This is a genomic window from Klebsiella sp. M041, assembly GCF_059759695.1.
Genome location: NZ_JCAXWU010000012.1, coordinates 111,597 through 167,504 on the forward strand (window position 1 = coordinate 111,597; position 55,908 = coordinate 167,504).

Annotated in this window: 57 protein-coding genes, 2 pseudogenes and 1 riboswitch (2 of these 60 running past the window's edge); of the genes and pseudogenes, 30 read left to right on the forward strand and 29 right to left on the reverse strand. The window is 59.0% G+C overall.

Annotation, left to right across the window (positions count from 1 at the left end):
* Both AC6CWS_RS17110 and yghU read left to right on the forward strand, forming a co-directional pair.
* Positions 1-318 carry the 3' portion of a DsbA family protein gene (locus tag AC6CWS_RS17110; protein WP_004150918.1) on the forward strand. It extends 243 nt beyond the left edge of the window, so 318 of the gene's 561 nt are visible here — the last part of the coding sequence; its start codon lies off the left edge, out of view; the stop codon is at positions 316-318.
* Between the two features lie 47 nt (positions 319-365).
* Positions 366-1,232: a glutathione-dependent disulfide-bond oxidoreductase gene (gene yghU / locus AC6CWS_RS17115; protein WP_008806496.1), complete on the forward strand. Its 867-nt coding sequence runs from the start codon at positions 366-368 to the stop codon at positions 1,230-1,232.
* 72 nt (positions 1,233-1,304) lie between these two features.
* Here yghU and AC6CWS_RS17120 read toward each other — a convergent pair whose 3' ends face one another.
* From AC6CWS_RS17120 to exbB, 7 genes are all read right to left on the reverse strand, one after another.
* Positions 1,305-1,592, reverse strand: a complete 288-nt coding sequence (locus tag AC6CWS_RS17120) for a DUF2623 family protein (protein ID WP_065882663.1) — start codon at positions 1,590-1,592, stop codon at positions 1,305-1,307.
* A 78-nt stretch (positions 1,593-1,670) separates the two neighbouring features.
* Positions 1,671-2,558 (reverse strand): YghX family hydrolase, encoded by an 888-nt coding sequence (gene yghX, locus AC6CWS_RS17125; protein ID WP_004144560.1) that lies wholly within the window; start codon positions 2,556-2,558, stop codon positions 1,671-1,673.
* 121 nt (positions 2,559-2,679) lie between these two features.
* On the reverse strand, positions 2,680-3,174 hold the full coding sequence (locus AC6CWS_RS17130) for a TIGR00645 family protein (protein ID WP_004105804.1): 495 nt from the start codon (positions 3,172-3,174) through the stop codon (positions 2,680-2,682).
* Positions 3,175-3,280: 106 nt separating this feature from the next.
* On the reverse strand, positions 3,281-4,804 hold the full coding sequence (locus AC6CWS_RS17135) for a glycoside hydrolase family 43 protein (RefSeq protein WP_080901389.1): 1,524 nt from the start codon (positions 4,802-4,804) through the stop codon (positions 3,281-3,283).
* 13 nt (positions 4,805-4,817) lie between these two features.
* On the reverse strand, positions 4,818-6,236 hold the full coding sequence (locus AC6CWS_RS17140; protein WP_065882661.1) for a glycoside-pentoside-hexuronide (GPH):cation symporter: 1,419 nt from the start codon (positions 6,234-6,236) through the stop codon (positions 4,818-4,820).
* Positions 6,237-6,440: 204 nt separating this feature from the next.
* Positions 6,441-6,866 (reverse strand): TonB system transport protein ExbD, encoded by a 426-nt coding sequence (gene exbD, locus AC6CWS_RS17145; RefSeq protein ID WP_002916785.1) that lies wholly within the window; start codon positions 6,864-6,866, stop codon positions 6,441-6,443.
* A 6-nt stretch (positions 6,867-6,872) separates the two neighbouring features.
* A complete protein-coding gene (gene exbB, locus AC6CWS_RS17150) occupies positions 6,873-7,604 on the reverse strand; it encodes a tol-pal system-associated acyl-CoA thioesterase (RefSeq protein ID WP_004174395.1) in 732 nt (243 codons plus the stop codon).
* Between the two features lie 250 nt (positions 7,605-7,854).
* On the opposite strand from exbB, the gene metC reads away from it, so the two are divergent.
* Both metC and yghB read left to right on the forward strand, forming a co-directional pair.
* Positions 7,855-9,042 carry a cystathionine beta-lyase gene (gene metC / locus AC6CWS_RS17155; protein WP_065882659.1) on the forward strand — a complete coding sequence of 396 codons (1,188 nt, stop codon included), beginning with the start codon at positions 7,855-7,857 and terminating at the stop codon, positions 9,040-9,042.
* Between the two features lie 131 nt (positions 9,043-9,173).
* Positions 9,174-9,833, forward strand: a complete 660-nt coding sequence (yghB, locus tag AC6CWS_RS17160; RefSeq protein WP_004205217.1) for a DedA family general envelope maintenance protein YghB — start codon at positions 9,174-9,176, stop codon at positions 9,831-9,833.
* A 49-nt stretch (positions 9,834-9,882) separates the two neighbouring features.
* On the opposite strand, the gene AC6CWS_RS17165 is transcribed toward yghB, so the two are convergent.
* Positions 9,883-10,782, reverse strand: coding sequence for an AraC family transcriptional regulator (locus AC6CWS_RS17165; protein WP_032454066.1), 900 nt, complete (start codon positions 10,780-10,782; stop codon positions 9,883-9,885).
* Positions 10,783-10,978: 196 nt separating this feature from the next.
* On the opposite strand from AC6CWS_RS17165, the gene yqhD reads away from it, so the two are divergent.
* Entirely contained in the window at positions 10,979-12,142 is a 1,164-nt protein-coding gene (gene yqhD / locus AC6CWS_RS17170) for an alcohol dehydrogenase (protein ID WP_044524721.1), read from the forward strand.
* 144 nt (positions 12,143-12,286) lie between these two features.
* The gene (gene dkgA / locus AC6CWS_RS17175; RefSeq protein ID WP_032454068.1) at positions 12,287-13,114 is read left to right on the forward strand and encodes a 2,5-didehydrogluconate reductase DkgA; all 828 of its coding nucleotides are present in this window, start codon (positions 12,287-12,289) and stop codon (positions 13,112-13,114) included.
* A gap of 87 nt (positions 13,115-13,201) precedes the next feature.
* Here the strand turns inward: dkgA and AC6CWS_RS17180 are convergent, their stop codons facing one another.
* The 6 genes from AC6CWS_RS17180 to AC6CWS_RS17205 form a co-directional block, all read right to left on the reverse strand.
* Positions 13,202-15,385: a YgiQ family radical SAM protein gene (locus tag AC6CWS_RS17180; protein ID WP_023291022.1), complete on the reverse strand. Its 2,184-nt coding sequence runs from the start codon at positions 15,383-15,385 to the stop codon at positions 13,202-13,204.
* 122 nt (positions 15,386-15,507) lie between these two features.
* Positions 15,508-16,920, reverse strand: a complete 1,413-nt coding sequence (gene ftsP, locus AC6CWS_RS17185) for a cell division protein FtsP (RefSeq protein WP_065882657.1) — start codon at positions 16,918-16,920, stop codon at positions 15,508-15,510.
* Between the two features lie 83 nt (positions 16,921-17,003).
* Positions 17,004-17,741, reverse strand: a complete 738-nt coding sequence (gene plsC, locus AC6CWS_RS17190; RefSeq protein WP_004205223.1) for a 1-acylglycerol-3-phosphate O-acyltransferase — start codon at positions 17,739-17,741, stop codon at positions 17,004-17,006.
* A 191-nt stretch (positions 17,742-17,932) separates the two neighbouring features.
* Positions 17,933-20,191 carry a DNA topoisomerase IV subunit A gene (parC, locus tag AC6CWS_RS17195; protein ID WP_004205224.1) on the reverse strand — a complete coding sequence of 753 codons (2,259 nt, stop codon included), beginning with the start codon at positions 20,189-20,191 and terminating at the stop codon, positions 17,933-17,935.
* Positions 20,192-20,311: 120 nt separating this feature from the next.
* Positions 20,312-21,181: an AraC family transcriptional regulator gene (locus AC6CWS_RS17200; protein WP_065882656.1), complete on the reverse strand. Its 870-nt coding sequence runs from the start codon at positions 21,179-21,181 to the stop codon at positions 20,312-20,314.
* 77 nt (positions 21,182-21,258) lie between these two features.
* Positions 21,259-21,666 (reverse strand): YgiW/YdeI family stress tolerance OB fold protein, encoded by a 408-nt coding sequence (locus tag AC6CWS_RS17205; RefSeq protein ID WP_023291025.1) that lies wholly within the window; start codon positions 21,664-21,666, stop codon positions 21,259-21,261.
* A gap of 149 nt (positions 21,667-21,815) precedes the next feature.
* Between AC6CWS_RS17205 and qseB the strand changes: the two genes are divergently transcribed.
* The 4 genes from qseB to AC6CWS_RS17225 all read left to right on the forward strand — a co-directional run bounded on the left by qseB (position 21,816) and on the right by AC6CWS_RS17225 (position 24,905).
* Positions 21,816-22,475, forward strand: coding sequence for a quorum sensing response regulator transcription factor QseB (gene qseB, locus AC6CWS_RS17210; protein ID WP_065882655.1), 660 nt, complete (start codon positions 21,816-21,818; stop codon positions 22,473-22,475).
* On the forward strand, positions 22,472-23,821 hold the full coding sequence (qseC, locus tag AC6CWS_RS17215; RefSeq protein ID WP_065882654.1) for a quorum sensing histidine kinase QseC: 1,350 nt from the start codon (positions 22,472-22,474) through the stop codon (positions 23,819-23,821). The genes qseB and qseC overlap by 4 nt, the downstream gene beginning before the upstream one ends.
* A gap of 106 nt (positions 23,822-23,927) precedes the next feature.
* Positions 23,928-24,509, forward strand: coding sequence for an NAD(P)H-dependent oxidoreductase (locus AC6CWS_RS17220; protein WP_023291028.1), 582 nt, complete (start codon positions 23,928-23,930; stop codon positions 24,507-24,509).
* A gap of 81 nt (positions 24,510-24,590) precedes the next feature.
* Positions 24,591-24,905, forward strand: coding sequence for a putative quinol monooxygenase (locus AC6CWS_RS17225; RefSeq protein ID WP_065882653.1), 315 nt, complete (start codon positions 24,591-24,593; stop codon positions 24,903-24,905).
* A gap of 73 nt (positions 24,906-24,978) precedes the next feature.
* Here AC6CWS_RS17225 and parE read toward each other — a convergent pair whose 3' ends face one another.
* From parE to nudF, 5 genes are read right to left on the reverse strand one after another with little or no spacing between them, the layout of a single operon-like run.
* Positions 24,979-26,874, reverse strand: coding sequence for a DNA topoisomerase IV subunit B (gene parE, locus AC6CWS_RS17230; RefSeq protein WP_004205235.1), 1,896 nt, complete (start codon positions 26,872-26,874; stop codon positions 24,979-24,981).
* A 30-nt stretch (positions 26,875-26,904) separates the two neighbouring features.
* Entirely contained in the window at positions 26,905-27,480 is a 576-nt protein-coding gene (gene yqiA / locus AC6CWS_RS17235; RefSeq protein WP_065882652.1) for an esterase YqiA, read from the reverse strand.
* On the reverse strand, positions 27,480-28,307 hold the full coding sequence (gene cpdA / locus AC6CWS_RS17240) for a 3',5'-cyclic-AMP phosphodiesterase (protein ID WP_004205237.1): 828 nt from the start codon (positions 28,305-28,307) through the stop codon (positions 27,480-27,482). The genes yqiA and cpdA overlap by 1 nt, the downstream gene beginning before the upstream one ends.
* A gap of 24 nt (positions 28,308-28,331) precedes the next feature.
* Complete coding sequence (locus AC6CWS_RS17245; RefSeq protein WP_004205239.1) at positions 28,332-28,754, reverse strand: DUF1249 family protein; 423 nt, start codon at positions 28,752-28,754, stop codon at positions 28,332-28,334.
* On the reverse strand, positions 28,751-29,383 hold the full coding sequence (gene nudF, locus AC6CWS_RS17250; RefSeq protein WP_004205241.1) for an ADP-ribose diphosphatase: 633 nt from the start codon (positions 29,381-29,383) through the stop codon (positions 28,751-28,753). Before nudF ends, AC6CWS_RS17245 begins: the two co-directional genes overlap by 4 nt.
* Before the next feature lie 196 nt (positions 29,384-29,579).
* Here nudF and tolC point away from each other — a divergent pair, with 196 nt between their 5' ends.
* The 3 genes from tolC to AC6CWS_RS17265 all read left to right on the forward strand — a co-directional run bounded on the left by tolC (position 29,580) and on the right by AC6CWS_RS17265 (position 33,045).
* Complete coding sequence (gene tolC / locus AC6CWS_RS17255; RefSeq protein ID WP_032454074.1) at positions 29,580-31,040, forward strand: outer membrane channel protein TolC; 1,461 nt, start codon at positions 29,580-29,582, stop codon at positions 31,038-31,040.
* 167 nt (positions 31,041-31,207) lie between these two features.
* The gene (locus AC6CWS_RS17260) at positions 31,208-31,879 is read left to right on the forward strand and encodes a DUF1190 family protein (protein WP_002916849.1); all 672 of its coding nucleotides are present in this window, start codon (positions 31,208-31,210) and stop codon (positions 31,877-31,879) included.
* A 5-nt stretch (positions 31,880-31,884) separates the two neighbouring features.
* Positions 31,885-33,045 carry a glutathionylspermidine synthase family protein gene (locus AC6CWS_RS17265; protein WP_023291031.1) on the forward strand — a complete coding sequence of 387 codons (1,161 nt, stop codon included), beginning with the start codon at positions 31,885-31,887 and terminating at the stop codon, positions 33,043-33,045.
* Positions 33,046-33,100: 55 nt separating this feature from the next.
* Here AC6CWS_RS17265 and ygiD read toward each other — a convergent pair whose 3' ends face one another.
* Positions 33,101-33,892, reverse strand: a complete 792-nt coding sequence (ygiD, locus tag AC6CWS_RS17270) for a 4,5-DOPA-extradiol-dioxygenase (RefSeq protein WP_065882651.1) — start codon at positions 33,890-33,892, stop codon at positions 33,101-33,103.
* Positions 33,893-34,078: 186 nt separating this feature from the next.
* Between ygiD and zupT the strand changes: the two genes are divergently transcribed.
* A complete protein-coding gene (gene zupT / locus AC6CWS_RS17275) occupies positions 34,079-34,849 on the forward strand; it encodes a zinc transporter ZupT (RefSeq protein ID WP_023291032.1) in 771 nt (256 codons plus the stop codon).
* A gap of 63 nt (positions 34,850-34,912) precedes the next feature.
* On the opposite strand, the gene ribB is transcribed toward zupT, so the two are convergent.
* A complete protein-coding gene (gene ribB, locus AC6CWS_RS17280) occupies positions 34,913-35,566 on the reverse strand; it encodes a 3,4-dihydroxy-2-butanone-4-phosphate synthase (protein ID WP_023159075.1) in 654 nt (217 codons plus the stop codon).
* A gap of 105 nt (positions 35,567-35,671) precedes the next feature.
* Positions 35,672-35,823: riboswitch (FMN riboswitch) on the reverse strand.
* Between the two features lie 120 nt (positions 35,824-35,943).
* Between ribB and ubiK the strand changes: the two genes are divergently transcribed.
* On the forward strand, positions 35,944-36,216 hold the full coding sequence (ubiK, locus tag AC6CWS_RS17285; protein ID WP_004174355.1) for a ubiquinone biosynthesis accessory factor UbiK: 273 nt from the start codon (positions 35,944-35,946) through the stop codon (positions 36,214-36,216).
* Between the two features lie 34 nt (positions 36,217-36,250).
* Here the strand turns inward: ubiK and glgS are convergent, their stop codons facing one another.
* Positions 36,251-36,448: a cell surface composition regulator GlgS gene (gene glgS / locus AC6CWS_RS17290; protein WP_004205248.1), complete on the reverse strand. Its 198-nt coding sequence runs from the start codon at positions 36,446-36,448 to the stop codon at positions 36,251-36,253.
* Here glgS and AC6CWS_RS17295 point away from each other — a divergent pair.
* Positions 36,440-36,586 (forward strand): annotated as a pseudogene (locus AC6CWS_RS17295) (hypothetical protein); the annotation flags it as partial. The gene glgS and the pseudogene AC6CWS_RS17295 sit on opposite strands and share 9 nt — an antisense overlap.
* Before the next feature lie 80 nt (positions 36,587-36,666).
* Here the strand turns inward: AC6CWS_RS17295 and hldE are convergent.
* The 3 genes from hldE to AC6CWS_RS17310 are packed head-to-tail and all read right to left on the reverse strand — an operon-like array spanning position 36,667 to position 42,315.
* Positions 36,667-38,100, reverse strand: a complete 1,434-nt coding sequence (gene hldE / locus AC6CWS_RS17300; RefSeq protein WP_065882650.1) for a bifunctional D-glycero-beta-D-manno-heptose-7-phosphate kinase/D-glycero-beta-D-manno-heptose 1-phosphate adenylyltransferase HldE — start codon at positions 38,098-38,100, stop codon at positions 36,667-36,669.
* A 58-nt stretch (positions 38,101-38,158) separates the two neighbouring features.
* Positions 38,159-40,996 carry a bifunctional [glutamate--ammonia ligase]-adenylyl-L-tyrosine phosphorylase/[glutamate--ammonia-ligase] adenylyltransferase gene (gene glnE, locus AC6CWS_RS17305; RefSeq protein WP_074442620.1) on the reverse strand — a complete coding sequence of 946 codons (2,838 nt, stop codon included), beginning with the start codon at positions 40,994-40,996 and terminating at the stop codon, positions 38,159-38,161.
* Between the two features lie 20 nt (positions 40,997-41,016).
* Positions 41,017-42,315 (reverse strand): CYTH domain-containing protein, encoded by a 1,299-nt coding sequence (locus AC6CWS_RS17310; RefSeq protein WP_065882649.1) that lies wholly within the window; start codon positions 42,313-42,315, stop codon positions 41,017-41,019.
* Between the two features lie 214 nt (positions 42,316-42,529).
* Between AC6CWS_RS17310 and AC6CWS_RS17315 the strand changes: the two genes are divergently transcribed.
* Together AC6CWS_RS17315 and AC6CWS_RS17320 are read left to right on the forward strand one after the other, a co-directional pair.
* On the forward strand, positions 42,530-43,150 hold the full coding sequence (locus AC6CWS_RS17315) for a TIGR04211 family SH3 domain-containing protein (protein WP_023291036.1): 621 nt from the start codon (positions 42,530-42,532) through the stop codon (positions 43,148-43,150).
* 61 nt (positions 43,151-43,211) lie between these two features.
* Positions 43,212-44,453 carry a multifunctional CCA addition/repair protein gene (locus tag AC6CWS_RS17320; protein ID WP_023291037.1) on the forward strand — a complete coding sequence of 414 codons (1,242 nt, stop codon included), beginning with the start codon at positions 43,212-43,214 and terminating at the stop codon, positions 44,451-44,453.
* Between the two features lie 11 nt (positions 44,454-44,464).
* Here the strand turns inward: AC6CWS_RS17320 and bacA are convergent, their stop codons facing one another.
* Both bacA and folB read right to left on the reverse strand, forming a co-directional pair.
* Positions 44,465-45,286 carry an undecaprenyl-diphosphate phosphatase gene (bacA, locus tag AC6CWS_RS17325; protein ID WP_023291038.1) on the reverse strand — a complete coding sequence of 274 codons (822 nt, stop codon included), beginning with the start codon at positions 45,284-45,286 and terminating at the stop codon, positions 44,465-44,467.
* A 198-nt stretch (positions 45,287-45,484) separates the two neighbouring features.
* Positions 45,485-45,868, reverse strand: a complete 384-nt coding sequence (gene folB / locus AC6CWS_RS17330; protein WP_004150923.1) for a bifunctional dihydroneopterin aldolase/7,8-dihydroneopterin epimerase — start codon at positions 45,866-45,868, stop codon at positions 45,485-45,487.
* A 107-nt stretch (positions 45,869-45,975) separates the two neighbouring features.
* Here folB and plsY point away from each other — a divergent pair, with 107 nt between their 5' ends.
* Both plsY and AC6CWS_RS17340 read left to right on the forward strand, forming a co-directional pair.
* The gene (gene plsY, locus AC6CWS_RS17335) at positions 45,976-46,593 is read left to right on the forward strand and encodes a glycerol-3-phosphate 1-O-acyltransferase PlsY (RefSeq protein WP_065882648.1); all 618 of its coding nucleotides are present in this window, start codon (positions 45,976-45,978) and stop codon (positions 46,591-46,593) included.
* 149 nt (positions 46,594-46,742) lie between these two features.
* Positions 46,743-46,844 (forward strand): annotated as a pseudogene (locus tag AC6CWS_RS17340) (hypothetical protein); the annotation flags it as partial.
* Positions 46,845-46,854: 10 nt separating this feature from the next.
* On the opposite strand, the gene AC6CWS_RS17345 reads toward AC6CWS_RS17340, so the two are convergent.
* Positions 46,855-47,001 (reverse strand): hypothetical protein, encoded by a 147-nt coding sequence (locus tag AC6CWS_RS17345; protein WP_032428993.1) that lies wholly within the window; start codon positions 46,999-47,001, stop codon positions 46,855-46,857.
* On the opposite strand from AC6CWS_RS17345, the gene AC6CWS_RS17350 reads away from it, so the two are divergent.
* The 8 genes from AC6CWS_RS17350 (at position 46,991) to AC6CWS_RS17385 (ending at position 53,701) form a co-directional block, all read left to right on the forward strand.
* Positions 46,991-47,815 carry an urease accessory protein UreD gene (locus tag AC6CWS_RS17350; protein WP_065882647.1) on the forward strand — a complete coding sequence of 275 codons (825 nt, stop codon included), beginning with the start codon at positions 46,991-46,993 and terminating at the stop codon, positions 47,813-47,815. The genes AC6CWS_RS17345 and AC6CWS_RS17350 overlap by 11 nt on opposite strands.
* Before the next feature lie 9 nt (positions 47,816-47,824).
* The gene (locus AC6CWS_RS17355) at positions 47,825-48,127 is read left to right on the forward strand and encodes an urease subunit gamma (RefSeq protein WP_002916871.1); all 303 of its coding nucleotides are present in this window, start codon (positions 47,825-47,827) and stop codon (positions 48,125-48,127) included.
* Positions 48,128-48,136: 9 nt separating this feature from the next.
* Positions 48,137-48,457 carry an urease subunit beta gene (locus tag AC6CWS_RS17360; protein ID WP_065882646.1) on the forward strand — a complete coding sequence of 107 codons (321 nt, stop codon included), beginning with the start codon at positions 48,137-48,139 and terminating at the stop codon, positions 48,455-48,457.
* The gene (gene ureC / locus AC6CWS_RS17365) at positions 48,450-50,153 is read left to right on the forward strand and encodes an urease subunit alpha (protein WP_065882645.1); all 1,704 of its coding nucleotides are present in this window, start codon (positions 48,450-48,452) and stop codon (positions 50,151-50,153) included. The genes AC6CWS_RS17360 and ureC overlap by 8 nt, the downstream gene beginning before the upstream one ends.
* A 9-nt stretch (positions 50,154-50,162) precedes the next feature.
* Positions 50,163-50,639 (forward strand): urease accessory protein UreE, encoded by a 477-nt coding sequence (gene ureE, locus AC6CWS_RS17370; protein ID WP_017899736.1) that lies wholly within the window; start codon positions 50,163-50,165, stop codon positions 50,637-50,639.
* A gap of 1 nt (position 50,640) precedes the next feature.
* Positions 50,641-51,315, forward strand: coding sequence for an urease accessory protein UreF (locus tag AC6CWS_RS17375; RefSeq protein WP_065882644.1), 675 nt, complete (start codon positions 50,641-50,643; stop codon positions 51,313-51,315).
* Between the two features lie 8 nt (positions 51,316-51,323).
* Positions 51,324-51,941, forward strand: coding sequence for an urease accessory protein UreG (gene ureG, locus AC6CWS_RS17380; protein WP_023291043.1), 618 nt, complete (start codon positions 51,324-51,326; stop codon positions 51,939-51,941).
* Between the two features lie 152 nt (positions 51,942-52,093).
* Positions 52,094-53,701, forward strand: a complete 1,608-nt coding sequence (locus tag AC6CWS_RS17385; protein WP_032454090.1) for a purine-cytosine permease family protein — start codon at positions 52,094-52,096, stop codon at positions 53,699-53,701.
* A gap of 44 nt (positions 53,702-53,745) precedes the next feature.
* Here the strand turns inward: AC6CWS_RS17385 and tsaD are convergent, their stop codons facing one another.
* Positions 53,746-54,759, reverse strand: coding sequence for a tRNA (adenosine(37)-N6)-threonylcarbamoyltransferase complex transferase subunit TsaD (gene tsaD, locus AC6CWS_RS17390; protein ID WP_002916879.1), 1,014 nt, complete (start codon positions 54,757-54,759; stop codon positions 53,746-53,748).
* Between the two features lie 237 nt (positions 54,760-54,996).
* Here tsaD and rpsU point away from each other — a divergent pair, with 237 nt between their 5' ends.
* Together rpsU and dnaG are read left to right on the forward strand one after the other, a co-directional pair.
* The gene (rpsU, locus tag AC6CWS_RS17395) at positions 54,997-55,212 is read left to right on the forward strand and encodes a 30S ribosomal protein S21 (protein ID WP_001144069.1); all 216 of its coding nucleotides are present in this window, start codon (positions 54,997-54,999) and stop codon (positions 55,210-55,212) included.
* A gap of 111 nt (positions 55,213-55,323) precedes the next feature.
* Positions 55,324-55,908 carry the 5' portion of a DNA primase gene (gene dnaG, locus AC6CWS_RS17400; protein WP_065882643.1) on the forward strand. Its footprint extends 1,161 nt past the window's final position, so only the first 585 of its 1,746 coding nucleotides appear in the window; the start codon lies at positions 55,324-55,326; its stop codon lies off the right edge, out of view.

Here is a 55,908-nt window from a genome sequence, read left to right on the forward strand (position 1 = left end):
GGCAGAGAGCAGGCGCATAAGGTGATGCAGGCCGTGGCAGACCATCGGGAAGAGTTTGAATTTACCGATCACTGCAGCGGGCCGAACATGAACGCCACGCCGCAGCAAATCATTGAACGCATTGAGCGCTACAGTCACGTCCTGCTGGGGGCCGCCTTTGCCCGCCCGGAGCTGCAGGACGTGATCAAGTGGCACAGCAAATATGCCCGCCAGAACGGCATCCATGTCTCGCCGACCTTTATGGTCAATGGTCTGGTGCAGCCGGATCTGGGCAGCGGCGATGATGTCAGCGTGTGGGCCGCGCGGATTATGGCCTGAGGTCACCTGCTACACTTTTTGTACATCCACGAAAAAGGCAAACCAGCATGTCAGAGCAAAACTACCAGCCACCAAAAGTGTGGGAATGGAAGCAAAACAGCGGCGGCGCGTTCGCCAACATCAACCGTCCCGTTTCCGGCGCGACTCATGAACGCGTCCTGCCGGTGGGAACCCATCCGCTCCAGCTATACTCACTTGGCACGCCCAACGGCCAGAAGGTGACGATCATGCTGGAGGAGCTGCTGGCGCTGGGCGTCAGCGGCGCGGAGTACGACGCCTGGCTGATACGCATTGGCGAAGGGGATCAGTTTTCCAGCGGCTTTGTCGACATCAACCCGAACTCGAAGATCCCGGCGCTAAGCGATCACTCCACCACGCCGCCGACCCGGGTATTCGAATCCGGCAACATTCTTCTCTATCTGGCGGAAAAATTTGGCTTCTTCCTGCCGAAGGATCCCGCTGGCCGCACTGAAACCCTTAACTGGCTGTTCTGGCTGCAGGGCGCCGCGCCCTTCCTCGGCGGCGGCTTCGGCCACTTCTATAACTATGCGCCGGTGAAGATCGAGTACGCGATCGATCGCTTTACCATGGAAGCCAAACGCCAGCTCGACGTGCTGGACAAACAGCTCGCCCGCGGTCGCTATGTGGCCGGCGAGGAGTACACCATCGCCGATATGGCTGTCTGGCCGTGGTATGGCAACGTAGTGCTGGGCAATGTCTATAACGCGGCGGAGTTCCTCGACGCCGGGAGCTATAAAAACGTGCTGCGCTGGGCGCAGGATGTCGGCAACCGCCCGGCCGTCAAGCGCGGACGCATCGTCAACCGCACCAACGGCCCGCTCAATGAGCAGCTGCATGAGCGCCATGACGCCCGCGACTTTGACACCCAAACGGAAGATAAGCGCCAGGCGTAAGGTCTTCACCCTTTCCCGTTGACGGGAAAGGGTTCCCACCACAGGACGGTTCCGCCTGCGAAGCCGTCCTGTTTAGCTTTCCAGCCGATAGCCCGCCAGAAAATAGCGCATCGCCATACCCGACCCACCTTCTTTGAAGAAATCCATCACCATATCCCTGTCCAGGCCATAGCGACGGGTGAGGATCCTCGCTTCCCAGGCGCTGAGCTGGCGGTCGCCGGTTTTTTCAAACATGCGGTGCGAGTAGCCGAGCACAAACCCGCGTTTATAGTCGGCGCAAAAATTCGCCGCATGCGCGGCGGTGTCAGCATAGGATGCCTGTAGCCCCGCCATTAAGCCTTTGCCAAAATGATTTTCCATCGCGCCCTCCCAATCGTTATATAATAAATTATATAGCGTTTTTTTGAGCGAGCGGTAGCGCTATTTATGACGTTTGCGCTAGCGTAAATACTTCTCAAACCATGCCAGCGTGCGTTGCCAGGCAAGATCAGCCGCAGCCCGATCGTAGCGCGGCGTGGAATCATTATGAAAGCCGTGATTCACGCCCTGATAGAAATAGGCCTCGTAGACTTTATGGTGTTCCTTCAACGCCTGTTCATAGGCAGGCCAGCCTTCATTAATGCCGCTATCGAGGCCGGCATAGTGCAGCAGCAGCGGTGCTTTAATTTTATCAACCTCCTTCAGCGGCGGCTGGCGACCGTAAAACGGCACCGCGCAGGCCAGCTCCGGGATCGCCACCGCCGCCGCGTTGCTGACGCCGCCGCCGTAGCAAAAACCGGTGATACCGACCTTCCCCGTCGCCTGTGGATAGTTCGCCATAAACGCGACCGCCGCAAAAAAATCATTCATCAGCTTCACGGGATCGACTTTCTGCTGTAGCGCGCGGCCTTCATCATCATTCCCCGGATAGCCGCCGACGGCGCTCAGGCCATCCGGCGCCAGCGCGATATACCCCGCTTTCGCTACCCGCCGGGCTACATCTTCAATATAGGGGTTCAGGCCGCGGTTCTCATGCACCACCACCACAGCGGGCGCTTTGTCGGCTATTTTTGTCGGCGTCACCAGGTAAGCCCGCACTTCGCCGTGACCATCAGGAGAGGGATAATGAATATACTCCGGGCGGATATCCGGGTCGGTGAACGGTACTTGCTCTGCCAGGGCATAGTCGGGCTTCAGCAGATTAAACAGCGCCAGCGCGGTCATCCCGCCGACAGTATATTTCCCCGCCAGCTGGAGAAACTCGCGTTTACTGATTTTGCCGTGGGCATAGTAGTCATAATACTCGAGCAACTGCTGCGGGAAATCTTTGGCCGTTAATCGCGTCATCACCCTGCCTCCGTTGTTAAGCGCTCTTTAAGCAAAGCAGAAGCCCGGACATACGCCAGCCCAGAAAAGCATAAAACGGGGAGGAACAGCCCAGCGGCTAACGCCGCCGGGAGAGAAGGGATCAGTGTTTCACTTTGGTCAGACGATCAAGGTAGCCCATCACAAAGGCCGAAAGCACGAAGGTCAGGTGGATAATCACGTACCACATCAGCTTATTGTCCGGGACGTTTTTCGCATCCATAAACACCCGCAGCAGGTGAATAGAGGAGATCGCCACGATGGAGGCGGCAACCTTATTTTTCAGCGAAGTCGCGTCCATTTTGCCCAGCCAGCTGAGTTTTTCTTTACCCTCGTTAATATCCAGCTGCGAGACAAAATTTTCATACCCGGAGAACATCACCATCACCAGCAAACCGCCCACCAGGGTCATATCCACCAGCGACAGCAGGGTCAGAATCATATCCGACTCGCTGACGCTAAAAATATGCGGCAGTATGTGGAAGATCTCCTGAAAAAATTTGATGGTCAGCGCAATCAGACCGAGCGAGAGGCCAAAATAAACCGGCGCCAACAGCCAGCGCGAGGCGTACATAGCATTTTCCAGAAAGCGTTCCATAAGATCCTGTCAGTTAACATAAACGGCCGCCATTATATCGCAACAGGGTAACGCTTATGCAACATCAGCCGCCCGCGTCATCTGCAGGCGGCCAGAAACGGTTTCTTTAAAGTATGACCTCAAAGTCCTGCAAAGCGGAGTAGCCCTCGCTTTGTAGGCCAACCATTGAAGCAGCCAGCAGGCCAAATTTCGCGCCGACCCATTTTCCCTTCCCGGCAGCAAAACAAAGAGGAACCTTCCGCCACTCCTCCTCGGCTCGCCAGGAAAATTGACACAGTCCGCCTTCGCCTACAGCCACCTGCAGCTGACACTTGCCGCACTTAAGCTCAGCAAGAACCTGACGAGTTTCGCGCACCACGCCCGCATCGCTCATCCAACCGTGTCGCCACACGAGCCGGTAACTCCCTTGCCCAAACTCCACCAGCAAAGCGGCGTAGCGTTCGCCGTATACGATCAGGCCTCCGGCATCACCGTCCTGAGCGGCATATAACGTTACGCTTGTTTTCGCGCTAAAAGTTAGCGCCGGGAATTTCTGCAGCAACAGCTGCGGCGCCCAGTATAACGCTCTCTGTCCATCGACTTCGGATAATGGGACGCAGCGTAATCGAAGTTCGCCTTCCGCCGGCAGCAGCCACTCAGGGCTGGGGTTAGCCTGCCACTGCCACTGTATTCCCGGTTGGCCTTGCGCAAAATAGTCGCTGGTTTGCGGCGCCAATGCCGGTGAAGGCGTTAACCCTTTAGGACGAGGCCAACGTAAAACCGGCTGTCCGACGCCGCAGTTGCCAATCTGCTCCCCGATACGCGGCCAGCCATCGTTACCCCAGGACATCGGCTGGAGGTGAACCACGCGGCCATAGAGATGTAAGTCCTGGAAATGAACAAACCAGCATTCGCCCTCCTCACCCTCCACCCAGCCGCCCTGATGTGGTCCATTTATCGAGGTGTTTCCCTGGAAAAGCACGTTTTTGGCTTCCCAGGGCCCCGTCATCTGGCGCGCGCGCAGTACCGTCTGCCAGCCATTTTCAACCCCGCCCGCAGGAGCAAAGATGTAGTACCAACCGGCGCGTTGATAAACCTTTGGCCCCTCAAGGGTAGGTAAATCGCAGCAGCCGTCATAGATAATCTGCCCTTCGCCCAGCAATTCGCTGGCGTCCGGCGCCATCGCAAACAACTGCAGTTTATGCTTGATGCCGCTGCGGCTATGGGCGAAGGCATGTACCAACCAGGCCTGACCATTGTCGTCCCAGAACGGGCAGGGATCTATCCAACCTCTGGCCTCGCGCAGGCAGTGCGGAGCGCTCCATTTCCCCCACGGATCCTCGGTATGGCAGATAAAAATACCTTCATCGGGCGTGCTGAAGCAGACCCACAGCTTGCCATCGTGCCAGCGAATCGACGGCGCCCATACGCCCTTACCCGGCTGATACCGGTCATAACCAGGTAGCGGCAGTTCATCCATAACGTGGTTGATGATAGTCCAATTAACCAGGTCCGTTGAATGCAGGATCGGTAAAGCGGGCACATGGTTAAAACTGGAAGAGACCATAAAGAAATCATCGCCTACGCGCACGATATCCGGGTCGGAATAATCGGCGCATAAGATAGGATTCTGGTATTCAGAAGGGGTCATATTTCGCATCTCCTCAGGCCTTTTCCGGAACGGCGTTTAGCGGCAAATGCGTCTCTGAATGCCCCTGCTGCTGGCGCATGGACAGCTCGCGCTGAATTGTCTGCATCATTTTGTCATCCAGCTTATAGAAACGCGCCAGCCACCACAGGAGCAGGTAAGATAGTGATGGACCGAGGGTTAACAGTCCCACAATTCCCATTGTCGCCAGCGGAGTCTGCTCCGTTACGCCCGCCTGATAGCCAAATAGCCCAAGCGAAAAACCTACGGCGGCGCCAGCAACCGCCATGCCCATTTTCAAAGCAAACAGATTACCGGAATAGGATAATCCCGTGATGCGACGGCCAAACTTCCATTCGCCATAATCGGCAGCGTTGGCCATCATGTTCCATTTAAACGGCTGGTACATCTGATGGAAGAAGCCGACCAGGAAGTATAAAGGGAACACCACCGGCAACCAGGTCGGCGGCACAAAGAACATTACGACGCCAACAAGGACCAGCAGGAGGTTGATATTTTTAAACAGCGATACCGCGCGATAGCGCTTGGCCAGCCATCCGGCGGCGATGCTGCCGATAATCGTGCCAACGACGCTGGTGGAAACAAATGCTGATTTCATGGCCGTTCCCGCTGCTGACTCCACACCGCCTAACATCAGGTAGGTTGCATAATAGAGCGTGGCGGCGCTGCGCATAACCCCGGCCATACTGGAGAAAAAAGTAATTATCGCCACAATACGCCACTGGTCATTCGCCAGCAGCTGACGGAGGTCTTCGCGTATGCTCCCCTGCTGTTCAACAGCTGGAGCCACGCGTTCTTTGGTAGAGAAGAAGCAAAAAGCCAGCATTACAATAGCGATCGCGCCCATGATTCCCATTGTCGCCTGAAAACCAAACTGCTTATTTTCTTTACCGAAAAAATCCACCAGGAACAGGGTTGCGACAGAAACCATCAGACCGGCCAGAGATGAGATCGTAAAACGATATGACTGGGCTGAAAGGCGATCCTTCTCATCACGCGTAATGACTCCGCCCAATGCGCAGTAGGGAATATTGATAAAGGTGTAACACAGCATGAGTAAGGTGTAGGTCAGGTAGGCATAAACCAGTTTACCCGATGCGCCAAATTCCGGAGTCGTGAAGGTCATTACCGCCAGCACGGCATAAGGTACGGCAAACCAGATAAGCCACGGGCGAAAATGGCCCCAGCGGGTCTTTACACGGTCTGCAACAATGCCGGTTAGCGGATCGGTAATCGCATCCAGAACCCGCGTCACCAGGAACATCACTCCGACTGCGGCAGCAGAAAGCCCGTAAATATCCGTATAAAACCATGTCAGAAACATGGTTACCGAAGAGTAAACGATACCGCAGGCTGCATCCCCCATGCCATATCCCAGCTTCTCCGCAAATGACAGTTTATTATCGTGATTCACAATATAATCCCTCTCAGATGAAGTGGTATTCACTGTAGAGGCAGGATAAAAACTATCCTATTGTCATTTTTCGCATCGGGTTTATGTTTTCTGTTAACTGAGAAAGTTGTCACACATCTATAAGATTGGTCTTACAAGTTATTGCGCCACCTATTAAAAAGCTGGCGCAAGGCCAGCCTGAGGAGAAAAGTGGAAAGGGGGAGGTTACTTCGCTTTGACGGTCTCTTCGCCCACCAGCCCGATCTTGAGATAGCCCGCCTGATGCAGGGTATCCATCACTTTCATCATCGTCTCGTAATCGACGGTTTTATCCGCGCGGAAGAAGACGGTGGTATCTTTTTTGCCGGCGGTCAGGCTATCCAGGGCGTTAATCATATTCGCTTCGGTCACCGGGTCGTTGCCGAGGAACATGCTCTTATCCGCCTTCACCGACAGGTAGATAGGTTTTTCCGGTCGCGGTTGCGGCTGGCTGGAGGAGGCCGGCAGATTGACCTTCACGTCGACCGTCGCCAGCGGCGCGGCTACCATGAAGATAATCAGCAGAACCAGCATGACGTCGATAAACGGCGTCACGTTGATCTCATGCATTTCGCCGTTATCGTCCAGATTTTCATTAAGACGCATCGCCATAGCCGATCAACCTACCCGTAATTTCTGCGCGCTGCGCACCGGCTTCACGCCGCTGGCGCTGAGGTCCAGGTCGCGGCTTTGCAGCAGGAGTACCTGAGCGGCGACGTCGCCGAGCGAGGCCTTATAGCTGCCGATCATGCGGGCGAAGATGTTGTAGATGACCACCGCCGGGATGGCGGCGAACAGACCGATAGCTGTCGCCAGCAGCGCTTCCGCGATGCCCGGCGCCACCACCGCAAGGTTGGTGGTCTGGGTCTGGGCGATGCCGATAAAGCTGTTCATGATGCCCCAGACGGTGCCGAACAGGCCCACGAACGGCGAAATGGCGCCGATGGTGGCCAGGTAGCCGTTGCCGCGCCCCATATGGCGACCGACGGCCGCGACGCGGCGCTCAAGGCGGAAACCGGTTCGTTCCTTGATGCCTTCATTGTCTTCGGCACCGGCGGAGAGTTCGAGTTCGTTCTGCGCTTCATTGATAAGCTGGGTGGTGAGGCTTTTCGCCTCAAAGGCGCTGGCGATATCGCTGGCCTGATCGAGAGAGCGGGCTTCCGCCAGCTGCTGCTGTTCACGTTTGAGGCGACGCTTGCTGGCGAGGATTTCCGCCCCTTTACCGAAGAAGATGGCCCAGGTGACGACCGACGCCAGAATCAGGCCAATCATCACCACCTTAACGACAATATCGGCATGATGATACATACCCCAAACGGAGAGATCCGCCTGCATCAAATTATTACCCACGCTCTATCTCCACGACGATAATCACAAAATCTGCCCACAATAATATCAAAACGACATCGAATTGATAGTGGTTCTCATTAGTATTTACACTGTGCAGCAAATCACGTTTATTTTCCTTGCGCTTACGCAGTAAAAAAGTGGCTAACCGCGAGCCTGGTAAAATTTTCACCTGTATCGGCAGCGCGCTGGTACAGAAAAGAAGATTCATGCTAGTTTAGACGTCCAGACGTATAAAAACAGGTTCATCAACATGGCTGACAAACATCTTGATACCGCGCTGGTCAACGCCGGGCGGAGCAAAAAATATACTCAGGGCTCAGTGAACAGCGTGATCCAGCGCGCGTCATCGCTGGTTTTCGACACCGTAGAGGCCAAAAAGCACGCCACCCGCAATCGGGCCAACGGCGAGCTGTTCTACGGGCGGCGCGGCACCCTGACCCACTTCTCGCTGCAGGAAGCGATGTGCGAGCTGGAGGGCGGCGCCGGCTGCGCCCTCTTCCCCTGCGGCGCCGCCGCGGTGGCCAACACTATCCTGGCGTTTGTCGAGCAGGGCGACCATGTGCTGATGACCAATACCGCCTATGAGCCAAGCCAGGATTTTTGTACCAAAATTCTCGCCAAACTCGGCGTGACCACCAGCTGGTTCGATCCCTTAATCGGCGCCGATATTGCCCGTCTGGTTCGCCCTGAGACCCGCGTGGTGTTCCTGGAATCGCCCGGCTCCATCACCATGGAAGTGCACGATGTGCCGGCGATCGTCGCCGCCGTGCGTCAGGTCGCCCCGGAAGCGATTATCATGATCGATAACACCTGGGCGGCGGGGATCCTGTTCAAAGCGCTGGATTTTGGCATTGATATTTCTGTTCAGGCAGGCACCAAATACCTGATCGGCCACTCCGACGCCATGGTCGGCACCGCGGTGGCGAACGCGCGCTGCTGGCCGCAGCTGCGTGAGAATGCCTATCTGATGGGGCAAATGCTGGACGCCGATACCGCCTATATGACCAGCCGCGGCCTGCGCACGCTGGGCGTCCGCCTGCGTCAGCATCATGAAAGCAGCCTGCGCATCGCCGAGTGGCTGGCGCAGCATCCGCAGGTGGCGCGGGTCAACCACCCCGCTCTGCCCGGCAGTAAAGGCCATGAGTTCTGGAAGCGCGATTTTACCGGCAGCAGCGGGCTGTTCTCGTTTGTGCTCAACAAGCGTCTCAACGACGCTGAGCTGGCAGCGTATCTCGACAACTTCAGCCTCTTCAGCATGGCCTACTCGTGGGGCGGCTTTGAATCGCTGATTCTGGCCAATCAGCCCGAGCAAATCGCTCACATCCGACCGGATGCGGAAGTCGACTTCAGCGGCACGTTGATCCGTTTGCACATTGGTCTCGAAAATGTTGACGATCTGCAGGCGGATTTAGCAGCGGGCTTCGCGCGTATCGTGTAAAGTGACAGTCAGTGGCAACAATAGCGGACGCTTTTTATCAGAGCGGCCGCTTTTGTTGCGCCCGGGATCAAGGTGCTCGGGTCTCTTCAGGAGTACACTAGTCAACAATACGGTACCACTTAGGAAAGTCCATGGTTGTCATTCAAGAGATTGTCGCCGCGCTGTGGCAACATGATTTTGCCGCACTGGCGAACCCTCATGTTGTGGGCGTTGTATATCTGGTTATGTTCGCGACCCTGTTTCTGGAAAACGGGCTGCTGCCTGCCTCCTTTTTACCTGGAGACAGCCTGCTGCTGCTCGCCGGCGCGCTGATTGCTAAAGGCGTCATGGACTTTGTGCCCACTATCGCCATTCTGACCGCCGCCGCCAGCCTCGGCTGCTGGTTGAGCTATGTACAGGGGCGCTGGCTGGGCAATACGCAAACGGTGAAAGGCTGGCTGGCGCACCTGCCGCATAAGTACCATCAGCGCGCCACCTGCATGTTTGACCGCCACGGTCTGCTGGCGCTGCTCGCGGGCCGCTTTCTGGCATTTGTCCGTACCCTGCTGCCAACCATGGCGGGGATTTCCGGTCTGCCGAACCGCCGCTTCCAGTTCTTCAACTGGCTGAGCGCCCTGCTGTGGGTCGGCGTGGTCACGGGCCTCGGCTATGCGCTGAGCATGATCCCGTTCGTGAAGCGTCATGAAGATCAGGTGATGACCTGCCTGATGATCCTGCCGATTGCCCTGCTGCTGGCTGGCCTGCTCGGCACGCTGTTCGTGGTGATCAAAAAGAAATACTGCAGCGCCTGACGTCGACTGCCGGGGGGCTGCGCCCGCCCGGCCTGCTCCCTCCCCGGTATTACATTCCCTGCATCGTACGAATACGCGCGGCGTCTTCCCCGGGCGTCATCCCGAAGTAGCGCTTAAACTCGCGACTGAACTGGGAAGGGCTTTCATATCCCACCTGTATCGCCGCCGCGCTGGCCTTCATCCCGTCATGGATCATCAGCATGCGCGCCTTGTGCAGACGGTAGGTTTTCAGATACTGCAGCGGCGAAGTGCTGGTCACCGATTTAAAATTATGGTGAAACGCCGATACGCTCATATTCGCTTCCGCCGCCAGCCGATCGACGCTGAGGTTTTCGGTGTATTGACTCTCGATATGCTTGAGTACGCGGCTAATCAGGCTGAAGTGGGTCTGCCGGCTGACCAGCGCCAGCAGCGCGCCGCCGCAGGGTCCCGTCAGCACATAGTAGAGAATTTCGCGGACGATCTGCTTGCCAAGGATCCGCGCGTCCAGCGGCCGCTCCATCACGTCGAGCAGCCGTTCAGCAGCGCACAAGATGTCCTCCGAGAGCACTGCGGAGTTTATCCCGCTGGAGGCGACGGCGGGCTGAAACAGCGGATCCTCGCCAATATCCATCAGCAGCTCCTGCAGCTGCAGGATATCGACGTTCAGGCGCATGCCGGCCAGGGGCACCTCCGGGGTGGCAAAGGTTTCGCATTCGAAAGGCAGCGGTACGGTCAGCAGCAGATATTCGTTTGTATCGTAGCGAAACGTCCGCTCATTGATATAACCAATTTTATGGCCAGAAAAGAGAAAAACGATCCCCGGCTGGTACATCACCGGCATCCGCGGTCCCGGCTGCGTCCCGTACAGCAGGCGGACGTCGGGTAGCAGCGAACTTAACATTTCGTGCTTATCTTTCAGCTGGTTAACCTTTTCTGTCAGAGTCTGACATATCTCTGCGTGTTGCATTGCCACCGTCTCTCCCGATGTTTCTTCACCCGTACATTGTGCGCAGGCCGCCGCGAATTCTCCAGCCATATGGAGAAATAGGCAAGACATAGGCAGAAATGTGCATTGAGGGGCAACGGCGCCAGGACCACAATAACCGTCATCGGGCAGCGGTATCGTCCCTGTCGGCGGTTTTACTCTTTTGAGGACTCAAGCAATGAATAATTTTGACCTGCATACCCCAACCCGCATTCTGTTTGGCAAAGGCGCGATTGAAAAACTGCGTGAACAGATCCCGGCGGAAGCTCGCGTACTGATTACCTACGGCGGCGGCAGCGTGAAAAAAACGGGCGTCCTGGATCAGGTACTGACCGCCCTGAATGGCCTGGACGTCCTTGAATTTGGCGGCATCGAGCCGAACCCGTCTTACGAAACCCTGATGAACGCGGTGAAGCTCGCCCGTGAAGAGAAGGTCACCTTCCTGCTGGCGGTCGGCGGCGGTTCGGTGCTGGATGGCACCAAATTTATCGCGGCAGCAGCCCACTATGACGCCAACATCGATCCGTGGGAAATACTGGAAACCTATGGCAGTAAGATCGCCAGCGCCATTCCAATGGGCTCGGTTCTCACTCTGCCGGCGACCGGTTCTGAATCAAACAAAGGGGCGGTGATTTCGCGGAAAACCACCGGCGACAAACGTGCGTTTATGTCTTCCCACGTTCAGCCGCAGTTCGCGATCCTCGATCCGGTCTACACCTATACCCTGCCGCCGCGCCAGGTCGCCAACGGCGTGGTTGACGCCTTCGTCCATACCGTAGAACAGTACGTCACCTACCCGGTTGACGGCAAAATTCAGGACCGCTTCGCCGAAGGCATTCTCCTGACCCTGATCGAGGATGGCCCGAAAGCGCTGCAGGAGCCGGAAAACTATAACGTGCGCGCCAACATTATGTGGGCCGCGACCCAGGCGCTGAACGGCCTGATCGGCGCTGGCGTGCCACAGGACTGGGCAACGCATATGCTTGGTCACGAACTGACGGCGATGCATGGTCTCGATCACGCCCAGACGCTGGCTATCGTTCTGCCGGCGCTGTGGAATGAGAAGCGCGATACCAAGCGTGAGAAGCTGCTGCAATATGCGGAGCGCGTGTGGCATATCACCGAGGGCTCAGACGACCAGCGCATCGATGCCGCCATCGCCGCGACGCGCCAGTTCTTCGAGCAGATGGGCGTGCCGACCCGCCTCTCCGATTACGGTCTCGACGGTAGCTCCATCCCGGCGCTGCTGGCGAAACTGGAAGAGCACGGCATGACCAAACTGGGCGAGCACCAGGATATCACCCTGGACGTCAGCCGTCGTATCTACGAGGCTGCCCGCTAAGTTACCCCGCCTGATTCACCTCCCCTTACGTTAAACAAACGTCGGGGAGAGGTGTTTTTACTACCGTTTTTAGCTATTTCGTCCAGACTTAATGCTACCCCTCGGCGGATCCTGCTTCGCCGAGTTCATTAACAGGAGGAAGGCATGACACATCCAACCGTTATAAAACTACACGACGGCAACCTGATGCCGCAGCTGGGTCTCGGCGTGTGGAAAGCTGGCAACGAGGAAGTCGTCTCCGCCATTCATAAGGCGCTGGAAGTCGGTTATCGCTCTTTTGACACCGCCGCCGCGTACCAAAATGAGGCTGGCGTCGGCAACGCCCTGCAAAGCGCTGGCGTCAATCGCGATGAGCTATTCATCACCACCAAGCTGTGGAACGACGATCAAAAACGGCCGCACGAGGCGCTGAAAGAGAGCCTCAGCAAGCTGAAGCTGGACTATGTGGATCTCTATTTAATCCACTGGCCGGTGCCGGCTATCGGCCATTACGTCGAGGCCTGGCAGGCGCTGATTGAGCTGCAGCAGCAGGGGCTGGCGAAGAGCATCGGCGTGTGTAATTTCCAGGTGCCGCATCTGCAGAAGCTGATTGATGAAACCGGCGTCGCGCCGGTGATCAACCAGATAGAGCTGCATCCGCTGCTGCAGCAGCGGCAGCTGCACGCCTGGAACGCCACCCACAAGATCCAGACCGAATCCTGGAGCCCGCTGGCCCAGGGCGGTAAGGGCGTCTTCGATCAGAAAGTTATCCATCAGCTGGCTGATAAATATGGCAAAACGCCGGCGCAGATTGTCATCCGCTGGCATCTCGACAGCGGTCTGGTGGTGATCCCGAAATCCGTCACGCCGTCGCGCATCGCCGAAAACTTTAACGTCTGGGATTTCCGCCTGGATAAAGAAGAATTGGGGGAGATTGCCAGGCTGGATCAGGGCAAGCGTCTGGGGCCCGACCCGGATCAGTTCGGCGGATAACAGGGAAAAAAAGCCGGGCAGCGCTGACGCGTGTCCGGCTTGAGAAACCGCCCGGTCAGCGAAACGCTGCCGGGCGCAAAGTCAGGCTTAACGCCCGGCGACTTTACCCCGTTTAACGGGCTTTTTCGCCGTTGCGCCACCGTTAGAACGCTGATGCACAATCGGCGTGTGCTTGGTCAGCGCCGGGCGGGTATGACGGTTCTGGCGACGCGCTTCGCGCATCTCATCCAGAGTCGGCGCCGGCACCAGGCAGTCGCGACGTGAGCCAATCAGGTGTTTCTTGCCCATCGCCTCCAGCGCCTGACGGATCAGCGGCCAGTTGGCCGGATCGTGATAGCGCAGCAGCGCTTTGTGCAGACGGCGCTGTTTATCGCCCTTCGGCACCACCACCTCTTCACTCTTATAGCCGATCTTGCCCAGCGGGTTTTTGCCGGTGTAATACATGGTGGTCGAGTTCGCCAGCGGCGACGGATAGAAGTTCTGCACCTGGTCGAGACGGAAGCGGTGCTTCTTCAGCCACAGCGCCAGGTTCACCATGTCTTCATCACGGGTCCCCGGGTGGGCGGAGATAAAGTACGGGATCAGATACTGCTCTTTACCCGCCTGCTTCGAATAGGTGTCGAACAGCTCTTTAAAGCGGTCGTAGCTGCCCATTCCCGGCTTCATCATCTTCGACAGCGGGCCCTCTTCGGTATGCTCCGGCGCGATCTTCAGATAGCCGCCGACGTGGTGGGTCGCCAGCTCTTTGATATAGCGCGGATCTTCGACCGCGATGTCATAGCGTACCCCGGAGGCGATAAGGATCTTTTTGATGCCCTTCAGCTCGCGGGCGCGACGGTAAAGGTTGATCGTCGGCTCATGGTTGGTATCCATGTGCGGGCAGATATCCGGGTAGACGCAGGAGAGTCGGCGGCAGGTCTGCTCGGCGCGTGGCGATTTGCAGCGCAGCATATACATGTTGGCGGTGGGTCCGCCGAGATCGGAGATCACGCCGGTAAAGCCCGGCACCGTGTCGCGAATGGCTTCGATCTCATTGATGATTGAATCCTCTGAACGGCTCTGGATAATGCGTCCTTCGTGCTCGGTGATCGAGCAGAACGAACACCCGCCGAAGCAGCCGCGCATGATGTTGATCGAGAAACGGATCATCTCATACGCCGGGATGCGCGCATCGCCATAGGAAGGATGCGGCACGCGCTTGTAAGGCAGGGCGAAGACGCTGTCCATCTCTTCGGTGGAGAGCGGGATTGCCGGCGGGTTGATCCAGATGTAGCGCTCGCCGTGCTTTTGCATCAGCGCCCGGGCGCAGCCGGGGTTGGTTTCATGGTGCAGAATGCGCGAGGCGTGAGCGTACAGGACCTTATCGCCTTTCACCTTCTCGAAAGAAGGCAGCAGCACATAGGTTTTTTCCCACGGTTTTGGCCGCGGCGGCTGCACAGTGATGCTTTTCGCTTCCTGTTTCTTCGGCGCGACCGGTTTGTTATCGGCGCATGGCAGATCTTCACCATACGGGTGCGGGATGGGGTCGATTTTGCCCGGGGTATCCAGACGGGTGGAGTCTACGCCGCTCCAGCCCGGGAGAGCCTCTTTCACCATGATGGCGGTATTGCGCACATCGCGGATCTGGTCGATGGTTTCGCCCATCGCCAGGCGATGGGCCACTTCCACCAGCGGACGCTCGCCGTTGCCGAACATCAGCATATCGGCCTTGGAGTCCACCAGCACCGAGCGGCGCACGGTATCGGACCAATAATCATAATGCGCGGTACGGCGCAGGCTGGCTTCGATGCCGCCGAGGATCACGGGCACATCTTTCCACGCCTCTTTACAGCGCTGGGTATACACCAGGGTGGCGCGGTCCGGGCGCTTGCCCGCCACGTTGCCGGCGGTGTAAGCGTCGTCATGGCGCAGCTTACGGTCGGCGGTGTAGCGGTTGATCATCGAGTCCATGTTGCCGGCGGTCACCCCGAAGAACAGGTTCGGTTTGCCCAGACGCATGAAGTCGTCTTTGGTGTTCCAGTCCGGTTGGGAGATGATCCCCACGCGGAACCCCTGCGCTTCCAGCATGCGGCCGCAGATAGCCATTCCGAAGCTCGGGTGGTCGACGTAGGCGTCGCCGGTGACCAGAATAATGTCGCAGCTATCCCAGCCAAGTTGATCCATCTCTTCACGCGACATCGGTAAAAATGGCGCAGGGCCAAAACAGGCAGCCCAGTATTGCGGCCAGGAAAAAAGGTCACGATCCGGTTGGATCAGGGATATTGCGCTCATATTGCTTCCGGGGAAATGATAAAAAAATAACCAAAAGGGCGTGGATTATAAGCCGGAATGATAGTGGAAATGAAGGAGGATTTTCTCAAACCCTGACCGTATGCCGGCCAGGGTCGAACAGTTTACGGTGCGGGATTCACCAGCATCTGGCCAATCGAACCGCGGTCGGCCAGCTCCAGCGTCTGGCTCAGATACTGGAACGGGAAGTGCGGCCACGACGGCTGGGCGTAGTAGACCAGCAGTTCGACCTGCCCGTCGACCCACACGGTGTCCTTCCAGCCGCGGTCTTCCGGGAAAGGGGTCGAGCCGTTGACGTTACGGATCTGGAACATCACCCCTCCAATATGGAACGACTGCGGGCGGTCGGCGCGCACCGTCCAGCGCTCCCAGGTCCCCTGCTGCGCCGTGATATCGATACGCTGCGGATCCCACAGCTGGCCATTAATCCCCGGATCGTCGCCGAGCGTGATATCCCGGCTGCGGATCGGCGTACCGGAGAGCAGCTCCGTCGGCAGCAGACGCGCCGGCAGGCTGTCGGTGACCAGCGGCAGCAGCCCGGTCGGGCGCAGGGTCAGCACCAGCGTGGAGACCAGAATGCTGGACGGTTCAAAAAAGCCGCGGATACGGTCGACGATGCTCGCCGCTTCGCCGCAGGTAATGGACACTTCATCGCCGTTGGTCATATCGACCAGAATTTCACGCCGTTCCCCCGGCGCCAGCGACAGCTGCTTGAGCGAAACCGGCGCCGGCAGGAACCCCTGGTCGCCGGAAATGACATGCAGCAGTCGGCCATCGCTCATCTGTAGCTGATAGCGCCGGGAGTTAGAAGCGTTCAGCAGGCGCAGACGCACCCAGCCGCGGGACACTTCGACATAGGGGCTCTGCACGCCATTGACCAGCAGCGTATCGCCGACGAAGCCGCCGCTGCCCGGTTCGCTATATTCCGGCGTGCCGAAGTTATCCAGCCGTTTGTCCTGAATTATCACCGGGAAGTCATCGACGCCATAGTGGTTAGGGATCGGCAGATTCTTGCTCACCTCATCCTCCACCAGCCACATGCCGGCCAGACCGTTATAGACCTGCTTCGCCATCCGGTTCGGCGTATTGGCCTGGTACCACAGCGTCGCCGCACTCTGCCGGATCGGCAGCACCGGCGCCCAGTCGGCGTTCGGCGACATCATGCGCGCCGCGCCGCCGATCAGCGGGCCAGGCACCTGCAGGCCGCGGATGGTCATCGCGACGTTCTCCGTCAGACGGTTGCTGTAGATAAGCTTGACGTCGTCCCCGCTCCAGACGCGGATCGTCGGCCCCATATAGCGGCCATTGATCCCCCAGACGGGGGCGCGGGTGCCTGGCGTAAACGACCAGTGTGAACGCTGCAGCGTCAGAAACAGCGGCTGACCGCGACGGGACTCCAGCAGCGGCGGAACCGGCAGCGCAGGCTGCTGGCCGGCGGCATGGGCCTTCAGCGGCGCGGCGCCAGCGCACAGCGCTACGCCGGAAGCCTTAATAAACTGACGCCGACTGAGTGACATATTAACTCCATGACATACTGACAAATGAAAAAGGGAATTCGTTTCCCGCCAGCAATACGCGCGCGTTGGCGGCGTTTCCTGTCTTATTGCTTACCGGCCGCTTCGCGCTCGGCCACTTCGTTGTCCAGCTCAGCGATTTTGGCGGCCATCAGCTCGCGGCAATGCGTCGCCAGCGCGCGCACGTTGTCTTTACCGAACTGGCTGGTATCCACCGGCGGCAGCATTTCCACAATCACCAGACCGTTGTTCCAGCGATTGAGCTTTATTTTATTCGATGTATTCGAGACACACACCGGAATAATCGGCACGCCGGCGGCAATAGCCGCGTGGAAGGCGCCGGTTTTAAACGGCAGCAGACCGCGACCGCGGCTACGGGTCCCTTCCGGGAACATCCAGAACGAAATTTTACGCTTTTTAAAGGCGTTGACGACCTCGGCAATGGTGCCGTGCGCTTTGGTTCGGTTATTGCGGTCAATCAGCAGATTACCGGTCAGCCAGTACAGCTGGCCAAAGAACGGGATCCACAACAGGCTCTTTTTCCCCACGGTGACCGTCGGGGCCTGCACGATGTTAGATGCCGTCACCATATCATAGTTGTTTTGGTGGTTAGCGATGTAGATCGCGTTGCCATAGCTTTCCGCATCGGCAGGTTTGCGCAGCTCCACCTTCAGACCAAACACCGGGGATAAGCGGCCAAACAGATGGCCGAAAGTGGCAACGTGTTTTGGATTACGCGGGCTGAACAAGCAGTACAGACAGCCAAGTATGCACACTACGATGCAATAAATGACCACAAAAATTACTCGAAAAATGAATAGCATAGCTACCTCTAAAACCCAAACCGCTTAGAATTATTCGCTGCTGGCAGAAGGCAGGCTCACAAGTTCTGCGCAGGCCGGGACCGTTCTTCCTGGGCCCCTGATGATGGACATTGTTAATCGCAACGCCTGAATAAACAACGATTTTGCGGCTTTTTTTCGCCTCCTCCCGTCAAAGACGGGAGGAGAAGCGCTTACTCTTCGCTATCGCCTGCCGCGGCGCGGCGCGGCGAGTCAATTTCAACACGGTCAATCTTCTGCAGCCCGCGCATCAGCGAACCGCGGCGGCCGCGCTCGCCGGTGACTTTTTGCAGCTCTTCCGGACGCAGTTTGATCTTCCGTTTGCCGACATGAATGGTCAGCGTACTCTGCGGCGGCAGGACAAACAGATGTGCGAGACCGTCCTGGCCGGCGGCGGCTTCCGCCGCAGGAATGTTGATGATTTTGTTGCCCTTGCCTTTCGACAGCTGCGGCAGATCGCTGACCGGGAACATCAGCATCCGCCCGGCGGCGGTGATGGCCAGCAGCATATCGGACTCGTCCTCAATGACCAGCGGCGGCATCACATGCGCGTTGTCAGGCAGGGTGATCAACGCTTTGCCGGCGCGGTTGCGCGCCACCAGATCGTTGAAGGTGCAGACAAAACCGTAGCCGGCGTCGGAGGCCATCAGCAGTTTCTGATCGTCGCCTTCCATCAGCATATGTTCCACGGTCGCGCCCGGCGGCAGCGTCAGCTTGCCGGTCAGCGGCTCACCCTGGCCACGCGCCGAGGGCAGGGTAATCGGATCGATGGCATAGCTGCGCCCGGTGGTATCGATAAACACCACCGGCTGGTTGCTCTTGCCCTTCGCCGAGGCTTTCCAGCTGTCGCCCGCTTTATAGCTCAGCCCCTGGGCGTCGATGTCGTGCCCTTTGGCGCTGCGCACCCAGCCCATCTGCGACAGAACGATGGTGACCGGCTCAGACGGCAGCATATCATGCTCGCTCATCGCTTTCGCTTCTTCACGCTCGTGAAGCGGCGAGCGGCGATCGTCGCCGAAAGCATCGGCATCGGCCTGCAGCTCTTTCTTCAGCAGGTTGTTCATCTTACGTTCAGAGGCCAGAATCGCCTGCAGCTGATCGCGCTCTTTTTCCAGCTCGTTCTGCTCGCCGCGGATCTTCATCTCTTCCAGTTTGGCGAGATGGCGCAGTTTCAGTTCCAGAATCGCTTCCGCCTGGGTTTCACTGATGGCAAAGCGCGACATCAGGGCTGGCTTCGGCTCATCTTCCGTGCGGATGATCTCGATGACTTCATCAATATTGAGGAACGCCACCAGCAAACCTTCAAGGATATGCAGGCGCTTAAGGACCTTCTCTAACCGGTGGTTCAGACGGCGACGTACGGTATCGCGACGGAACACCAGCCATTCGCTGAGGATCTCCAGCAGGTTTTTTACCGCCGGGCGGCCGTCGAGACCGATCATATTGAGGTTGATGCGGTAGCTCTTCTCCAGATCGGTGGTGGCGAACAGGTGGTTCATCACCTGCTCCATATCCACCCGGTTGGAGCGCGGGACGATCACCAGGCGGGTCGGATTTTCGTGGTCCGATTCGTCGCGCAGGTCGTCCACCATCGGCAGCTTTTTATTGCGCATCTGCGCGGCAATCTGCTCCAGTACTTTGGCGCCGGAGACCTGGTGCGGCAGCGCGCTGATCACTACCGCGCCGTCCTCTTTGCTCCATACCGCGCGCATGCGCACTGAGCCGCGTCCGTTCTGGTAGATTTTGCGAATTTCCGCCCGCGAAGTGATGATCTCCGCCTCGGTCGGGAAATCCGGTCCCTGCACGATATCCAGCAGTTCGTCGAGGGTCGTTTTCGGCTGCTCAATCAGCGTAATCGCCGCTTTCGCCACTTCACGCAGGTTGTGAGGCGGAATATCGGTCGCCATGCCCACCGCGATGCCGGTGGTGCCGTTGAGCAGGATGTTTGGCAGGCGCGCCGGCAGCATTTTCGGCTCCTGCAGCGTACCGTCAAAGTTTGGCACCCAGTCGACCGTCCCCTGCCCCAGCTCGCTGAGCAGCAGCTCGGCATACTTCGACAGGCGGGATTCGGTGTAACGCATGGCGGCGAAGGATTTCGGATCGTCCGGCGCCCCCCAGTTCCCCTGGCCATCCACCAGCGGATAGCGATAGGAGAAGGGTTGCGCCATCAGCACCATCGCTTCATAGCAGGCGCTGTCGCCGTGTGGGTGATATTTACCCAGCACATCGCCGACGGTGCGGGCGGACTTTTTGAATTTGGCGCTGGCGTTCAGCCCCAGTTCGGACATCGCATAGACGATGCGACGCTGGACCGGTTTTAAGCCATCGCCAATAAACGGTAATGCCCTGTCCATGATCACGTACATGGAGTAGTTCAGGTAAGCATTTTCCGTAAATTCATGCAGCGCAAGGCGCTCTGCCATATCGCTCATTAATCGTGGATCCTCAATCTGGGTACCGACCGTTCGGACGGCAAAACTACCCGCGATAATACCCGATCTCACGCCCTGAGTCACAGGCCGTGAGATCGGTTGAGGATTCCGTCACCTTAATCAGGCCAGCGGCAGATAAATATCGGTTTGCAGCTCATGCTCAGCCACCTGGTGGACAAAATTGTGGTAACGGAAGTAGACCGGAAAATCCCGTAACGTCTCGCCTGAAGCGGGTAACCAGTCGCGATAGAGATACCAAACGCTGTTCGCCAGGGTGTCCAGCGAGCCGTGATGGCGCACGACGGCGCAGCGTCCGCCGGGGATTTCGCCGTTAATCACGCCAAAGGGGTTTTCACCAACCGACCGTTCGACCGTACCGCAGAGATCAAAACGAAATGCCTCCTGCGGGGTGGTCTGCGGATCGTCCCAGGCGATCCCCCAGGTTTCGCTGGTGGCAACGGGCGATAATCCGCTCGTCTTACGCCAGGCGATAAAACGCGCGGCGGTGGCGTTGACAAGGTCCGGGCTGCCACAATGGTGCAGGACGGCTACCCGGGTGGTGGGGAACGAAATGATATTGACGTCCATCGACGTTTGCTCCTGTAGCGTATGTTTCGGTACGCGTCGATGCCATTCGGCCCAGTCCGGTTGCTGACGGAACTGGGTCGGGCTTTGGTCAAACGCGGTACGGAAGGCACGACTGAACGACTCCGCATTCTGAAATCCGGCATCAAGGGCAATGTCGATGATTTTATCGCGGGGGTTGAACGCCAGGCGCCAACAGGCGCGTCGCAGACGCAACCACTGAATATACCGGTACAAGGGAATGCCGGTATACGCGCTAAATTGCCGGTGAAAATGGTAAGGCGAACTGTGCGCTATCGCGCTCAGCGCCTCCAGCGACAGCGGCTCATCAAGATGGCGCGCAATGTATCTACAGACGCGCTGGAAGCGCCCGACATACGCCGGGCTGGCCTTAATATCGTTCATCGTCTCCTCCTCGCGACATACTCTGACAGAGCGAGGATAGCGATTCCTGACCGATCTTGCGCTTATCCGCCGGAGACTTATGGCGTGATTTTACGGATCTGTTTAACGTCGATCTCCACCGAGTTCCAGTCCTTATCGACTTCCCCCTGAATTTCTACCGTGTCCTGCGGGCCGACGGTGACACCGTTCCAGCGTTTGTGGTCGATATCGACATTTATCACCCCGGTAGCATCCTGGAACTTATACAGATCGTCGGACACGCGCTCGGTAATTTTGCCCCGCAGGGTCACCCAGGTATCGTCCCGCAGCGATTTGACATTGGTGACGGTGGTGACCGCGCCGCTCGGGCCGGTAAATCCGCCGCCCTGGGTGGTCGAACTTGCCGGCGTGGTCGCAGAAGGACCGGTATACCCGCCCTGTCCGGCAGCCAGCACCGGCATGGAAACCAGGGCAACGATCGCGGTCATCGCAGCAATTTTCTTCATGATGTGTTCTCCCTTCGTGTTGATATGGCTCCTATTACGCCCGACAAAACTTAACGACTTCTTAAGGGGAAAAAAGAAATTTTAATGCTGTACAACCCCGGTCGCAACGCGGTTTACTGCGCAGAGCAGCCGGGTTGGCAGGAGGGAAAATGCGCATATTATTGGTGGAAGATGACAAGTTAATCGGCGATGGCATCAAGGCCGGGCTGAGCAAAATGGGCTTCAGCATCGACTGGTTTACCGCCGGGCTGGAGGGCAAAAACGCCTTATACAGCGCCCCCTACGACGCGGCAATTCTTGATCTCACCCTTCCCGGCATCGATGGCCTCGATATTCTGCGCGAGTGGCGCGACAAAGGCCGCCATGAGCCGGTGCTGATCCTCACCGCCCGCGATGCCCTCAGCCAGCGGGTGGAGGGGCTGCGCCTGGGCGCCGATGATTATCTGTGCAAACCTTTCGCCCTGATTGAGGTAGCGGCCCGCCTGGAAGCATTGATCCGCCGCGCCCACGGCCAAAGCAGCAGCGAGCTGCGCCACGGCAAGGTGAGCCTTGACCCGAACCGCTTAACCGCCAGCCTCGGCGGCGAAAGCCTGACGCTGAAGCCGAAGGAGTTCGCCCTGCTGGAACTGCTGCTGCGTAACGCCGGGCGCGTGCTGCCGCGTAAGCTTATTGAAGAAAAGCTCTACACCTGGGACGACGAGGTCTCCAGCAATGCCGTGGAAGTTCACGTCCATCATTTGCGCCGCAAACTCGGCAGTGAATTTATCCGTACCGTCCACGGCATCGGCTATACCCTGGGTGACGCATGAAACGACTTGCCCGCCTGAGCCTGCGCCTGCGTCTGACGCTGCTGTTTGCCGTGCTGACCGCCGCCGCCTGGGGGGTGGCCAGCGTGATCGCCTGGCAGCAGACCAGTAAAAAGCTGGATAAACTGTTTGATACCCAGCAGCTGCTGTTCGCCCGCCGCCTGAGCGTCATGAATTTCGAAGAGCTCCGCGCCCCGCCGGCATCGCTCGGGGAAAAGAAAAAGGTGCGCCACGGGCATATCGACGACGATGCGCTGGCGTTCGCCATCTTCACCCGCGACGGCAAAATGGTGCTTAACGACGGCGAAAACGGGGAGGATATTCAATGGCACTCGCAGCGCGAGGGCTTCAGCGATGGCTACCTGCGCGGCGATGATGACGAGTGGCGCTTCCTGTGGTTAACCACCGCCGATGGCCGCCACCGCATCGCCGTCGGCCAGGAGTGGGATTATCGCCGCGAAATGGCGATGGACATTGTTACCTCGCAGCTGACGCCGTGGATGATCGCCCTGCCGCTGATGTTCGTGCTGCTCATCGTGCTGTTAAGCCGCGAACTGGCGCCGTTGAAACATCTGGCGCGCACGCTGCGCCTGCGCGCGCCGGACTCGGCGGAATCGCTCAGCGTGGAGAAGATCCCCACTGAAGTCCGCCCGCTGGTCGAGGCGCTGAATCAGCTGTTCCAGCGCACCCACGACGTCATGCTGCGCGAGCGTCGGTTTACCTCTGATGCCGCCCACGAGCTGCGCAGCCCGCTGGCGGCGCTGAAGGTACAGACTGAAGTCGCCCAGCTCTCTCTGGACGATCCACAAGGGCGTGAGAAAGCCCTGGCTCAGCTCCATCAGGGGATCGATCGCGCCACCCGTCTGGTGGATCAGCTGCTGACGCTGTCGCGGCTGGACTCGCTCGCTCAGCTGGACGACGTGCAGCCGGTCGCCATCGACGATCTGCTGCAGTCGGCGGTAATGGAGATGTACCACCCGGCGCAGCAGGCCGGGATTGAGCTGCGCCTGCATCTTAATGTCTCTGGCATCTCCCGCACCGGCCAGCCGCTGCTCCTTAGCCTGCTGGTGCGCAATCTGCTGGATAACGCGGTGCGCTACAGCCCGCGCGGCAGCCAGGTCGATATCACCCTCAACGCCCGCGAGTTTCGGGTACGCGATAACGGCCCCGGCATCAGCCCGCAGGCGCTGGCGCGCATCGGCGAGCGTTTCTACCGCCCGCCGGGTCAGGATGCTACGGGCAGCGGCCTGGGTTTGTCGATCGTCCGGCGCATCGCCTCGCTGCACGGCATGCGCGTCGAGTTTGCCAATGCCCGCGACGGCGGCTTCGAAGCCCGCGTTGACTGGTAGCGATATTATTGCTCATTTAGCAAAAGACTTTGCACATTTTGCTCATTTTACTGCCCCGCTTCGCGGGGTAAGATCGTCGGCAAATTTTCAAGATTGAGGACAAATGATGAGCAACATCCTGATTATCAATGGCGCAAAAAAATTCGCGCACTCGAATGGCCAGCTGAACGACACCCTGACCGAGGTCGCGGAGAGTTATCTGCGCGACGCCGGACACGATGTTAAAAGCGTTCGCGCCGACAGCGAGTATGACGTAAAAGCCGAAGTGCAGAATTTCCTCTGGGCCGATGTGGTGATCTGGCAGATGCCGGGCTGGTGGATGGGCGCCCCGTGGACGGTGAAAAAATATATGGATGACGTCTTTACCGAAGGCCACGGCTCGCTGTACGCCAGCGATGGCCGTACCCGCTCCGACGCCAGCAAAAAATATGGCTCCGGCGGCCTGGTGCAAGGGAAAAAATATATGCTCTCCCTGACCTGGAACGCGCCGATGGAAGCCTTCACCGACGAAGAACAGTTCTTCCACGGCGTCGGCGTGGACGGCGTTTACCTGCCGTTCCATAAAGCCAACCAGTTCCTGGGTATGGAGGCGCTGCCAACCTTTATCGCCAACGACGTGATTAAAATGCCTGATGTCCCACGGTATATCGCAGAATATCGCAAGCATCTGGCGGAAATTTTTGGTTAACTAGGGGTCTATGCTCTACATATTTCGAGTTATTCGAACCTGGAGTATGACAAGATCCACACAGAAGGAGTTGAGTTAACCATGTTAACAGTGATTGCAGAAATCCGTACCCGCCCGGGCCAGCACCACCGCCAGGCGGTTCTCGATCAGTTCGCGAAAATTATTCCGACCGTTTTGCAGGAAGCCGGCTGCCACGGCTATGCGCCCATGGTGGATCATGCCGCTGGCGTCAGCTTCCAGACCAGCGCTCCTGACTCTATCGTCATGGTGGAACAGTGGGAAAGCGTCGCGCATCTTGAAGCGCACCTGCAGACCCCGCACATGAAAGCCTGGTCGGAAGCGGTCAAAGGCGATGTGCTGGAGACCAACATCCGTATCCTGCAGGCTGGCGTCTAAGCCCGCTGACGCAGAAACGAAATAAGAAAAGGGAGCCTGAGGCTCCCTTTTACGTCTGGCGCAGCGCGCGGTCTTACACTTCCAGGTCCGCCATATCGCCCTTCTCCTGCAGCCAGTTACGACGATCTTCGGAACGCTTCTTGGCCAGCAGCATATCCATCATCGCCGTGGTCTGCTGCTCATCCTCATCGCTGATCACCAGCTGCACCAGGCGGCGGGTATTCGGGTCGAGGGTGGTTTCCCGCAACTGCATCGGGTTCATCTCGCCGAGACCTTTAAAGCGCTGGACGTTTGGCTTGCCCTTCTTACGCTTCAGCTGCTCCAGCACACCGGTTTTTTCTTCTTCCGTCAGCGCGTAGTAGACCTCTTTGCCGAGGTCGATACGGTACAGCGGCGGCAGCGCCACGTAGACGTGCCCCTCTTTCACCAGGGTACGGAAATGTCTCACAAACAGCGCGCACAGCAGCGTGGCGATGTGCAGGCCATCGGAGTCCGCATCCGCCAGAATACAAATTTTGCCGTAGCGCAGCTGGCTTAAATCATCGCTATCCGGGTCAATCCCAATAGCCACCGAAATGTCGTGTACTTCTTGCGAAGCTAACACTTCATCGGAAGAGACTTCCCAGGTATTCAGGATCTTGCCTTTCAGCGGCATGATCGCCTGATATTCACGATCGCGCGCCTGCTTGGCTGAACCGCCCGCCGAATCCCCTTCGACGAGGAACAGCTCGGTACGGTTCAGATCCTGGGCGGTGCAGTCGGCCAGCTTACCCGGCAGCGCCGGACCGCTGGTCAGCTTTTTGCGCACCACTTTCTTGGCGGCGCGCAGACGGCGCTGGGCGCTGGAAATGGCCATCTCCGCCAGCAGCTCCGCGGCCTGCACGTTCTGGTTCAGCCACAGGCTGAAGGCGTCTTTCACCACGCCGGAGACGAACGCCGCGCACTGGCGCGACGACAGGCGCTCTTTGGTTTGCCCGGCGAACTGCGGATCCTGCATCTTCACCGACAGCACGTAGGCGCAGCGATCCCAGATATCTTCCGCCGACAGTTTCACCCCGCGCGGCAAGATATTACGGTACTCGCAGAACTCACGCATCGCGTCCAGCAGCCCCTGACGCAGGCCATTGACGTGCGTCCCGCCCTGCATGGTCGGGATCAGGTTGACGTAGCTCTCGGTCAGCAGCTCGCCGCCTTCCGGCAGCCACAGCAGCGCCCAGTCCACCGCTTCCGTCTCGCCGGAGAAGGTGCCGACGAAAGGTTTTTCCGGCAGCAGCGGCAGGCCGTTCACCGCTTCGCTCAGGTAGTCGTTAAGGCCATCGGCATAGCACCAGCTCTGCTCGCTGTTGTTGACCTGGTCGCGGAAAACAATTTCCACGCCCGGGCACAGCACCGCTTTCGCTTTTAACAAGTGGGTCAAACGCGAAACGGAGAAGCGCGGGCTATCGAAGAAGCTTTCGTCCGGCCAGAAATGGACGCTGGTCCCGGTGTTGCGTTTACCGCAGGTGCCGGTGACGTGCAGGTCCTCTACTTTCTCACCATTCTCAAAGGCGATGCTGTAGACCTGACCGTCGCGACGCACGTTGACCTCCACGCGTTTTGACAGGGCGTTGACCACCGAAATCCCCACCCCGTGCAGACCGCCGGAAAACTGGTAATTTTTGTTGGAAAACTTACCGCCCGCGTGCAGCCGGCAGAGGATCAGTTCAACCGCCGGCACCCCCTCTTCCGGGTGAATGTCGACCGGCATCCCGCGCCCGTCGTCAATCACCTCGAGGGACTGGTCGGCGTGCAGGATCACTTCCACGCGTTTGGCATGGCCTGCCAGCGCTTCGTCCACACTGTTATCAATCACTTCCTGACCAAGATGGTTAGGACGGGTGGTGTCGGTATACATGCCCGGACGGCGGCGCACCGGCTCTAACCCGGTGAGTACCTCAATGGCATCAGCGTTATATGAAGATTGCGTCATGGTGTGTATTCGTAGGTCGTTCAGGGCCGTTTAGCGCAGGCCGAGAAATTCGATAATCTGAGTGAAATGATCGTCAAAGCCGACAAATGCGTGATTACCGCCCTCCTCCACCGTCTGCCGGCAGGAGGCGTAGTAATGAACGGCCTGGCGGTAATCAAGCACTTCATCCCCGGTCTGCTGCAGCAGCCAGAGTAAATCCGGCGCTTCGAGCGGGTCGATTTGCATGACTTTGAGATCGTAAATATGGCGAGACTCTAGCACATATTGCTGCCCGGTGTACGGATTCTCATTGTGGCCGAGAAAATTGTTCAGCAGCTCAAACGGCCGCACCGCCGGGTTAACCACTACCGCTGGCAGCATAAAGCACTGCGACAGCCAGGTGGCGTAGTAGCCGCCCAGCGACGACCCTACGACCCCCAGCGGCTCGCCGCCGTGCTCCAGCACGATGGACTCCAGCAGCTCCGCCGTTTCCGCCGGGTAAGGCGGCAGCTCCGGCACCACCATGGCGATCTCAGAATAGTGCTGCGCCAGCCAGGTCTTTAACGCCGTCGCCTTCGCCGAGCGCGGAGAACTGTTAAAGCCGTGCAGATAAAGGAGCGTCGCCATCAGTAGCCTTCTGAAGCAATATCCGGATGAAACGCCGCGCCTTCCAGGCGGCACACTTCGGTGGTCAGCGTTCCGTCAGGGTGAAGCTCCAGCCAGCGCCAGCCCGGCGACACCGTATCGAGGGTGAAATTGGCGCAGTGCGGTTTGAACTGAACGCAGGTCGACGGCGTCGCCATCATACGTCGGCCATTCCAGTCGAGATCCAGCTCCTGATGAATATGGCCGCACAGCAGATGCTTCACCCGCGGCCAGGCGCTCAGCGCGCTGTCCAGCGCGCCGGCGTTGCGCAGACTGTGTTGATCCAGCCAGCTGCAGCCGGCCGGCAGCGGATGATGATGCAGCAGGAGTAAGGTATAACGCTCCGGCGCCTCCGCCAGCTTATGTTCGAGCCATTCCAGCTGGAAGTCGCTCAGCTCGCCATGGGGAACGCCAAACACCTGGCTGTCCAGCAGCAGGATCTGCCAGTGGTCGCCGAGAAACACGCGCTTGGCGGGGGAAATGCCCGACTCCTGCAGGGTGCTGTACATCGCCGGCTGGAAATCATGGTTGCCCGGTAGCCAGACGCAGGGTGCAGCGAAACTCGCGATGCCCTCAGCAAAATGCTGGTAGGCCGCGGAGGAGTGATCCTGCGCCAAATCGCCTGTTGCGACAATCAAATCGCATGGACGCTGTGAGGCATGAATGGCCGACAGTACGGCCTGATAGCTTTCCCAGGTATTGATGCCTAACAACGTTTCATGTTTTTCAGCAAACAGGTGAGTATCAGTAATTTGTAAGATCCTGACTCTGGCCTCACCAGCCAGAGGTAGGTTTAACAGGCTTTCCAAATGGTGTCCTTAGGTTTAACGACGCTAACAAACCGGAATCGCCATCGCTCCATGTGCTAAACAGTAACGCAGCCAGTCGGCCAGAAACTGGTTAATTTGATGCTTTTCGTCGCGTTGATGCAACTTTTTATTAGGATAATCATATCGCGCTTTGAAGCGAAAGATCTGCTGACTCGAACACACTTCGGCCACCATGGCGTCATGGTAGAGGCGAACGGTCATCGACGGCAGACTCCAGTAGCTCACCGCTGGCAGAGTCTGCTCTATCGCCACCAGAGTAGTGTAGCGGGTTGATTCCGTTATCGTTAACCGATATTGCGCGCTTCCCACCTGATAGCTCACCTTCTCACCCGCTGCATCCGTTCGCGGCAACAGGCGGCGCAACTGGGCGAAATTGGTCTCGCACAGGCGCATCATCTCAGGGAAGTCAGGTGTATAACGCTTCATTTTGTCCACTCGTTTCGTAAATTGTGATAATGCAATTGCAGCCATTGCAAGGCGATGACAGAGGCTGCGTTGTCGATTTTCCCCTCTTCTACCCACTGGTAAGCCTGCTCCCGACTCACCACATGCACCCGAATATCCTCATTTTCCTCGGCCAGGCCGTGAATGCCTTTTGCCGTCGATGCATCAACTTCGCCCACCAGGATCGATAACCGTTCGCTGGTGCCGCCAGGACTGGCCAGATAGCTTAATATTGGTTTCGTCCGCCCAACTTCAAGTCCGGCCTCCTCCAGCGCTTCCCGACGGGCGACATCTTCTACCGTCTCACCCGCCTCGATCATGCCGGCGACCATTTCAAGCAGCCAAGGGCTCTCGCTGGTATCATAGGCGGCGATACGGATTTGTTCGACAAGCACCACTTCGTCCCGCACCGGGTCAAAGGGTAGCAAGACGGCGGCATGCCCGCGCTCAAAAATTTCACGGGTGACTTCGCCGCTCATGCCGCCGTTAAACAGACGGTGGCGAAAACGGTATAAATCGAGCGAAAAAAAACCACGATACAGCGTTTCGCGTGCAATAATTTCTACATCATTTTTGGAGAAGGTAATTCCCTGGTGAATGGGTTTGCTCATTGTCATGTCCTGCTAATCCGAAATGAGGGATTTCCAGACCGTTTGGCTACCGTTTTACGGTCCGTATGTTAGATTGGTGCAAATTACCGCCGGATGGCACGTAACGCCAACTTTTTACGGCGGCAGAATCGATACAATCAGCGGAATTTTTCTTAGAATTAGACCAGCGCTAAATGCTTCACAACAAGGAATGCAAATGAAGAAATTGCTCCCCATTCTTATCGGCCTGAGCCTGACCGGGTTCAGCGCCATGAGCCAGGCGGAAAACCTGCTTCAGGTTTACCAGCAGGCGCGCATCAGCAACCCCGATCTGCGTAAATCGGCAGCCGATCGTGACGCCGCGTTCGAAAAGATCAACGAAGCGCGCAGTCCATTACTGCCTCAGCTCGGGCTGGGAGCGGATTATACCTATACCAGCGGCTTCCGTGATTATAAAGACCAGAATTCTAACGTCACCAGCGGCTCGCTGCAGTTAACGCAGGTTCTGTTTGATATGTCGAAATGGCGCGCCCTGACGCTGCAGGAAAAAACGGCAGGCATTCAGGATGTCACGTATCAGACCGATCAGCAAACGCTGATTCTGAATACCGCGACGGCCTATTTCAAAGTGCTGGCCGCCATCGACACGCTCTCTTATACCGAAGCGCAGAAACAGGCTATTTACCGCCAGTTGGATCAAACCACCCAGCGCTTTAACGTCGGTCTGGTGGCGATCACCGACGTGCAGAACGCCCGTTCACAATACGACGCCGTGCTGGCGAACGAAGTGACCGCGCGTAACGATCTCGACAACGCCGTGGAAGAGCTGCGCCAGGTTACCGGCAACTACTACCCGGAGCTGGCCTCCCTGAACGTAGACGGCTTCAAAACCAGCAAACCGCAGGCGGTGAACGCCCTGCTGAAGGAAGCGGAGAACCGCAACCTGTCGCTGCTGCAGGCGCGTCTGAGCCAGGATCTGGCCCGCGAGCAGATTCGCCAGGCGCAGGACGGCCATTTGCCGACCCTGGATTTGAACGCCTCGTCGGGCGTTTCCAACAACCGCTACAGCGGCTCAAACAGCATCGCGCAAGATGCTGATATCGGTCAGAACAAAATCGGCCTGAGCTTCTCCATGCCGCTGTATCAGGGCGGGATGGTTAACTCGCAGGTTAAACAGGCGCAGTACAACTTCGTCGGCGCCAGCGAGCAGCTGGAAAGCGCTCACCGCAGCGTGGTCCAGACCGTGCGTTCTTCGTTTAACAACGTGAATGCCTCTATCAGCAGCATCAACGCCTACAAACAGGCGGTGGTCTCTGCGCAAAGCTCCCTGGATGCGATGGAAGCTGGCTACTCGGTGGGTACCCGTACTATCGTTGACGTCCTCGACGCCACCACCACGCTGTACAACGCCAAACAGCAGCTCTCGAATGCGCGCTACAACTACCTGATCAACGAGCTGAACATCAAGTCGGCGTTAGGTACGCTGAACGAGCAGGATCTGGTCGCCCTGAACAACACCTTGGGCAAACCGATCTCCACCTCCGCGGACAGCGTCGCGCCGGAAAATCCGCAGCAGGATGCCACTGCCGACGGTTACGGCAACACGACCGCGGCCGTGAAGCCGGCGTCTGCACGGACGACGACCCAAAGCAGCGGCAGCAATCCGTTCCGTCAGTAATTCTCATACTGTGACGCGCATCGCCTGTCCGCCGGACAGGCGATGCGTTAAACGTAAGGCAACGTAAAGATCCCCCGCTTAGCGCCCCTCTTCGCTTCATTTTCCACCACTCATCCTCTATCCTGAGCGTTAACACACGCCATACCACTGGGTCCAGGAAGACAAATATGAAACGGACAAAAAATATTAATCATTCGTCGTTCCGCAAAAGCTGGAGCGCACGCCACCTGACGCCGGTCGCCCTGGCCGTCACCGCGGTCTTTATGCTTGCCGGTTGTGAAAAAAGCGACGAAACGGTCTCGCTGTACCAGAACGCCGATGACTGCTCCGCCGCCAACCCGGGCAAAGCTGCCGAATGCACCACGGCCTACACCAACGCGGTAAAAGAGGCAGAGCGCACCGCGCCGAAATATGCCACCCGCGAAGACTGCGTCGCCGAGTTTGGCGAAGGCCAGTGCCAGCAAACGCCTGCCCAGGCGGGCGTCGCCCCGGAAAACCAGGCGCAGGCGCAAAGCAGCGGCAGCTTCTGGATGCCGCTGATGGCCGGCTACATGATGGGCCGCCTGATGGGCGGCGGCATGGCGCAACAGCAGCCGCTGTTCAGCTCCAAAAACCCGGCCAGCCCGGCCTACGGTCAGTACACTGACGCCAGCGGCAAGAGCTATGGCGCCGCCCAGCCGGGCCGCACCATGAACGTGCCGAAAACCGCGATGGCGCCGAAGCCAGCGACCACCACCACCGTCACCCGCGGGGGCTTCGGCGAGTCGGTGGCGAAGCAGTCGACCATGCAGCGTAGCGCCGCAGGCTCCACCTCCTCTTCTCGCTCAATGGGCGGCTAAGCAACATGGAAAGAGTCAGCATTACCGAGCGCCCGGACTGGCGCGAGAAAGCGACCGAATACGGCTTCAACTTCCACACCATGTACGGCGAGCCCTACTGGAGCGAAGAGGCTTATTACAAGCTGACCCTCGCCCAGGTGGAAAAGCTGGAGGAGGTCACCGCCGAGCTGCATCAGATGTGTCTTCAGGTGGTGGAAAAAGTGATCGCCAGCGATGAGCTGATGGCCAAATTCCGCATCCCTAAACACACCTGGGGCTTTGTGCGCCAGTCGTGGAAAACCAACCAGCCGTCACTCTACTCACGTCTCGACCTGGCCTGGGATGGCGTCGGCGAGCCGAAGCTGCTGGAGAACAATGCCGACACGCCAACCTCGCTGTATGAAGCGGCCTTCTTCCAGTGGATCTGGCTGGAAGACCAGCTCAACGCCGGCAAGCTGCCGGCGGGCAGCGATCAGTTCAACAGCCTGCAGGAAAAGCTAATCGATCGCTTCGGTGAGCTGCGCGAGCAGTTTGGCTTCCAGCTGCTGCATATGGCCTGCTGCCGCGATACCGTTGAAGATCGCGGCACCGTGCAATATCTGCAGGACTGCGCCGCCGAGGCGGGGCTGGCAACGGAATTCCTCTACATCGAAGATATTGGTCTGGGTGAAAAAGGCCAGTTTACCGATCTCCAGGATCAGGTGATTGGCAACCTGTTCAAGCTCTATCCGTGGGAGTTTATGCTGCGGGAGATGTTTTCCACCAAGCTGGAAGACGCCGGCGTCCGCTGGCTGGAGCCGGCGTGGAAGAGCATCATCTCCAACAAAGCGCTGCTGCCGATGCTGTGGGAAATGTTCCCTAATCATCCGAATCTGCTGGCGGCTTACTTCAGCGAAGATGCCCATCCGGAGATGGAGAAGTACGTCATTAAGCCAATCTTCTCCCGCGAAGGCGCCAACGTGTCGATCGTTGAGAATGGCAAAGTTTTGGAAGCCGTGGAAGGCCCGTACGGAGAAGAAGGCACAATCGTGCAGGAATTTTACCCGCTGCCGAAGTTTGGTGACAGCTACACGCTGATTGGCAGCTGGCTCATCAACGATCAGCCCGCCGGGATCGGCATTCGTGAAGACCGGGCGCTGATTACCCAGGATCTGTCGCGCTTCTATCCGCACATTTTCGTCGAATAATTTCGTCGAATAATGTCGCGCTCCGGCGACGATACCGCCGCCGGAGCACAATCTATCAGGCGCCAACCACCACCGACAGCATACTCAACGAGCCCATCTCAATGCCATCGACCGGGGTCGAAATCGCCTCAACGCCATCCCACGCCCCCAGGACGTATAACAGCGGCAGGAAATGCTCCGCCGTTGGGTTGGAGAGCGAACCCCCTTCATGTGCCAGGTAGTTAACCAGCGGGTGCTGATCGTCCGGGCCCTGCCACTGCAAATTCGCCTTCACGTAGTTGTTGAAGGACTCCGCCCACGGATACGGCGTGTTCTCGCCATGCCAGCGGGCGGTACGCAGGTTATGCACCACGTTGCCGCTGGCCACCAGCATAATGCCTTCATCACGCAGCGAGGCCAGCTTCCGCCCCATTTCGAGATGCCAGGCCGGCGGTTTGGTGCTGTCGATGCTCAGCTGAACCATCGGGATATCCGCCTGCGGATACATCTTAATCAGCACGCCCCATGAACCATGGTCAAATCCCCAGGCTTCTTTATCGAGGGTGACCGGCACCGGCGAGAGCAACTCCACCAGTCGTTGCGCCAGCGCCGGGGAACCCGGAGCCGGGTAATGGGTGTCATACAGCGCCTGCGGGAAGCCGCCGAAGTCGTGAATGGTCTTCGGGGCCTCCATCGCCGTCACGCCCGTACCGCGCGTGAACCAGTGCGCAGAGACCACCACGATCGCTTTCGGACGCGGCAGGGTTTCGCCCAGGCGAGCCCAGGCGCGGGTATAGCGGTTGTCTTCCAGCACGTTCATTGGGCTGCCATGGCCGAGGAACAACGCGGGCATTCGGGTACGGGACATGATGATATCCTTAGGGTGTCAATGTGATGTGCTCACATTACGCGCTTTTACGCCAGGATAAACTCAGATAACCATGATGATGATCGTCAGAAAATTTGAATGTAATTCGCGGTAAAGGGAGCTGTCCCGTACGCGCATCCTCAGGCAATATACTCGTATGCACTTATTTTCGCAGGGAGAGAAGCGATGTCATCACCCTTAATATTGACGCTGTTAGCCGGTAGCGCAACCTTTATTGGCGCCATATTCGGCGTGATTGGCCAGAAACCCTCTAACCGCCTGCTTGGCTTCTCCCTCGGCTTTGCCGCCGGGATCATGCTGTTGATTTCGTTGATGGAAATGCTGCCTGCCGCGCTGGCCGCCGAGGGCATGTCGCCGCTGCTCGGCTACGGAATGTTTGTTGTCGGCCTGCTGGGCTACTTTGGTCTCGATCGCCTGCTGCCGCACGCCCACCCGCAGGATCTGATGACCCCCGCCGCGCCGCGGCCGCGCAATTTACGCCGCACCGCCATTTTGCTGACGCTGGGTATCAGCCTGCATAATTTTCCGGAAGGCATCGCCACCTATGTCACGGCCAGCAACAACCTCGAGCTTGGCATGGGAGTGGCGCTTGCCGTTGCCCTGCACAATATTCCTGAAGGTCTGGCGGTTGCCGGGCCGGTATATGCCGCTACCGGATCGCGCAGCAAGGCGGTGCTCTGGGCCGGTCTTTCCGGCATGGCGGAGATTTTAGGCGGCGTGCTGGCGTGGCTGATTCTGGGCAGTCTGGTCTCGCCGCTGGTCATGGGCGCGATCATGGCCGCCGTCGCCGGGATTATGGTGGCGCTGTCGGTCGATGAACTGATGCCGCTGGCAAAAGAGATCGATCCGCAAAGCAACCCGAGCTATGGCGTCCTGTGCGGGATGTCGGTGATGGGGCTGAGCCTGGTGGTGCTCCAGACGATGGGCATCGGTTAAGGCGCAGAAACAATACAGCCCACTAAAAAGTGGGCTGTTTTCACTGGCGTTGTCAGCCGCTGATTAGCTGGCTTTACGCTCATGTTCGCGACGATAGGCCACCAGATCTTCAATCGTGACCACTGCCATATTGTGCTGCTGAGCGAACTTGATGCACTCCGGCGCGCGGGCCATAGTGCCATCGTCATTGGTCAGCTCGCACAGCACGCCTGCCGGTTTGAAGCCGGCGAGGGTCACGAGGTCGATAGTGGCTTCGGTGTGGCCGCCGCGGGTCAGTACGCCGCCCGGCTGCGCCCGCAGCGGGAAAACGTGGCCAGGACGGTTGAGATCGGAAGGTTTCGCGCCGTCGGCAATCGCCGCGCGGACGGTGGTCACGCGGTCGGCAGCGGAAACGCCGGTGGTCACGCCTTCGGCCGCTTCGATGGTGACGGTAAAGCCGGTGCCGTAGGCGCTGGTGTTGTTCTCCACCATCATCGGCAGATCCAGCTGTTTACGGCGATCTTCGGTCAGGCACAGGCACACAATGCCGCTGCCGTGACGAATGGTCAGCGCCATCTGCTCTACGGTCATGGTTTCGGCGGCGAAAATCATATCGCCTTCGTTTTCACGGTCTTCATCGTCAAGCACCATCACGCCGCGGCCTTCGCGCAGGGCGTTTAAAGCGTGTTCCACACGTTCAAAAGCGGTACCAAAAGAAGAAAGGAGCGTCTGATTCATGGTAAAAAAACCTCATTAAAATTATGGTTACCAGAATCAGGGCAGTCTTAGGAGCGCCGGTTTAGCGGCAAAAGTCAACGCGAGCGGGCCTGGGCCCGACTGTGCCGTTACTCTCTCCCATCCGGACTTTAACCGTCGGCCCCGGAATTACACCGGATCTGCTGACCTTCCCGTAGTCACGGGAAGCGCTCGCGGGCTTTCAACGCCATGGTTGATTTACCGCCGGTGGGGAATTTCGCCCCGCCCTGAGAATAAGCGAGATAACTATAACGCTATTGACTATCCTCGGCAATGCATAAGCTTCAAACATTTCTGGTTTATAGGCGGCCTGGTTCGCACTACAATGATCAATCATCCGACCCGAGCAGGAAACCACCATGATTGACCCGAAAAAAATTGAACAAATCGCCCGCCAGGTCCATGAGTCGATGCCAAAAGGACTTCGCGATCTGGGTGAGGATGTTGAGAAGAAAATCCGCCAGGCGCTGCAGTCGCAGCTGACCCGCCTGGATCTGGTTAGCCGCGAAGAGTTTGACGTGCAGACTCAGGTTCTGCTGCGGACCCGCGAAAAACTGGCGCTGCTGGAACAGCGCCTGAATGACCTTGAAAACCGCCCGGCGACGACGCCTGGCAGCGAAGAGCAGCAGTAAAAAAACGGGCCCTCAGGGGCCCGTTTGCGTTGGCTTAGTGTGCGGCTTCCGCCGGGCTGTTCACCTGACGACAGTACAGTTCATAGCGCTGGCAAAACCATTCACGATGTTCTTCATCCATATTGCCGACGATGGCCTGAAGATCAACTGGCTGGCCCTGGGCGTGCATTCTGGCGAAACTCCGCGCCAAAAAATCAAAATTCTTCATTGAATACATATCGTTATGGTTCATGCGCATACTCCTTCAGCGGTGGATGTTCTGATCAGTCATATGCCTTTTACTCACTTCAGTATTTACGCTTACCTTAACGCCATTTGTACGAAAAATGCGCTTAATGTGATTATTTATTGCGCCAAATCATTTTCCACATCATTAAATAAAAACGGCCCGCGATATCGCTATCGCAGGCCGTGATGCCGCACCGTTCTGGTGGGTGAATAGCGAAACGGTTATTTTTCGCTATCTTTTTGTATTTTCTTAATAATGTTGGTGGTTGAGCACCCATCTTCAAAGTTGAGCACCAGCACTTCGCCACCGTTCGCCCAGACCTCTTCACTGCCGGCGATCTGTTCCGGTTTGTAGTCGCCGCCTTTGACCAGCAGATCCGGCAGGATCCCGGCAATCAGGCGCTGCGGTGTATCTTCTTCGAAGGAGACCACCCAGTCGACCGCCTCCAGCGCCCCCAGCACGATCATCCGCTGCTCCAGCGGGTTCACCGGGCGGGTTTCGCCTTTCAGACGTTTGGTGGAGGCATCGCTGTTGACCGCCACGATCAGACGGTCGCCCAGTTTGCGCGCATTCGCCAGATAGGAGACATGGCCGGCGTGCAGAATGTCGAAGACGCCGTTGGTCATAACCACTTTCTCGCCGCGCTTGCGCGCTGCCGCAACCGCCTGTTTGAGTTCCTCTTCGCTCATCACGCCGAAGCCAGTCTCAGCCCGTCCGCGAACCGCATTTTCCAGCTCGACAGGAGAAACAGTGGAGGTCCCCAGCTTGCCAACCACCACGCCCGCCGCGGCGTTGGCGAAATAGCAGGCCTCTTCCAGGGTATTGCCGGAGGCCAGGGTCGCCGCCAGCACGCCAATCACCGTGTCGCCGGCGCCGGTGACATCGTACACTTCCTGGGCCTGGGTCGGCATATGCAGCGGCGGACGCCCCGGCTGCAGCAGCGTCATCCCCTGCTCAGAGCGCGTCACCAGCAGCGCTGACAGTTCGAATTCGGCGATGAGCTTCATGCCGCGCTCAACGATCTCCGCTTCATTCTGGCACTTGCCCACCACCGCTTCAAACTCAGAGAGGTTCGGCGTGAGCAGCGTTGCGCCGCGATAGCGTTCGAAATCGGTACCTTTCGGATCGATCAGCACCGGCACGCCTGATTCACGGGCGAGCTTGATCATCGTCTGGACGCTGGTCAGCGCCCCTTTAGCGTAGTCCGAGAGAACCAGCGCGCCAATCGAGCCCAGCGCCTGCTGAATGCGCTCGTGCATCGGCTGCGGATCAACGCCGGAAAAGCCCTCTTCAAAGTCGAGGCGGATCAGCTGCTGGTTGCGCGACAGCACCCGCAGCTTGGTGATGGTCGGGTGTGTCGGGACGGAGACAAAGTCGCACTTCACATTGACGTTGGCCAGCGCCTGGCTCAGCGCGCGGGCGGCGTCATCAATCCCGGTCAATCCCACCAGGCGCGACGTCGCCCCCAGGGAGGCGATGTTCATCGCTACGTTTGCCGCGCCGCCAGGACGTTCTTCGATATTTTCCACCTTAACCACCGGCACCGGGGCTTCCGGGGAAATACGACTGGTGGGGCCGTACCAGTAGCGGTCCAGCATCACATCACCCACCACCAACACTCCTGCACGTTCAAACTCCGGCAGCGTTACTTTCATGACTCTCTCCTGCGAGACGCAAACTTTGCGCGCGATAATAGCACACCCGATTTTATAGTTAAGCCATCAGCCACTTCTGCCAGCTGGCGCTGACCTGCTCACGCTCCCGGCTGAATGCCTCTGGCGCCACGTGTCCCGGCAGCTCCTGCAGGGCCAGGTGATGGAGCGCATCACGCAAGGTAGTGTACGCGTGCGTTAAGGCTCGCGCTTCCTCCTCGTCCATGATGTCGTTCTGCGCCAGCAGCTCGAGAATACGCACGTTATCAGACCAGCGGGTCAACTTCGGCTTGTCGCTGGCATAGCGTAGGACCAGATACTGGGTAATAAATTCAATATCCGTGATCCCACCGGCATCGGCTTTGATATCAAAACGATCGGCATGTTTATTGCCGAGGTGGGCGCGCATCTTCTCACGCATCTCGCGAACTTCGGTCTGCAGGGTCGCGCCATCCCGCGCGGTGGTCAGGATATCGCGACGAATGGCGTCAAATCGCGCCTGCAGCGCCGGGTCGCCATAGACCACGCGAGCGCGCACCAGCGCCTGATGCTCCCATGTCCAGGCTTCGTTCTGCTGATAGTCGGCAAACGCGTCGGCGGTGGTGACCAGCATCCCCGCCGCGCCGGAAGGGCGCAGCCGGGCGTCAACTTCGTAGAGAATACCGGACGAGGTGCGGGTGCTGAACAGATGCATGATCCGCTGAGCCAGCCGCAGGTAGAACTGACGGCCGTCGATCTCCCGCTCGCCGTCGGTCATCACCTCCGCCGGGCAGTCATGGAGGAACACCAGGTCGAGATCGGAACTGTAGCCCAGCTCCCAGCCGCCGAGCTTGCCGTAGCCGACGACGGCGAAGCCGCGCCCCTGGCGATCGTGCAGGTGGGTCGGCTGGCCGTAGCGGGCCACCATCTGTCCCCATGCCTGCTGCACCACCGCGTCGAGGATCGCTTCGGCAAGCCAGGTTAAGTGATCGCTGACCTTCATCACCGGCAGCGTGCCGGCGATATCCGCCGCGGCGATATGCAGCTGCTGCGCCTGCTTGAACTGGCGCAATGCCTCCAGCTGCTGCTCTTCATCCTCTTCCGGCACGCGCAGCAGATACTGGCGCAGCTCGTCGCGATAGGCATCGGTCGCCGTCGGCTGATAGAGGGTGTTGGGATCCAGCAGTTCATCAAGCAGCAGCGGGTGGCGCGCCAGCTGGCTGGCGACCATCGGCGACGCCGCGCAGAGCGTAATCAGGTGCTTCAGCGCGCCGGGGAATTCGCTCAATAGCTCAAGATAGGTGGTGCGAGTGACGATCCCGGTCAACAGCGGCGTGATCCGCGCCAGAGGCAGAGGCGCATCGGCGCGCGAGCAGATTTCGCTCAGCAGATGCGGCATCAGTTGATCCAGCACCTGGCGGCCTCGCGGGCCGATGGTGCGCCGATCCAGCTCTTTACGGAAATCAGCAATCAGCGCCAGCACGCTGCGGCGGTCGGCGTCGTTTAAATGCGCCAGCGCCGGGCTGGCGTCATCTTCTTCCAGCGCATCCTGCCACAGTTCGCGCCAGTACTCAGCCAGCTGCTCATCCGGCGACTGGGCCTCATCATCGCCGATCAGCTCATTAAACACCCGCCGCACGCTGGCCATATGGCTCGCCAGCTGCGCGCTCAGCGTCTCCCAGTCGTCGGTATGCATCCCCCACGCCAGCCTGGCGCGGTTCAGTTCATCCTGCGGCAGAGTCTGAGTCTGCTCATCGTTGATGCTCTGCAGCAGATTTTCCAGCCGGCGCAGGAACAGATAGGCCGCGCGCAGCAGCGTCGCGTCGCCTTCCGGCAGCAGATGCAGCTCATCAATCGCCGCCAGCGTCGGCAGCAGCGCCCGCTGCTGCAGCGCAGGTTCGCGACCGCCGCGGATCAGCTGAAAGACCTGCACGATAAACTCAATTTCACGGATCCCGCCGGCGCCGAGCTTGATGTTGTCTTTCAGCCCGCGACGCCGCACTTCGCGAGCGATCATGCCTTTCATGTTACGCAGCGACTGGATCACGCTGAAGTCGATATAGCGGCGGAAGACGAAGGGGCGAAGCATCGCGCGCAGCTCGCTGGCGTAGACGTCGTCGTTATCGCCCATGATCCGCGCTTTCACCATCGCGTAGCGTTCCCAGTCCCGGCCCTGCTCCTGGTAATAATCCTCCAGCGCCGCAAAGCTGAGCACCAGCGGCCCGCTGTCGCCAAACGGCCGCAGGCGCATGTCCACCCGATAAACAAAGCCGTCCTGCGTCGGCTGGTCGAGCGCCTTGATAAGCCGCTGCCCCAGGCGGGTAAAGAACTGGGCGTTATCCAGCTCGCGGCGGCCGCCGCGGGTGGCGCCATGCTCGGGCCAGGCAAAAATCAGATCGATATCGGAAGAGAAGTTCAGCTCGCCGCCGCCCAGCTTTCCCATCCCGAGGATCAGCAGCGGCTGCGGCTGGCCCTCGGCATTGCAGGGCGTTCCCCACTCTTTACAGCAGGCGGCGTACAGCCAGTCGCGGGCGGCGACAATCAGGGTCTCCGCCAGGACGCTCAACTGCTGCAGCGTCTCTTCTTCGCTTACCAGCGACAGCGCCTGCGCCCAGGCGATGCGGACCATCATATGACGGCGGAAAAGACGCAGCTCTCGCATCAACCCCGCTTCGTCAGCCACCGCCTGCAGGCGTTCCTGCAGCCAGGCCTCATAATGCCGCCACTCTTCCGCCTCCGGTGAAGACTGGGCAAGCTCGTTCAGCCAGCCTGGCTGGGCGATCACACTCTGTTCGACAAAATCACTGAACGCCATCACCGACCTGGCCTGCGGGCTCAGTTCGGCGACGGGGAAATCCGCTGGCAGGCGGTCAGCGACCGTCTGCCAGTGCTGCTGTAACTGCGAAGAAAGCGGCATCATAGGGGCTCCCTGGCCTGTAATTATCGTTTTCCACTATGCAGCCAGAACGGCTCGGCAGCCAGCGCCTGGCGACGGAAATATTCAAAGACGCTGCGGTCGTCATGCTCTATCGCACGCTGTAGTTCCTGCCAGTTCTCCAGCCACGGCGCGACGGCGTCGCCATAGGCGCCCGCCAGCAACTGGACGCTGTCGATGTCGCGCGCCAGCTTCGGCAGCTGGTCGGCGGCATCCTCCACCGCCAGGTGCTGCACGGCGCCGCGCAGCTCAGCCGCCGCCCGGGAAAGGTGAATATCGGCAAACCGTTTGAACGATCCGGCTATTTTTTTCTCTCCCGCCTCGTTGAGGAACGGACGCCAGCCGCGCTGGACCAGCCATTCGGTCAGCGCCAGTTTGGCGGCGACGACCTCGGTGCGGAATAACGCCTCATCGGCGGTGTCCGCGGCCAGCAGCGCCGCTTCGGCGTCGTTCAGCAACGCGCGGAGGTGAGTGGTCGCCTTCCGCGGCACGATGCCGCCGAACAGCACCAGCGCATGGCGCACGCGGGCTATCGCCAGCAGGATTTCCGCTTTGGCTTTCGCGTTGCCGCGCAGCCAGACCTCATCGTGATACAGCCAGTGCGCCAGGGCGCTCTCCAGCGCCGCCTCCAGCCCCTGCTCCACGCTGGCCTTCGCCGCCACCGGCAGCACCGCCAGCCGGGTTACCGGGCGCTCGTCGTTGCCTTGCGCCAGATGATACCCGCGCGCGGCTTTGCTCAGGCTCCCCTGACGCAGGACGCCGCTCTCCAGCAAACGCTGCGCGAGGCGCAGCAGATCGGCGGTCTCCCCGGCGAGCAGCTCCAGCTCCAGCTCGCAGATCGGCTCCTGATGCTCGCCCGCCTTCACTTCGCCGCGATCGAGGGCAATCTCAATTTCACTCTTTCCTTCCTGGATCACCCAGCGCTCACGGGAAAAGTCGGTGCTGAACAGCGGTTGCACATGCTCCGCCAGCGCGGCTGGAAGTTCCCCTTGCGGCCAGACCTCCGCCGGCAGGCGCTCAAGCGCCAGTTCCGGTTTATCCAGTGGAATATTGTATTCCGGACGCTGGTGCAGGCCGCCCACCACCCGACCGGCGATTTTCAGCGTCATCTCATAACGCCCCTGGTCGCCGCGGATGCGCAGCCCCATGTCGTGACGACGCAGCCAGTTATCGGCGGTTTCATAGTAAATGTTCAGCAACTGGCCCGCGGGCGTATGTTTCGCCTCGAGCGCATTGAGCTGCTCGCGCAGCGTCTCTACCCCATCCTGAGCGACGATAAACTTAAGTTCGATTTCTTGAGCCATGACTGAATTCTTCCGCTTCTGTGCTGCGCCGACAAATTGCGGCGAACTTACGACGATATTTTTTGTCAGTAGATAGTATTTTGCGGCGAATCGCCATGCAACGCGCTTTTTGCCGGGCCACCTCCTGGATGATTCCGATTGTGGTGGAAAACTTTGCGTCGCTCTGGCGATGCCTCTACTATCGTTCCACTTTTTATGACCAAACGATGACCTGATGCCAAAATTACGCCTGATTACTTTTACTTTGCTCGCGCTTAGCGCCGCCACGGCGGTTCACGCAGAAGAAAAGCGCTACGTTTCCGATGAGCTGAACACCTGGGTTCGCAGCGGCCCGGGCGATAATTATCGTCTGGTCGGCACCATCAACGCCGGGGAAGAAGTGTCGGTGCTGCAAACCAACGACAGCACCAGTTACGCGCAGATCCGCGACGCGAATGGGCGTACCGCCTGGATCCCGCTGAAAGAGCTGAGCAACGAGCCCAGCCTGCGCACCCGCGTCCCGGATCTGGAAAACCAGGTCAAAACGCTGACCGATAAGCTGAATAATATCGACGCCACCTGGAACCAGCGCACGGCGGATATGCAGAAGAAAGTCGCCGGCAGCGACAGCGTGATCAACGCGTTGAAAGACGAGAACCAAAAGTTGAAAAACGAGCTGGTTGTCGCGCAGAAGAAGGTGAATGCGGCGAATCTGCAGCTTGATGATAAACAGCGCACCATTATCATGCAGTGGTTTATGTACGGCGGCGGCGTGCTGGGCGTCGGTTTGCTGCTGGGTCTGGTGCTGCCGCATCTGGTGCCAAGCCGCAAACGTAAAGACCGGTGGATGAACTAATTCGTCTTCTCTGCCAGACTTACGTATCATCTTGCGAAAAACAGATACGGGAGAATCAGGCGTGAAGAGTTATCTGGTCGGTGGTGCGGTGCGCGACGCGCTGTTAGGACTGCCGGTCAAAGACCGAGACTGGGTGGTGGTGGGCGCCACCCCGCAACAGATGCTTGACGCGGGCTATCAGCAGGTAGGCCGCGACTTTCCCGTGTTTCTTCATCCGCAAAGCCGGGAAGAGTATGCCCTGGCCCGCACCGAGCGCAAATCCGGCGCAGGCTATACCGGTTTTACCTGCTATGCCGCCCCGGACGTCACTCTTGAGGCGGATCTGCTACGCCGCGACCTGACGGTCAACGCCCTCGCCCAGGATGCCGACGGCACGATTATCGACCCCTACGGCGGACAAAACGATCTCCGCCAGCGCCTGCTGCGCCATGTCTCTCCCGCCTTTAGCGAAGACCCGCTGCGCGTGCTGCGCGTGGCGCGCTTTGCCGCCCGCTATGCCCATCTCGGTTTTCGCATCGCCGAAGAGACCCAGACCCTGATGGCCGCCATGGTTGAGGCTGGCGAACTGGCCCATTTAACGCCGGAGCGGGTGTGGAAAGAGACGGAAAGCGCGTTGACCACCCGCAACCCGCAGGTCTTTTTCCAGACGCTGCGCGACTGCCAGGCCCTCAAGGTGCTGTTCCCGGAGATTGACGCCCTGTACGGCGTGCCGGCCCCGGCCAAATGGCACCCGGAAATCGATACCGGCCTGCACACCCTGATGACCGTCACGATGGCCGCGATGCTATCGCCGGACGTCGAGGTGCGCTTCGCCACCCTGTGCCATGACCTCGGCAAAGGGCTGACGCCGAAAGCGCTCTGGCCGCGTCACCACGGCCATGGCCCGGCGGGAGTCAAGCTGGTGGAGCAGCTCTGCGCGCGTCTGCGGGTGCCGAACGATATCCGCGATCTCGCGAAACTGGTGGCGGAGTACCATGATCTGATCCACACCCTGCCGATCCTGCAGCCAAAAACCCTCGTCAAACTTTTCGACAGCATTGACGCCTGGCGTAAACCGCAGCGCGTGCAACAGATCGCCCTCACCAGCGAAGCCGACGTCCGCGGGCGCACCGGCTTTGAGGCCAGCGATTATCCGCAGGGGCGCCTGCTGCTGGAGGCCTGGGAAGTGGCGCAGTCGGTCTCCACCAAAGAGGTGGTAGCGGCGGGATTTAAAGGGGCGGAAATTCGCGAGGAGCTGACGCGGCGGAGAATTGCGGCGGTGGCGCAGTGGAAGGAACAGCGTTGCCCCCAGCCGCAAGGCTGAGGGCGCAGGCCTTAGAAAAAGACCACGTAAACCGCTGCCGCGACGATAAAGCGGTAGATAGCGAACGGAATGAACGAGATCCGTTTGATCAGCTGCAGGAAGGTTTTAATCGCAATCAGCGCCACGATAAACGCCATCACGAAGCCGACGGCAAACATCGGAACATCGCCCATGTTGAGGAAGCCGATGCTCTTGTAGACGTCCAGCACCGTGGCGCCCATCATCATCGGTACCGCCAGCAGGAATGAGAACTCCGACGCCGCGTAGCGGCTAACGCCCATCAGCATGCCGCCGGAGATGGTCGCCCCTGAGCGGGAGAAGCCCGGCCACAGCGCCAGGCACTGGAAGCAGCCGATAACGAATGCCTGACGATAGGTCATATCGTCAATCCCGACCGCGCGCGGCTGTTTCGGCTTCAGCACTTCCGCCGCAATTAACAGCACACCGCCGACAATCAGGGCGTACATCACGTTTACCGGGTTAAACAAGGACTTAATGGTGTCGTGGAAAATAAGCCCCATCACCACCGCAGGGATCATACCGAGAAGGATATGGATAAGCGATAAGCGACCGCTGCCCTTGCCTTCATGCGCCGGCGGCTTGCCGAAATGGATGCCGATCAGGCCGAACAGGCGACGCCAGAACATCACCACCACGGCGAGTATCGAGCCTAGCTGAATAACCACTTCAAAGGTATTTGCCGTATCACCTTCAAACCCCAGCAGGTGACCAACAATAATCATATGACCGGTACTGGAAACAGGTAAAAATTCTGTTAACCCCTCAACCACACCCAATATTGCCGCCACCAGCAGCGAGTGTATATCGCTCATCCAATTAAACCCTTTAAAAAAGTAAAATGAAAAAAACCAGGAACACGGTATCGTTCAACAGGCACAACCCGGCTGCCAGAGGGCGCGCAATCCGCAGCATACACGGCGTACACAAGGATTCACCTGCCGTTCTGGTAGGAGATCGCCAGTAAAATTGCCTGATGACCGGATGCTATGACCGGTATAAACGCAATTTGTTTAACAAGTATGACCTGAAAAGTTTTGTTTCAGATTAAGGCCACGTTCAATAATCACCCCGACGTTTGCCGCGCGAGCCACGGCGCCAGGTTTGCTGACTTTAATGCGCACCCATGGCGACTGGAATGTCTCCAGCAGCAGGTCGGCCACCTCTTCCGCCACCCGCTCCACTAACGCGAATTTTCCCCCCTCAACATGCGCGATGACGCGCTCGCTGATATCAGCATAGCTAAGGCAATCGCTGACATCATCGCTGGCGGCCGCCTTGCGGTTATCCCATGCAATTTCGATATCGAACACCAGCTTCTGTTCAATGGTTTGTTCCCAGTCATAAACACCAATGGTGGTGATTACCGAAAGTTGCTCTATAAATACAATATCCATCACGCCCTGCCTGCTTTTTAGCTAAACCGGATACCACTTCCGGCGAATTATGCGTATTATCCACAGATGCAGAGAATACAACGACATTTTCAAAACGGAACAGCGTTATGAGTGCAATCGCGCCTGGACTGGTACTCCTCGCCTACCTCTGCGGCTCCATTTCCAGCGCCATTCTGGTATGTCGCCTTGCTGGCCTGCCCGACCCACGCGACAGCGGCTCAGGCAACCCCGGGGCCACTAACGTACTACGAATTGGCGGAAAAGGGGCGGCCGTAGCGGTACTTATTTTTGATGTGCTGAAGGGCATGCTGCCGGTATGGGGCGCCTGGGCGCTGGGCCTGACGCCGTTCTGGCTGGGTTTAGTGGCGATTGCCGCCTGCGTGGGCCACATCTGGCCAGTCTTCTTTCATTTCCGCGGCGGTAAAGGCGTCGCCACTGCCTTCGGCGCTATCGCCCCCATCGGTCTCGACCTGACCGGCGTGATGGCCGGGACCTGGCTGCTGACCATCCTGCTCAGCGGTTACTCTTCCCTTGGCGCTATCGTCAGCGCGCTGATCGCTCCGTTCTACGTCTGGTGGTTCAAACCACAGTACACCTTCCCGGTGTCGATGCTCTCCTGCCTGATCCTGCTGCGCCATCACGACAACATTCAGCGTCTGTGGCGCCGCCAGGAGAGCAAAATCTGGACGCGGGTGAAGAAGAAAAAAACGCCACAAGAGAAGTAATCTCCCCTCCCGGCCACCCCAGCCGGAGGGATCCCCGGTTCTATTTAGCGGTCTCACCCGCTCTTTCGCCTTACGTCATCATGATTGGCGATCATCGCCACATCCCCCTTTTGTAACAATGCGTTAGCGGCGACCCACAGCAAAATTCCCGCCAGCGACCGGCGGCGCGGCGTGAACCGCGCTGACGCCTTTTCCGCCGCGGCCAGGCAACGGTTCAGGATATTGACGGCAATGATTATCCGGGTGAATAATCCGGAGCGGTTATGCCGCTTTCCCCTCGCGCCCGATGCGACGCTCCGGGTAACAGATGACATAAGCGTTTCGTATGACCGGGATAATCTCCCGCCGATCAATACTCATTGCTGCTGTTTTATCTTGATTTTGCAGGGGCGCAACATTGCACGGCACCGTGTTACCACCACTCAAAAAAGGCTGGCAGGCCACGCTGGATCTGCGCTTTCAGCAGGCCGGCGGCAAGACCGTTCTCGCCAGCGCCCAACACGTCGGCCCGCTGACCGTCCAGCGCCCGTTTTACCCGGAAGAAGAGACCTGTCATCTCTATCTGCTTCACCCCCCCGGCGGCATCGTCGGCGGTGATGAGCTGACGATTAGCGCCCACCTTGATCCCGGCTGCCATACCCTGATAACCATGCCTGGCGCCAGCAAGTTTTACCGCAGCAGCGGCGCGCAAGCGCTTTTGTGCCAGCAGTTGACCCTCGCCCCGCAGGCGACCCTGGAGTGGCTCCCGCAGGATGCCATCTTCTTTCCCGGGGCGAACGCCCGGCTGTCCACCACCTTTCACCTTTGTGCCTCCAGCACGCTGCTGGCCTGGGATCTGCTCTGCCTTGGCCGCCCGGTGATCGGCGAAACCTTCAGCCACGGCTCCCTCAGCAACCGGCTGGAAGTATGGGTGGACGATGAGCCGCTGCTGGTCGAGCGCCTGCACCTGCAGGAGGGAGAGCTGTCCAGCGTCGCCGGACGCCCCTGGGTCGGCACGCTGCTGTGCTATCCGGCAACCGATGCCCTGCTCGACGGGGTGCGCGACGCGCTGGCGCCGCTCGGCCTCTACGCCGGCGCCAGCCTGACCGACCGCCTGCTGACGGTGCGCTTCCTCAGTGACGATAATCTGATTTGCCAGCAGGTGATGCGCGACGTCTGGCAGTTTCTGCGCCCTCATCTCACCGGCAAATCCCCCGTACTTCCCCGAATCTGGCTGACTTAAGAGAACGTTATGGAACTGACCCCCCGAGAAAAAGACAAGCTGTTGCTGTTTACCGCCGCGCTGGTGGCGGAACGCCGCCTGGCCCGCGGCCTGAAGCTCAACTATCCGGAGTCCGTGGCCCTGATCAGCGCCTTTATTATGGAAGGCGCCCGCGACGGCAAAAGCGTGGCCTCGCTGATGGAGGAAGGCCGTCACGTCCTGACCCGCGAGCAGGTGATGGAGGGCGTCCCGGAAATGATCCCGGATATCCAGGTCGAAGCCACCTTCCCGGACGGCTCGAAGCTGGTCACCGTTCACAACCCGATTATCTGAGGTAGCGCCATGATCCCCGGTGAATATCACGTTAAGCCCGGCCAGATAGCCCTCAACACCGGCCGGGCGACCTGTCGCGTGGTCGTTGAAAACCACGGCGATCGGCCGATTCAGGTCGGTTCGCACTACCATTTCGCCGAGGTCAACCCGGCGCTGAAGTTCAACCGTCAGCAGGCCACCGGCTATCGCCTGAATATCCCGGCCGGCACGGCGGTACGCTTTGAACCTGGCCAGAAACGCGAGGTTGAGCTGGTGGCCTTCGCCGGTCACCGCGCCGTTTTCGGCTTCCGCGGCAAGGTCATGGGCCCTCTGGAGGCAAACGATGAGTAATATTTCACGCCAGGCCTATGCCGACATGTTCGGCCCCACCATTGGCGACAAGTTGCGCCTGGCCGATACCGAGCTGTGGATAGAGGTGGAGGACGATTTGACCACCTACGGGGAAGAGGTCAAATTCGGCGGCGGCAAAGTGATCCGCGACGGGATGGGTCAGGGACAGATGCTGGCCGCCGACTGTGTCGACCTGGTGCTCACCAATGCGCTGATCGTCGATCACTGGGGGATCGTTAAGGCCGATATCGGCGTGAAGGACGGTCGGATCTTCGCCATCGGCAAAGCCGGCAACCCCGACATCCAGCCCAACGTCACCATCCCCATCGGCGCCGCGACGGAAGTCATTGCCGCCGAAGGAAAAATCGTCACCGCCGGCGGGATCGATACTCATATTCACTGGATCTGTCCGCAGCAGGCGGAAGAGGCGCTGGTCTCCGGCGTGACCACCATGGTCGGCGGCGGCACCGGCCCGGCGGCGGGTACCCATGCCACCACCTGCACCCCGGGGCCATGGTATATCTCACGCATGCTGCAGGCGGCCGACAGCCTGCCGGTCAATATCGGCCTGCTGGGCAAGGGCAACGTTTCTCAGCCGGACGCTCTGCGCGAGCAGGTGGCGGCGGGCGTTATTGGCCTGAAGATCCATGAGGACTGGGGCGCCACCCCGGCGGCGATCGACTGCGCGTTAACCGTCGCCGATGAGATGGATATTCAGGTCGCGCTGCACAGCGACACGCTCAATGAGTCCGGTTTTGTGGAAGATACCCTCGCCGCCATCGGCGGGCGCACCATTCACACCTTCCATACCGAAGGGGCCGGCGGCGGCCATGCGCCGGATATCATCACCGCCTGCGCCCACCCGAACATTTTGCCGTCCTCCACCAACCCAACGCTGCCCTACACCCTTAACACCATCGATGAACATCTCGATATGCTGATGGTCTGCCACCATCTGGACCCGGACATCGCCGAGGACGTGGCCTTTGCCGAGTCGCGCATTCGCCGGGAAACCATCGCTGCGGAAGACGTGCTGCACGACCTTGGCGCCTTCTCGCTCACCTCCTCGGATTCGCAGGCCATGGGCCGCGTCGGGGAAGTGGTTCTCCGCACCTGGCAGGTGGCGCACCGCATGAAGGTGCAGCGCGGAGCGCTGGCGGAGGAGACCGGGGATAACGACAACTTCCGCGTGAAGCGCTACATCGCCAAATACACCATCAACCCGGCGCTGACCCACGGCATCGCACACGAAGTCGGCTCCATTGAGGTGGGTAAGCTGGCGGACCTTGTGGTCTGGTCGCCTGCCTTCTTCGGCGTGAAACCGGCCACCGTGATCAAAGGCGGCATGATCGCCATCGCGCCGATGGGCGATATCAATGCCTCTATTCCAACCCCGCAGCCGGTGCACTACCGTCCGATGTTTGGCGCGCTGGGCAGCGCCCGCCATCACTGCCGCCTCACCTTCCTGTCGCAGGCGGCGGCGGACAACGGCGTAGCCGAGCGGCTGAACCTGCGCAGCGCGATCGCCGTGGTGAAAGGCTGCCGTACGGTGCAGAAAGCCGACATGGTGCACAACAGCCTGCAGCCTAACATCACCGTCGACGCGCAGACTTATGAGGTGCGGGTGGATGGCGAACTCATCACCAGCGAGCCGGCAGAGGTTCTGCCGATGGCGCAACGTTATTTTCTGTTTTAAGGAGAGCGGATGCTTTATTTAACTCAACGTCTGGAGACCCCCGCCGCCGCGACCGCCAGCGTTACGCTGCCGATTGATGTTCGCGTCAAAAGCCGGGTAAAAGTCACCCTCAACGATGGCCGGGAAGCCGGCCTGCTGCTGCCCCGCGGGCTGCTGCTGCGCGGCGGCGATGTGCTCAGCAACGAAGACGGCACCGAATTTGTGCAGGTGATTGCCGCTGATGAAGGGGTGTCGGTGGTGCGCTGCGACGATCCGTTTATGCTGGCGAAGGCCTGCTACCACCTCGGCAATCGTCACGTACCGCTGCAGATCATGCCGGGCGAGCTGCGCTATCATCACGATCACGTGCTGGACGATATGCTGCGCCAGTTCGGCCTGACGGTGACCTTTGGCCAGCTGCCGTTCGAGCCGGAAGCCGGCGCTTACGCCAGCGAAAGCCACGGTCATCATCATGCTCATCATGACCACCACGCTCACAGCCACTAGCATGTCGACAGCGGAACAACGCCTGCGGCTGATGCAGCTGGCCAGCAGCAACCTGCCGGTAGGGGGTTACAGCTGGTCCCAGGGGCTGGAGTGGGCTGTGGAAGCCGGCTGGGTGCCGGACGTCGCGGCCTTCGAGCGCTGGCAGCGACGGCAGATGACGGAAGGCTTTTTTACCGTCGACCTGCCGCTGTTCGCCCGCCTGTACCGCGCCTGCGAACAAGGCGATATCGCCGCGGCCCGGCGCTGGACGGCTTATCTGCTGGCCTGCCGGGAGACCCGTGAACTGCGGGAGGAAGAGCGCAACCGCGGCGCGGCGTTTGCCCGCCTGCTTGGCGACTGGCAGCCGGACTGTCCACCGCCGTGGCGCACGCTGTGCCAGCAAAGCCAGCTCGCCGGGATGGCCTGGCTCGGCGTGCGCTGGCGCATCGCGCTGCCCGAGATGGCCCTAAGCCTGGGCTACAGCTGGATTGAGAGCGCCGTGATGGCCGGCGTTAAGCTGGTGCCCTTCGGCCAGCAGGCCGCTCAACAGCTGATTTTACGTCTTTGCGACCACTACGCGGCGGCGATGCCCCGCGCGCTGGTCGCGCCGGACGGCGATATCGGTTCGGCCACGCCGCTCGCCGCCATCGCCTCTGCCCGGCATGAAACCCAATACTCCCGATTATTCCGTTCCTAGGAGAAGCCATGAATTCTTATAAACACCCGCTGCGCGTCGGCGTTGGCGGCCCGGTCGGCTCCGGTAAAACCGCCCTGCTGGAAGCGCTGTGCAAAGCGATGCGCGATACCTGGCAGCTGGCGGTGGTCACCAACGACATCTACACCAAAGAAGATCAGCGCATCCTCACTGAAGCGGGCGCGCTGGCGCCTGAACGCATTGTCGGGGTGGAAACCGGCGGCTGCCCGCACACGGCGATCCGTGAAGATGCCTCGATGAACCTCGCCGCGGTGGAAGCGCTGAGTGAAAAATTCGGTAACCTCGACCTTATCTTCGTGGAAAGCGGCGGCGATAACCTGAGCGCCACCTTCAGCCCGGAGCTGGCGGATCTGACCATCTATGTTATCGACGTGGCCGAAGGGGAGAAGATCCCGCGCAAAGGCGGGCCGGGGATCACCAAATCCGATTTTCTGGTGATCAATAAAACCGACCTTGCCCCCTATGTGGGCGCTTCACTGGAGGTGATGGCGAGCGATACCCAGCGTATGCGCGGCGATCGCCCATGGACCTTCACCAACCTGAAGCGTGGCGACGGCCTGAGCACCATTATTGCCTTCCTCGAAGACAAAGGCATGCTCGGCAAATAGGCCTTTTGCACCAGCCGGGCGCAAGCGCGTCCGGATGGTGCAGCTCCTGCCCTCTCTTCTGTCACTCTGCACCACCCTCCCCGCCACGCCTGCCCTGCAATATGGCATAAGGTTTGCTAATTCAAGTCATGCCTAACCATTAAGGAATGACTATGTCATCACTGGATCTCAACCCTGAATTACCCGCGACCGCGCGGACTTCCGGCTCCCGGGAAACCTTAGAAGATTACACCTTACGTTACGCCCCGCTGAGCTTCCGCCGCTGGGGACCGGGCGTCGTCGCGGTCACGGCGCTGGGCGGCATCGCCTATCTGGCGGACTTTTCCATCGGCGCCAGCATCGGTATGGCCTGGGGCACCAGCAACGCCATCTATTCGATCCTGGTGGCGGCGCTGGTGATCTTCCTCACCGGCATTCCGTTGGCGATCACCGCCGCGCGCTACAACATTGACCTTGACCTGATCACCCGCAGCGCCGGCTTCGGCTATTTCGGCTCGGTGATCACCAGCATTATTTTTGCCGGCTTCACCTTTATCTTCTTCGCCCTCGAAGGCTCGATCATGGCCCAGGGGCTGCTGGTGGGCCTCGGGATCCCGCTGTGGATGGGGTATCTGATCGCCACCCTGATGGTGCTCCCGCTGGTGGTCTATGGCATGAAAGCCCTGACCCGCCTGCAGGTGTGGACCACTCCGCTGTGGCTGGTGCTGATGGTGGTGCCGGTGGTGTGGCTGATTGTCAAAGATCCGCAGCTGGTGGACGGCTTCCTGCATTTCGCCGGTAAAAACAGCGCGTCGACGGTGGATATCACCGCCATCATGCTCGGCGCCGGGGTATGCCTGTCGCTGATCATGCAGATTGGCGAGCAAATTGATTACCTGCGCTTTATGCCGCCTAAAACCGCTGAGAACCGTAAAGCCTGGTGGCTGGCGGTCTTTTCCGCCGGCCCGGGCTGGGTGGTGCTAGGCGCGATCAAACAGATTATCGGCGCTTTCCTCGGCTTCTATCTGTTGACCCGTTTCCCGGCGGTACACAATACCGAACCGGTGCAGCAGTTCGTCAGCGTCTTCGATAACCTGGTGCCCGGCTGGCTGGCTCTGACGCTGGCGGTGGTGCTGGTGGTGATCTCGCAGATCAAAATTAACGTCACCAATGCCTATTCCGGCTCGCTGGCGTGGACCAGCGCCTGGACCCGCACCACCAAACGCTATCCGGGGCGGATTATTTTTGTGGTGGTCAACCTGGCGATTGCCCTGGCGCTGATGGAAGGCGATATGTTCAGCGCCCTGTCGTGGATCCTCGGCTTTTACTCCAACTTCGCCATCGCCTGGGTCGTGGTGGTGGCGACCGACATCACCTTTAATAAAGGCTTACTCAAGCTGGCGCCGGCGCAGCCGGAGTATCGTCGCGGCATGATCTACAATGTGAACCCGGTGGGCGTAGTCTCCTTTGGCCTGGCCGCCGGGCTGTCGATCTGCGCCTTCTTCGGCCTGCTGGGGACGACGCTGGCGCCGTTCTCGCCGCTGATTGCGCTGGTCGTCGCCTTTGTCATGACCCCGCTGATGGGGATCCTCACCCGCGGGCGCTACTACATTAAGCAGAGAGATGACGGGATCGCCGAACCTCGCTATGACGCGGCGGGGAACGCCTCGACCACCGTATATCAATGCGTTAGCTGTGAGGAAGAGTACGAGCGCCCGGACGTGATGCACTCGCATAAGCATCAGGGCGCCATCTGCTCGCTGTGTAAAAGTATGGAGTAGTCAGGAAGGCAGGCCGACGTGACGTCGGCCTGTGTCAGGACGCTTTAGGCGGCAGGCAGCTCGGCCAGCGGCCAGCGCGGGCGGACCGTCACGCCAAGCTCGGCTTTGGCGCCGGTTTGCAGACGCACCATGCCGGCGTAGGCGATCATCGCGCCGTTATCGGTACAGAACTCAGGGCGGGCGTAGAACACCTCGCCGCCGCGTTTTTGCATCATCTCCGCCAGCTTCGCCCGCAGGGTGCGGTTGGCGCTCACGCCTCCCGCCATCACCAGACGCTTAAAGCCGGTTTGCTCCAGCGCGCGGCGACATTTAATCATTAGCGTATCGACGACCGCATCCTCAAACGCGCGGGCGATGTCGGCGCGGGTTTGCTCATCGTCGCCGTTGCTGCGAATGGTATTGGCGGCGAAGGTTTTCAGACCGGAGAAGCTGAAGTCCAGCCCCGGACGGTCGGTCATCGGACGCGGGAAGACGAAGCGGCCTTCAGTACCCTGGGACGCCATTTTCGACAGCATCGGCCCGCCGGGATAATCCAGCCCCAGCAGTTTCGCGGTTTTATCAAAGGCTTCGCCCGCCGCATCGTCAATCGACTCGCCCAGCAGCTCGTACTGGCCGATGCCGGTGACGCTGATCAGCTGAGTATGACCGCCGGAGACCAGCAGCGCGACGAACGGGAACGCTGGCGGGTTATCTTCCAGCATCGGCGCCAGCAGGTGCCCTTCCATATGGTGTACCGGAATCGCCGGCACGTTCCAGGCGAAGGCCAGCGACCGGCCCACGGTGGCGCCGACCAGCAGCGCCCCCACCAGGCCAGGACCCGCCGTATAGGCGACGGCATCGATATCTTTCGCCGTCAGACCGGCCTCTTTCAGCGCCGCCTGGATAAGCGGCACCGTTTTGCGCACGTGGTCGCGCGATGCCAGCTCCGGCACCACGCCGCCGTAGTCCGCATGCAGTTTCACCTGACTATACAGTTGGTTGGCTAACAGACCTTGCTGGTCGTCATAAATCGCGATGCCGGTTTCATCGCAGGATGTTTCAATGCCCAGTACACGCATGAGTTGTTTTACCTCGCTTCAATACCGCGCAGTGTAGGTCCAATGACCGGCGATGTAAAACTTTGCTCACCCCTGGTGCTCTCTTCGTGTATACTCCTCACCCTTATAAAAGTCCCTTTCAAAAAAGGCGCCGGTGCTTTACAAAGCAGCAGTAGTTGCAGTAAAATTCCGCACCATTTTGAAATAAGCTGGCATTGCGGCCAGCGGCAAACCGAATTAATCAAAGGTGAGAGGCACATGCCGGTAATTAAAGTACGTGAAAACGAGCCGTTCGACGTAGCTCTGCGTCGCTTCAAGCGTTCCTGCGAAAAAGCAGGTGTTCTGGCGGAAGTTCGTCGTCGTGAGTTCTATGAAAAACCGACTACCGAACGTAAGCGCGCTAAAGCTTCTGCAGTGAAACGTCACGCGAAGAAACTGGCTCGCGAAAACGCACGCCGTACTCGTCTGTACTAATCTGTTGAGAGCGACGCTCTCAATTCAGACCGAGTTGTAGTTGTAAGGCCGTGCTTCCGAAAGGAATGCGCGGCTTATTTTCGTTTATAGTCATCAGAAATAACGGGGCTTATGGCTGGACGAATTCCACGTGTATTTATTAGCGATCTGCTTGCCAGAACCGACATCGTCGATCTGATCGATGCGCGGGTAAAGCTGAAAAAGCAGGGCAAAAATTTTCACGCGTGCTGTCCGTTCCATAACGAAAAAACCCCCTCTTTCACCGTCAACGGTGAAAAACAGTTTTACCACTGCTTCGGCTGCGGGGCGCACGGCAATGCTATCGATTTCCTGATGAACTACGACAAGCTCGAGTTCGTGGAAACGGTCGAAGAGCTGGCCGCCATGCATAACCTCGAAGTGCCTTATGAAGCAGGCAACGGACCCAGCCAGATAGAGCGCCATCAACGGCAGAACCTCTACCAGTTACTGGATGGTCTGAATACGTTTTATCAACAGTCTCTGATGCAGCCCGCCGCCGACCCTGCGCGCCAGTACCTGGCAAAACGGGGGTTAAGCAGCGAGGTGATTACGCGCTTTGCCATCGGCTATGCTCCCCCAGGTTGGGATAACGTTTTAAAACGTTTTGGCGGCAATCAGGAAAACCGCCAGTCGCTTATTGATGCCGGCATGCTGGTTACCAACGATCAGGGACGC

Coding starts and splice junctions, on each gene's coding strand:
- AC6CWS_RS17375 (WP_065882644.1), top strand. CDS start 50,641: ATGTCGACAGCGGAACAACGCCTGCGGCTGATGCAGCTGGCCAGCAGC.
- AC6CWS_RS17245 (WP_004205239.1), bottom strand. CDS start 28,754: ATGAAGCGTTATACACCTGACTTCCCTGAGATGATGCGCCTGTGCGAG.
- plsY (WP_065882648.1), top strand. CDS start 45,976: ATGAGTGCAATCGCGCCTGGACTGGTACTCCTCGCCTACCTCTGCGGC.
- AC6CWS_RS17360 (WP_065882646.1), top strand. CDS start 48,137: ATGATCCCCGGTGAATATCACGTTAAGCCCGGCCAGATAGCCCTCAAC.
- ureG (WP_023291043.1), top strand. CDS start 51,324: ATGAATTCTTATAAACACCCGCTGCGCGTCGGCGTTGGCGGCCCGGTC.
- AC6CWS_RS17135 (WP_080901389.1), bottom strand. CDS start 4,804: ATGACCCCTTCTGAATACCAGAATCCTATCTTATGCGCCGATTATTCC.
- ureE (WP_017899736.1), top strand. CDS start 50,163: ATGCTTTATTTAACTCAACGTCTGGAGACCCCCGCCGCCGCGACCGCC.
- qseB (WP_065882655.1), top strand. CDS start 21,816: ATGCGCATATTATTGGTGGAAGATGACAAGTTAATCGGCGATGGCATC.
- AC6CWS_RS17260 (WP_002916849.1), top strand. CDS start 31,208: ATGAAACGGACAAAAAATATTAATCATTCGTCGTTCCGCAAAAGCTGG.
- zupT (WP_023291032.1), top strand. CDS start 34,079: ATGTCATCACCCTTAATATTGACGCTGTTAGCCGGTAGCGCAACCTTT.
- ygiD (WP_065882651.1), bottom strand. CDS start 33,892: ATGTCCCGTACCCGAATGCCCGCGTTGTTCCTCGGCCATGGCAGCCCA.
- parC (WP_004205224.1), bottom strand. CDS start 20,191: ATGAGCGATATGGCAGAGCGCCTTGCGCTGCATGAATTTACGGAAAAT.
- metC (WP_065882659.1), top strand. CDS start 7,855: ATGGCTGACAAACATCTTGATACCGCGCTGGTCAACGCCGGGCGGAGC.
- ubiK (WP_004174355.1), top strand. CDS start 35,944: ATGATTGACCCGAAAAAAATTGAACAAATCGCCCGCCAGGTCCATGAG.
- dkgA (WP_032454068.1), top strand. CDS start 12,287: ATGACACATCCAACCGTTATAAAACTACACGACGGCAACCTGATGCCG.
- AC6CWS_RS17180 (WP_023291022.1), bottom strand. CDS start 15,385: ATGAGCGCAATATCCCTGATCCAACCGGATCGTGACCTTTTTTCCTGG.
- rpsU (WP_001144069.1), top strand. CDS start 54,997: ATGCCGGTAATTAAAGTACGTGAAAACGAGCCGTTCGACGTAGCTCTG.
- AC6CWS_RS17310 (WP_065882649.1), bottom strand. CDS start 42,315: ATGGCTCAAGAAATCGAACTTAAGTTTATCGTCGCTCAGGATGGGGTA.
- hldE (WP_065882650.1), bottom strand. CDS start 38,100: ATGAAAGTAACGCTGCCGGAGTTTGAACGTGCAGGAGTGTTGGTGGTG.
- AC6CWS_RS17130 (WP_004105804.1), bottom strand. CDS start 3,174: ATGGAACGCTTTCTGGAAAATGCTATGTACGCCTCGCGCTGGCTGTTG.
- glnE (WP_074442620.1), bottom strand. CDS start 40,996: ATGATGCCGCTTTCTTCGCAGTTACAGCAGCACTGGCAGACGGTCGCT.
- yghX (WP_004144560.1), bottom strand. CDS start 2,558: ATGACGCGATTAACGGCCAAAGATTTCCCGCAGCAGTTGCTCGAGTAT.
- yghB (WP_004205217.1), top strand. CDS start 9,174: ATGGTTGTCATTCAAGAGATTGTCGCCGCGCTGTGGCAACATGATTTT.
- tolC (WP_032454074.1), top strand. CDS start 29,580: ATGAAGAAATTGCTCCCCATTCTTATCGGCCTGAGCCTGACCGGGTTC.
- yqiA (WP_065882652.1), bottom strand. CDS start 27,480: ATGGCGACGCTCCTTTATCTGCACGGCTTTAACAGTTCTCCGCGCTCG.
- bacA (WP_023291038.1), bottom strand. CDS start 45,286: ATGAGCGATATACACTCGCTGCTGGTGGCGGCAATATTGGGTGTGGTT.
- AC6CWS_RS17120 (WP_065882663.1), bottom strand. CDS start 1,592: ATGGAAAATCATTTTGGCAAAGGCTTAATGGCGGGGCTACAGGCATCC.
- AC6CWS_RS17205 (WP_023291025.1), bottom strand. CDS start 21,666: ATGAAGAAAATTGCTGCGATGACCGCGATCGTTGCCCTGGTTTCCATG.
- glgS (WP_004205248.1), bottom strand. CDS start 36,448: ATGAACCATAACGATATGTATTCAATGAAGAATTTTGATTTTTTGGCG.
- ureC (WP_065882645.1), top strand. CDS start 48,450: ATGAGTAATATTTCACGCCAGGCCTATGCCGACATGTTCGGCCCCACC.
- yghU (WP_008806496.1), top strand. CDS start 366: ATGTCAGAGCAAAACTACCAGCCACCAAAAGTGTGGGAATGGAAGCAA.
- parE (WP_004205235.1), bottom strand. CDS start 26,874: ATGACGCAATCTTCATATAACGCTGATGCCATTGAGGTACTCACCGGG.
- plsC (WP_004205223.1), bottom strand. CDS start 17,741: ATGCTATTCATTTTTCGAGTAATTTTTGTGGTCATTTATTGCATCGTA.
- AC6CWS_RS17385 (WP_032454090.1), top strand. CDS start 52,094: ATGTCATCACTGGATCTCAACCCTGAATTACCCGCGACCGCGCGGACT.
- AC6CWS_RS17225 (WP_065882653.1), top strand. CDS start 24,591: ATGTTAACAGTGATTGCAGAAATCCGTACCCGCCCGGGCCAGCACCAC.
- folB (WP_004150923.1), bottom strand. CDS start 45,868: ATGGATATTGTATTTATAGAGCAACTTTCGGTAATCACCACCATTGGT.
- nudF (WP_004205241.1), bottom strand. CDS start 29,383: ATGAGCAAACCCATTCACCAGGGAATTACCTTCTCCAAAAATGATGTA.
- AC6CWS_RS17220 (WP_023291028.1), top strand. CDS start 23,928: ATGAGCAACATCCTGATTATCAATGGCGCAAAAAAATTCGCGCACTCG.
- tsaD (WP_002916879.1), bottom strand. CDS start 54,759: ATGCGTGTACTGGGCATTGAAACATCCTGCGATGAAACCGGCATCGCG.
- ftsP (WP_065882657.1), bottom strand. CDS start 16,920: ATGTCACTCAGTCGGCGTCAGTTTATTAAGGCTTCCGGCGTAGCGCTG.
- AC6CWS_RS17315 (WP_023291036.1), top strand. CDS start 42,530: ATGCCAAAATTACGCCTGATTACTTTTACTTTGCTCGCGCTTAGCGCC.
- exbD (WP_002916785.1), bottom strand. CDS start 6,866: ATGGCGATGCGTCTTAATGAAAATCTGGACGATAACGGCGAAATGCAT.
- AC6CWS_RS17265 (WP_023291031.1), top strand. CDS start 31,885: ATGGAAAGAGTCAGCATTACCGAGCGCCCGGACTGGCGCGAGAAAGCG.
- ribB (WP_023159075.1), bottom strand. CDS start 35,566: ATGAATCAGACGCTCCTTTCTTCTTTTGGTACCGCTTTTGAACGTGTG.
- AC6CWS_RS17200 (WP_065882656.1), bottom strand. CDS start 21,181: ATGAACGATATTAAGGCCAGCCCGGCGTATGTCGGGCGCTTCCAGCGC.
- yqhD (WP_044524721.1), top strand. CDS start 10,979: ATGAATAATTTTGACCTGCATACCCCAACCCGCATTCTGTTTGGCAAA.
- AC6CWS_RS17355 (WP_002916871.1), top strand. CDS start 47,825: ATGGAACTGACCCCCCGAGAAAAAGACAAGCTGTTGCTGTTTACCGCC.
- qseC (WP_065882654.1), top strand. CDS start 22,472: ATGAAACGACTTGCCCGCCTGAGCCTGCGCCTGCGTCTGACGCTGCTG.
- AC6CWS_RS17165 (WP_032454066.1), bottom strand. CDS start 10,782: ATGCAACACGCAGAGATATGTCAGACTCTGACAGAAAAGGTTAACCAG.